Source organism: Solibacillus sp. FSL W7-1324, from assembly GCF_038008025.1.
Classification (GTDB): Bacteria; Bacillota; Bacilli; order Bacillales_A; family Planococcaceae; genus Solibacillus.
The window spans coordinates 2,938,185-2,995,855 of record NZ_JBBOYH010000001.1 but is presented as its reverse complement, the minus strand read 5'-3'; the positions used below and the strand labels follow the sequence as shown (position 1 = coordinate 2,995,855).

The window sequence follows — 57,671 nt, the reverse complement described above, 5'->3', positions numbered from 1 at the left end:
GTAAGATATTTCGAACACTCTTATTGTGGAAACGAACAATAATTTTATACGCATTTTTAAAAAAGAGAGGATGGGGCAAATGTTTAAAAAAAATGAACGAGGCAGTGCTGTATTAGTCGCCCTTATTGCAATTGTTGCATTGATCGTCATTGCGGCGATGCTTGTCGTGCCAAAATACAACAAACTTGTTACAGGCGAAGAGACAGTGGACGCAGCATGGGCACAAGTCGAAAACCAGCTGCAGCGCCGATTTGATTTAGTACCGAACTTAGTAAATACGGTGAAAGGCTATGCCGAACATGAGGAAGAAATTTTCACACAGATCGCAGAAGCCCGTACACAATACGGGAGTGCCAATACAGTAGAAGAAACGGCGGACGCAAATAATGAGCTGTCTTCTGCATTATCCCGTTTACTCGTTGTTATTGAAAACTATCCGAATTTAAAAGCGGATGCACAATTTACACGGTTAATGGATGAACTGGCAGGGACGGAAAATCGCTTGACGGTAGCGCGTAAAGATTACAATGACACGGTTCAGCAGTTTAATAATGATGTTCGCCGCTTCCCGGGAAACTTAATCGCCGGTATGTTCAGCTTTGATCAAAAAGACTACTTCGAAATTAAGGAAGGTGTGGAAGAAGCACCGGCAGTCGATTTTGGCGATTAATGATGGGAATAATGAAGCTTGTCGGCAATGACCGAAGCTTCTGAAAAGGGGGACTGTATGTGAGATTAATGGTATCGCTTCTTCTATGGTTAATGCTCGTACCGCTCCAAGCGATGGCAGCTATACCGGAAAAACCGGCCTATAATTCTTACGTGTATGATTATGCGAACGTCCTGTCCGATGATGTGGAACAGAACCTGATCCAGTCGGCAAAAGCGCTCGAAGGTTCAACGGGAAATGTCATTGTCATGATGACGATAGATACGATCGATGGAATGGATGCATTTGAATTCGGTACGGAAACGATTCGCAGTTGGGGAATCGGTGATGAAGCGCTCGATAACGGTATGCTTATTTTTGCGACAACCGAGCAAGGGCCAGGCCAGAATGATGTGTGGATTACGGTCGGCGGCGGTCTGGAAGGCGATTATCCGGATGGGAAGCTCGGCGGCATGATCGATACGTATATGATGCCTTATTTAGCAAATGGTGACTATACAAATGCGTTTGCCAGCATCTTCTCCGTTTTTTATGAAGAAATGGGTGGTGAAGCAGGCGGTGCGGATTTAGTACAGCCTGTTGCGTCAAATGAAGAGGATGGGATTTCAATCGGCTTCATTATATTCATCATTATTATTTACTTTATCATATCGAAGTTTGGCGGTGGCGGTGGCCCAGGCGGACGCCGACGCACAGCACGCCGAGTATACCGCAGTGGCGGTTTCGGTGGATTCGGAGGCGGCTTCGGCGGTGGTGGCGGTTCATCGGGCGGCTTTGGCGGCTTCGGTGGCGGCGGCTCATTCGGCGGAGGCGCGGGCAGGAAGTTTTAAGTATAGTTCTAGGGAAAGGCATCTCACTCGTTGCGGGTGGGGTGCTTTTTTACTGTAGTGCGGGCGGGCGGCGGTGTGCGGCGGTTTTCAAGTAAGTTGGTGCGATGTTCTAATGAAAGCGGCCGATGAAAATGAAGGGCGCATTTTCTAATAAATAAGCTCGTTGTTCTAATAAACCCGGAAAAGTTCTAATAAAACGCGGATCTTCTAATATAAGTCGCCGATGTTCAAATAAGTGGCCCGGATCTTCTAATAAGCAATCGAGAACTTCTAATAAATAATTCGGATGTTCTAATATATCGTGAAAAGTTCTAATATAAGCAGCTGACCGCATTTTCTGATATGCGGTCGTGAAGTTTTATTGAGGTGCTGCACCGGTTTACTAATAAGTTCGTGCAAAGTTCTAATATACGGTTGGGAACTGCTAATAAGTCTGCCAGATGTTCTAATATAGCCGGAATAATTTCTAATAAAAGCGGCCGATGAATAGAGGGGACGCATTCTAATAAGTATGCGCGATGTTCTAATAAACCCGGGAAAGTTCTAATAAAACGCGGATCTTCTAATATAAGTCGCCGATGTTCAAATAAGTGGTCCACATCTTCTAATAAACAACCGCGAACTTCTAATATCCCACCCGCACCTTCTAATAAAACCAAAAAATCTTCTAATAAAATCCCGACGCGCACATCCCATCCCCACCCAAACTCCGCTATAATAATAAAAAAAGGAGGAACTGCCAATGATCATCAAATTTTATTCGAAACCGGACTGCGGACTTTGCATTGAAGGACTCCATACGTTAAAAACCGTGCAGGAAGACATCGACTTTACGATTGAGCACTGCAATATAGAAGAAGACGATGAAGCGCATGAAAAATATATGCTGATGATTCCGGTTGTTGAGTATAACGGGGACGTTGTACAGTACGGGCAGCTTGATTATGCGACATTGTACGAGGCGCTGGCGGACTAGCCACTGGTGCCCTTTCGCTATTTTTTGCGAATAATTCCGTCATATAAGTTGCAAATCAGTCCGGGTCGATCTATAATGAAGACAGAAATTCTTTTTTTTACCCCATGTGGGACATAAAATATTTATGTGGGACATATATTGTCCAACAGGATAAATCGAGTAGGTGGTTTTTTGACGGATATTTCATTTTTTGCAGCTGAGCGTAAACTAATGCCTGAAATTGATGCTCTTTTTCAAAAGAGATTTCGAGTTTTACAAGCAATTGCGACATTTAGCCCAATTGGTAGACGTGCTTTAGGAGAACAGCTACAGATGACAGAGCGTGATATCCGGAATGAAACAACGGTCCTGAGCGAACAGCAATTGATCTTGATTCAAAAAAAAGGCATGATTTGCTCGCCGAAAGGGTATGAAGTAATAGAGCAGCTTTACGAACTGTATCGTGAGCTTTCCGGTATTGTGGCGATGGAACAGCAGCTTACAAACATCTTTGGCATCGCACGTGTCATCATTGTGCCTGGTGATGCCGAACAGGATGAAACGGTAAAGCAGCAGCTCGGTAAAGTGGCGGCACAAGTATTACAGCAAATCGCACCTGCGAAAGCCAACATTGCGGTAACAGGCGGCAGCAGCGTTGCATCGATGAAGGAATATTTGTCGGATGTCCCGGTGTTGAGCGACGCCACATTTATTGCGGCACGCGGTGGTATGGGTGATGAGATGACATTCCAGGCGAATACAATTGTTTCGAAGTTTTCAAAAAGATGCGGGGCAACATACCGCACATTGTTTTTGCCGGAGCATTTAAGTGAGCAGGCGTATGAAGCGATGAAGGATGAACCGATCATTCGGGAGATGATAACACTTTATGAACAGGTGGACATCGTTATTCACGGAATCGGGGCAGCACAGGAAATGGCGCTTCGACGTAAAAGTTCACAGCATGAGCAGCAGTTACTTGAGGAAAAAGGCGCGGTTGCCGAAGCATTCGGCTACTATTTCAATGCAAATGGAGACACGGTTCATCATCTGAGGACAATTGGAATCCAGCGTGATCAAGTCAACAAAGCGAAGCATGTTCTTGCCATTGCGGCAGGCAGAAATAAAGCGGCTGCGATTCAGGCGTATTTTAAAAATGCCGCATCGCAAACGATTTTGATTACAGATGAGCAAACCGCAAGTACAATTCTTGAAAATTAAACATGTTTTTAAAAGTATGATTTTACACATACTATTTTAATAATAAAGTTATTGGAGGAATTACACATGGCATTACAATTAGCAATCAATGGATTTGGACGAATCGGACGTTTAGTATTCCGTGAAGCAATGAAGCACGAGGAATTTGAAGTAGTTGCAGTAAATGATTTAACTGACGCGAAACAGCTTGCACATTTATTAAAATACGACTCAGTACATGGAGTGTATGATGCAGACGTTCAAGCGGAAGATGATGCATTTATCGTAAACGGCAAACGCATTCAAGTGCTTTCAGAAAAAGATCCTGCAAATTTACCATGGGGTGAACTTGGTGTAGATGTAGTTCTTGAATGTACTGGCAGATGGCGTTCAATGGAAGAAGTATCAAAACATATCGAAGCCGGCGCAAAAAAAGCGATCCTTTCTGCACCAGCAAAAGGCGATATGCCAACATATGTAATGGGCGTTAACCACGAAGATTACGACCCGGCACAAGATGTTATTTCAAATGCTTCTTGTACGACAAACTGTTTAGCACCACTTGCAAAAGTATTGGATGAAAAGTTCGGCATCAAACGCGGTATGATGACAACAATTCACTCTTATACGAATGACCAACGTATCCTTGACTTCCCGCACTCTGACCCACGTCGTGCACGTGCAGGCGCGGTATCAATGATTCCGACAACTACTGGTGCAGCGATCGCCGTATCAAAAGTATTGCCACAATTAAAAGGCAAATTGGACGGTTTCTCAATGCGTGTTCCAACACCAAATGTTTCATGTGTTGACTTAGTAGTTGAGTTAGATAAAGACGTAACAGCAGATTCAATCAACGCAGCATTAAAAGAAGCATCTGAAGGCGACTTAAAAGGCATTCTTGCTTACAATGAATTACCGTTAGTATCAATCGACTACAATGGTAACCCGGCTTCATCTACAATTGACGGTTTATCAACAATGGTAATGGAAGGTCGTATGGCGAAAGTCGTTTCTTGGTATGATAACGAAATCGGCTACTCAACTCGTTTAATGGATTTAGCTTTATATATCGCAAAACAAGGGATTAAAGAGTAATCATCCGATAAAATGTGACATACTTTTTCGGAATTAAAGAAAAAGTGTGACATATTAAAAGGAAACAGGCATAAAAAGTATAGCCTTTAATACAGGTAAACCTTATAATAAATAAGGGTAAAAGAGCGGCAGGGACTCACCCGGACCGCTCTTTTTTCGGATATAAGGATAAATATACAAAACAGAGGCGATATCAAGACAGTCTTATCGAATTTTGTTACTATTTTAACTAGCGAGTATACGATCCACAATAATTGACGAACGAGTATGAAGGAGGATTTTCAGTATGTTTTTAAAGAAATCAATGAACGATGTAGATGTAAAAGGAAAACGCGTATTTGTGCGTGTCGATTTTAATGTGCCGATGGATGAGGGCCGCATTACCGACGAAACGCGTATTCGTGCAGCTATTCCAACAATTGAACAACTAGTAAACGCTGGAGCAAAAGTAATTTTAGCATCACATCTTGGCCGTCCAAAAGGTGAAGTAAACGAGGACATGCGCTTAACAGCAGTCGGCGAACGTCTTTCAGAATTAATGGACAAGCCAGTCAAAAAATTGGATGAATCAATTGGTTCAGATGTAGAAGCAGCGGTTAACAATATGCAAGACGGCGAAATAATCCTGCTTGAAAATGTTCGTTTCCATAAAGGCGAAGAGAAAAACGACGAAGCACTGGCAAAAGAGTTTGCGAAATTGGCGGACCTTTATGTAAATGATGCGTTCGGCGCAGCTCACCGTGCACATGCTTCAACAGAAGGTATTGCAAAACATGTACCGGCTGTATCGGGCTTATTAATGGAGAAAGAGCTGGACGTACTAGGTAAAGCATTATCAAATCCAGAGCGCCCGTTCACAGCAATTATTGGTGGAGCGAAAGTTAAAGATAAAATCGGTGTTATTGAAAACCTATTGGATAAAGTGGATCACCTGATTATCGGCGGCGGTTTAGTATTTACATTCGTCAAAGCGATGGGTCACGATATCGGGAAGTCCTTGCTGGAAGAAGATAAAATCGAGCTGGCAAAGGGCTTTATCGAACAAGCGAAAGAAAAAGGTGTACAACTGCATATGCCGGTTGATGCTGTCGTAGCAAACGAGTTTTCGAAAGACGCGGAAACTAAAGTTGTGGCAATCGATGCCATTCCATCTGACTGGATGGGACTGGATATCGGACCGAAAACTGCTGAAAACTATGCAGAAGTCATTAAGCAATCAAAACTAATCATTTGGAACGGACCAATGGGTGTATTCGAAATGGAAAAATTCGCAAACGGTACGAAAACAGTTGCGGATGCAATGGCAACAACAGACGGCTACACAATTATCGGTGGCGGCGACTCAGCTGCAGCGGTAGAAAAATTCGAAGTCGCTTCGAAAATGGACCATATCTCAACAGGCGGCGGTGCTTCATTAGAGTTAATGGAGGGTAAAGAATTACCGGGAATTGTTGCGTTAAACGATAAATAAATCGTTTATAGGCTAAAATATCTGTTGAAACAGTTGGTTGATGCGAAGGCAGGAGCGCCCGACGAAAGTATCTGCCTAAGCGGAAATCAACGAACAGAATCTTTTAAAAATGGAGGGTTTTGAATGAGAAAACCGATCATAGCAGGAAACTGGAAAATGTATAAGTCCTTTGATGAGGCAGTTGATTTTATCGAAGAAATCCAACAAGAGATTCCTTCTCCAGATAAAGTTGATGCGGTCATCTGTTCGCCTGCATTATATTTACCGACACTTGTCGTAGCGGCAGAAGATTCAAGCCTGGCAATTGGCGCACAAAACATGCACTTTGAAGACGAAGGCGCATTTACAGGGGAAATCAGCCCGAAAATGCTGTCCCATGTCAATGTCGATTATGTTATTTTAGGGCATTCGGAGCGTCGTGAGCTATTCAATGAAACAGACGAAGCGATCAACAAAAAAATCCGTGCTGCCATCAATTACGGCATTGTACCGATTATTTGCTGCGGAGAAACGTTGGAAGAGCGCGAAGCAGATCAAACCGAAGCAAAAGTAGCACGCCAAATTACAAAAGCGTTAAAAGACTTTGCTCCAATTGAAGTAGAGCATATGGTCATTGCATATGAGCCAATCTGGGCAATCGGAACAGGGAAAACAGCTACTGCGGAAGATGCGAATACAGTATGCTGCGCGATCCGTCTGGCGGTTGAAACATTATACGGAAAAGATACAGCTGAAAAAGTGCGCATTCAATACGGCGGCAGTGTAAAGCCTGAAAACATTGAAGAGCTTTTATCAAAAGAGCATATCGATGGCGCATTGGTAGGAGGAGCAAGCCTACAACCAGCATCATTCATGAAATTATTGGAGGCGGCAGCAAATGCCTAAACAACCCGTTGCATTAATTATTCTAGATGGCTTTGCCTTTCGCGATGAAGTGAAGGGTAATGCCGTAGCACAAGCAAATAAACCGAATTTTGACCGTTACTGGCATGCGTACCCACATGCGACATTAACAGCAAGTGGTGAAGCAGTAGGTCTGCCGGAAGGTCAAATGGGGAACTCTGAAGTTGGACACTTGAATATCGGGGCTGGCCGCATTGTATACCAGTCCCTGACACGTATTCATAAATCGATTCGTGACGGCGACTTCTTCCGCAATGAATCGTTTCTTGCGGCTGTTGAACATGCGAAAGCACATGGGTCAAAGCTTCATTTGATGGGGCTGCTTTCAGATGGCGGTGTTCATAGCCATTATGAGCATTTATTTGCCTTATTGAAACTGGCGAAAGCAAATGGACTTGAACAAGTATATGTTCACGGTTTCCTTGACGGCCGCGATGTCGGTCCAACGACAGCACTTGGATATATTCTTGAAACAGAAAAACAAATGAAAGAAATCGGGATCGGGAAGTTCGCTTCGATTCATGGTCGCTATTATGCAATGGACCGTGACCGCCGCTGGGAACGTGTCGGCTTAACGTACAATGCATTAGTTGACGGAATCGGCCAGACAGCTTCCACTGCAACAGCAGGTGTCCAGTCTTCGTATGAACGTGAACTGCATGATGAATTCGTTGTGCCGTTTGTCGTGACAGAAGAAGGCAGACCTGCCGCAACGATCAGCACGAACGATGCGGTCATTTTCTTCAACTTCCGTCCGGACCGTGCGATTCAATTGTCGTCTTTATTTACAAATGAAAAATTTGACGCAATGCCACGCTCAGAAAATCATCCGACGAATCTGAAGTTCGTTACGTTTACACATTACAGCGATGATGTTGTAGCGGATGTGGCATACGAAAATGACAACTTAGTCAATACGGTCGGTGAAGTGATTTCAAAAGCAGGTAAAACACAGCTGCGTATTGCGGAAACGGAAAAGTATCCGCATGTGACGTTCTTTATGAGTGGTGGTCGTGAAGATACGTTTGCCGGCGAGGAACGTATTTTAATCGCGTCTCCAAAAGTGGCAACATACGACTTGAAGCCGGAGATGAGTGCGTATGAAGTGACGGATTCTTTACTGGAAGCTATTGCAGGAGAGAAGTTCGATGCGATCATTTTAAACTTTGCGAACCCGGATATGGTCGGACATTCAGGAATGCTTGCACCGACAATCAAAGCAATCGAAACGGTGGACGAGTGTCTAGGGAAAGTCGTTGATGCAATTACTGCTAAAGGCGGCTATGCGATCATTACTGCTGACCACGGGAACTCGGATGAAGTCGTGACACTCGATGACAAGCCAATGACGGCACATACGACAAACCCGGTGCCGGTTATTGTGACGAAGCCTGGTGCCATGCTGTATGAAGACGGCATTTTAGCCGATTTGGCACCGACAATGCTGGAATTACTTAATATTGCCCAACCTGAAGAGATGACAGGAAAATCGTTAGTTATGCCAAGCGAACAGTAATTGATCGCGCGGTTAATTATATAGCTTGTCCTTGTGCAAGCACCTACTAAATTTATCAATAGAGGAGTTTTTTATTATGCCATTCATTACTCAAGTATATGCTCGTGAAGTATTAGATTCTCGCGGTAACCCAACAGTAGAAGTAGAAGTATTCACAGAATCAGGCGCATTCGGCCGTGCAATCGTGCCATCTGGTGCTTCAACGGGTGAATATGAAGCAGTGGAATTACGCGATGGGGACGTAAACCGTTACTTAGGTAAAGGTGTTGAAAAAGCGGTAGAAAACGTGAACACAATTATCGCAGAAGAACTTGAAGGTCAATATTCTGTATTGGACCAAGTTGTAATCGACCAAGCGTTAATCGAACTTGATGGAACAGAAAACAAAGGTAAATTAGGTGCAAACGCAATTTTAGGTGTGTCAATGGCAGTAGCGCATGCAGCAGCTGACTACCTGGATATTCCTTTATACCAATACTTAGGTGGCTTCAACTCGAAGCAATTACCAGTACCAATGATGAACATCCTAAACGGTGGTGCACACGCTGACAACAACGTGGACATCCAGGAATTCATGGTAATGCCAGTAGGTGCTAAATCATTCAAAGAAGCATTACGTATGGGTACGGAAATCTTCCATAACTTAAAAACTGTATTAAAAGAAAAAGGCCACAACACAGCTGTAGGTGACGAAGGCGGATTCGCTCCAAACTTAGGTTCAAATGAAGAAGCAATCACAGTGATCATCGAAGCAGTTGAAAAAGCAGGCTACAAAATGGGCGAAGAAATCCGTTTAGCTATGGACGTTGCGTCTTCTGAGCTTTACAACAAAGAAACAGGCAAATACGTTTTAGCTGGTGAAGGCGTAGAAAAAACTTCTGAAGAAATGGTTGCTTGGTACGAAGAGCTGACTTCTAAATACCCAATCATCTCAATCGAAGACGGTTTAGACGAAAACGACTGGGCTGGCCACAAGCTATTAACAGAGCGTATCGGCGACCGCGTACAATTAGTTGGTGACGATCTGTTTGTAACAAACACAACAAAATTATCTCGCGGTATCGAAGAAGGTGTTGGCAACTCAATCTTAATCAAAGTAAACCAAATCGGTACATTAACTGAAACATTTGAAGCAATCGAAATGGCGAAACGCGCTGGCTACACAGCTGTAATCTCTCACCGTTCAGGCGAATCAGAAGATAACACAATCGCTGACATCGCGGTTGCAACAAATGCAGGTCAAATCAAAACTGGTGCACCATCTCGTACGGACCGCGTTGCGAAGTACAACCAATTACTACGCATCGAAGACCAACTAGGCGCAACTAGCCGTTTTGAAGGCTTAAAATCATTCTACAATATTAAATAACTGTTTGACGGTTGATCAGGCACTCGCTTTTTGGCGGGTGTCTTTTTTTGTTGGGGAGTGGGGCGGGGTGAATGTTCCGGTGTGAGTCGTTTAATTTTGCGGAAAAAAGCCGTGTTTGCGTCGTTTATTAGAAGAAATGCGAGTGATATTAGAAGAATGTGGGTGGATATTAGAAGTTCCGTGTATTTGAGGTGGAGGAATGCTTTTATTCCGGGTAAAAAGGGCGTGGAGAAAGCGTGTCTGGATTTTATTAGAACAATAGAGACGGATATTAGAAGAAAGCTGGGTGATATTAGAAGAACCAGGATGGATATTAGAAGTATGTTGAATTTGACGCGAAAAACAGCTTTTATTCCTAATGAGTAGGGCCGGGAGAAAGCTTGCTTGGATTTTATTAGAACATTTGCGTCGTTTATTAGAAGAAATGCGAGTGTTATTAGAAGAACGTAGGGGGATATTAGAAGTTCCGTGTATTTGAGGTGGAGGAAAGCTTTTATTCCGAGAGAATAGAGCGTGGAGAATTCGTGTCTGGATTTTATTAGAACAATGGGGCGGTTTATTAGAAAATGGCGGCAGGATATTAGAAGAAGTAGATACTTTATTTGAACATCTTGAACACTTATTAGAACAAAGCGCACTTATATTAGAAAATCGGCAATTTATTAGAACAAATAAATTTATATTAGAACTTTTTCGAATATATTAGAAAAGCCAGAGAGACTCAAATGTGGGACTCTCTATTCTAGTGGGCGGAATGTTGGTTCTGTCTAAGAAAGCTGTAGGAAGGTGTTCACAATTAGCCTTTTTTAAGTACTAAATGCGCGAAAAACTATTGCAAAATAATTCATTTTCCTAGCAATGAGAATGCATCAACTTACTGATGCTGATGTGGCGCGGTTTTTCAGATGTTGTTTAAATTTTGGGGGGTGAGATTGCAATCGGTTTCATAAGAATATGTAAAATAATGTCTACGAAACATAGCTCCATAAAAGGGAAATATTGGAATATATTTGTTCACAATTATAACAACGGATCTAAAAGTTATTACATAAACAATTGAATTTCCAGGAAAAAATTTGATATATTTTAAAGCGTGCTGTGACAAGAGTGACAGCAATAGCATGATATGAAGCAATTATCATCTTTCATAAAAGAGTCTTATCAATAGGAGGAAACAAAAAATGGCAGCACCTTTTTTCAATGTAAAAAGCCCAAAAGGTATGGCGGCTGTTATGATGATCAGTACATTCGTTGGTTTATTTGGTGAAACGGCATTAAACATGGCGTTAACAAATATTATGGATGACTACGGTGTATCAGCAGCATCTGCCGCATGGTTAACAACCGGCTATTTATTAGTATTGGCCGTATTAGTTCCGTTATCATCCTATTTAGTCCGATGGTTTACTACACGTCAATTAGTCGTCTCGGCAATTTTGTTGGCCGTAATCGGTTCATTATTAGCAGCATTGGCACCGAACTTTGCGGTATTACTGATAGGCCGTTTCGTACAGGCATTTGCAACAGGGATTATTTTACCGCTGATGTTCAGTGTTATCATGATGATTTTTCCGGTGCAAAAGCGCGGAGCCGTAATGGGGATTGTAGGGGTAGTTTTAACAGCAGGTCCGGCATTAGGTCCGTCAATCGCAGGCTTAATCGTAACATCTTTAAGCTGGCGCTATATTTTCTGGATCATGGCGGTCGTTTATGTCCTTGTCATCGTTTTAGCGCTATCTAAAGTGGATAACGTGTCAAACGTAACACGTCCGAAAATCGATTTATTATCCTTATTATGTTCTACATTCGGTTTTGGCGGCGTTGTATTCGCATTGGCAACATTGGCGGAGCAATCGATTTCAAAACCGATCGTTTGGGTTCCTCTTGTCGTGGGGTTAGTTTTATTAGTCGTATTCGGCGTTCGTCAAACACAAATGGATGAGCCGATGATCGACTTATCAGTATTCAAATCACCGATGTTCTCTTTAGGTGTCGCGTTAATGGTTGCGACCATGTTCATGATTCTTTCGGTAGCGATCCTAGTGCCGATGTTCCTGAAGACAGTATTAGGATTCGCCGCATTAACTGCCGGTTTATGCATGTTGCCGGCGAACATCCTAAATATCATCATGTCACCAATCGTTGGGTCAAACTTCGATAAAGTCGGAGCGAAAATCTTTACACGTATCGGCTTTACATTGATATTAGTGTCAATGATTGTATTTTTAACAACTATCTCAGCCACAACAGCGACATGGATTATCATTGTAAACTTATGTGTGTTCTTCGTCGGAGTATCGATGTCTATCATGCCGGCACAGACAAATGCGATGAACTCATTGGCGCCGCAGAAATTTGCTGACGGTTCTGCAGCATTAAACACATTAACGCAAATCGCCGGTGCTTCGGGTACAGCCATTGCGATCACAATGTACACAATCGGTCAGCAAAACTATATCGAGAAATTCAGCAACGCCCTCCCGGCAGAGTTTTTAGCACACGGTGTCCACTCAGCGTTCATCGTCGTGACAGTCGTTTCGGTATTAGGCTTGGTTGGCTCGTTCTTCGTGAAGAACAGCAAGCCGGTTGGAAATTAATTTAACAGGTATGTTTTGGGGCAGCATCGGGGGGATTCCGGTGCTGTTTTTTGTTGGCGTGGGGGATTTTATTAGAACAAGGGAGCCGGTTATTAGAAGAAATACGGGGGATATTAGAAGATTCCCCAAAGTTGAGGCGTTGGAGAGCTTTTATTGCCGGTGAAATGGGCGGGGAGAATTTATGCCGTGATTTTATTAGAACAAACTAGTGGGTTATTAGAAGAAATGCGAGTGTTATTAGAAGAACGGTGATGGATATTAGAAGTTCCTTGTATTTGAGGCGTTGGAGAGCTTTTATTATTGATAGAATAGGGCGGGAGAAAGCGTTCCTTGATTTTATTAGAACAATCGAGAGGTTTATTAGAAAATGGCGACAGGATATTAGAAGAAGTAGATACTTTATTTGAACATCCGGAACCCTTATTAGAACAAACCGCATTTATATTAGAAAATCGGCAATTTATTAGAACAAATAAATTTATATTAGAACTTTTTCGGATATATTAGAACATTACAGACAAAGACCCCCGAATACAGAATGTGGGGGTCTGTCTCTTGCCTCTCAAACTACCGTTCAATGTCCGAAAATCCTCGAATCGCTTTTCTCAAAATTTCGTTCTCTTCTTCCAACGCACGGATTTTCTTCTCATACGATACCCTTATTTTTTTCAATTCGCTCTCTGGAACCAAGTCTGTCAATGACGCGCGGTATTCTTTCACCCACCGATGGACCGTCGATGGGCCGACATCATATCGACCGGCAATATCAGCAACTTTTGCGCCGTCTTCCGCAACAGATCTAATAATGAGCTCTTTAGTTGCCGCATCCACATGGTTACGGCGTTGTTTTTCCATCATATGTGTCACGTCCTTTCTTCTAGTGTATATCTACTCAAACTTCTCCGGTATCAAATAATACGTTCCCTTATTCACCCCGTGCTTCTCCAAACCGGCTCTCGCCAACAGTTTCGAAGCAATGTGGATACAGGATATATTAAAAAACTCACGGAATTCTTTATTCGTTATGCGGGGGCCGACTAAAATTCGGTATTGTAGAAAAGTTTCGAACAACGCGTCTTTACTTTTCACACCGCACACCAGGCAAAGAAAATAGCCTTGCCTATAATGCATTTCATTGGCATAATCGCATTCCCTGCAAAGAACGCCATTGCGGAGCCGGTTCCTTTCAATCGTTCGGCGCGGGGGAAGCTGTTCGTAAAGCTGCTCTAATTGGTTTTGCAGAAAAGTAATATTTGCTCGGGGGTTCGGGTGCTGTCTATACAGTTTTTCGATAAATCTCGGGATGCCGCTCATATGCATGATCGGGAAACTGGAAAGGGAATGGTCGAGTGTAGCGCGGTGATTGGCAAGCGCGACGATGTGGTAAACGGGAATGGAGATTTGCCACGCTTTGAATTGATGTTCTAAAAAAAGCTGATGGCGGTATGCCTGGTCAAACGGGTTGGGGAAGTTTTCGCTGATATTTTCATGGACGCGGGAAAATTCATGGAGCGCGGGTTTATAGAAAAGGGTGCCGGACATTTGTTTGACTTCCATGACGACGACAAAATGCGGTGTAATGAGCAAAGCGTCCATTTGATGGGTAAAACCTTTTGAATTGATGCATTCAAAATTATAAAAAATATGGGAAGCGGATTTAAAATGATAGTCCGAGAGCAGCCGTTTTAACTTTTGTTCTCCTGATAAGCCGGCCTCCAATCGGTAAAATTCCTGTTCGATTGCGGGTGCGTCCAAATCATCCATTTTCATGCGATTCAACAATGTTTTGACAAATAAATAATGCCTGGATTGCTGCATGATTTTCACCTCCTCATTTCACTATAGCGAATATAAATCAGGAAGAAAATACAAAGCCTGAAAATAACTTTTTACGGCGGAAAATTAAAAAAAGGTTTTTCTTTCAGAGATCGGGGAAACATAAAGCATACACCAAAGGAGGCTATTACATTATGAAACTCAAAAAAACACCCACGCTAATGATGACGGTATTACTATCATTATCACTTGCAGCATGTAACGATGATGACGATACGAACATCGACAACAACATCGATGACGGTACAGATGATGGCTTAATGGAGGACAACACTGACGATACGAATGTTGAGTTAGATGTTGATGACAACAACGACAATAACGATGACAACGTAGAAGATACTTTAGATGACGATACAGATGTTGATGGCGCTGTTGATGATAATGCAGATGACAACAGCAACGACTAATTAAAACGAATGAAAAGCATGGTGCCCGTATTAAATTGCGGGTATCATGCTTTTTTCAATTCTTTTAAGAAAAATGAAGAAAGCGAATGCCATTTCAACCGTTTGAATAAGAGTGGATATGGTTGGCTAAAATATGTTGTTCATTTCCAAGAAATATTGTAATGGCCCCCTCATTTTGATATACTATTTTGTATTGTGACGTCCATACTTAGGAGGTGGAGCAAATGCATACGTTATTTTCAGTATTACTTATTATCGTAGCTATAGCCTTAATCGTTGTTGTATTATTACAATCAGGTAAAAGCGCTGGTTTATCAGGTGCCATCTCTGGTGGAGCTGAGCAACTGTTCGGTAAACAGAAAGCTCGCGGAATGGATCTAGTCCTGCACCGCACAACAATCGTTCTTTCTGTTGCATTCTTCGTATTAGCACTAGCGATTACGAAATTCTAATCGATTGAAATTAAACGCCTAACCAAGCATTTAATGCTAGGTTGGGCTTTTTCTTTTAGTGTGGCAGGAAACGCAGTATAATAGAAGAAATGGAAAGTTCTTCACATCTTTCAGCGGATGTCATAGATTCGATAAGGAGTTCTTTGTGCAAGCACAAAGACGAATCTAGACGCAATTATGCCGAGGCGTAATTGATTGAAGATTCAATGGTGTGATTGGATCGTATTCTTCATATTATGGAACAAGACGGGAGCCACGTATATGAAATCAGCTTTGTCTTCACCGTTCTTCTTTCAGGCTGGACCGAGAGCGGTTTTATTATTACATGGATTTACAGGTAGTTCGGCAGATGTGCGGATGCTTGGACGCTTTTTGGAAAAGCACGGCTACACATCGCTTGCCCCGCATTATAAAGGACATGGTGTTCCGCCTGAAGAACTGATTGTCTCAAATCCCGAAGAATGGTGGCAAGATGTAAAAAACGGGTATACACAATTAAAAGAGGCAGGCTATGAAGAAATCGCCGTTGCAGGATTATCGCTCGGTGGCGTATTTTCACTCAAGCTTGCGACAAGTCATCCGGTAAAAGGCGTTGTCACGATGTGCTCGCCGATGACGATGCGCACGACAGACATTATGTTTGAAGGCGTACTTGAATATGCAAAACAATATAAAAAACAACAAGGTAAAAGTGAACAGGAAATTGAATTAGAGATTGAAGCGATCAAGCAGCAGGGAATGGCATCACTGCCTGAACTGCAGCAACTGATTTACGATGTACGAGAGACAATCGACTTACTGTATGCGCCGATTTTGGTGATCCAGGCGCGCAACGACAAAGTCATCAACCCCGATTCAGCCAATATTATTTATGACACCGTCGAATCGATCGACAAAAAAATCAGCTGGTATGAGCATTCGGGCCATGTCATCACACTCGACAAAGAAAAAGACCAGCTTCATGAAGAAGTTCTCACGTTTTTAAATTCGTTAGATTGGATAGTCTAATGGTGTGAATAAATTTTTGTTTTTTACGAAACTTTGTAATTTGGAATTTTTACAGTGGATTGGAGTGTAGGCGGCGACTTTCTAATATGCTGCTTCTGCGGTGACCGCAATAAATTGCCGTCATCCTCGGCGCAAAGAATTTAAAACAAATAAATTTGATTTGAATTCTTGTCCGCCGAAACGGAAATCCACGGGTGCTAAACGAAAAGTTCATTCCAAAAGCACAACATCGTAAGAAACTTTATTTTCTGTTCAAAGGAGGGAAATAATACATGACACAAAAAAATGAATTACAACAGCGCGTCCTTGATATGATGAAGGATGAAGGCTATAAACCGATGACTGTATCGGAAATTGAAGATGTACTTGAATTAGAAGAAGCGGATGAGTTCCGTGAGTTAGTGAAAACACTCGTAAAAATGGAAGCGCAAGGACAAATCGTTCGCTCCCGTTCAAATCGCTACGGTTTACCGGAACGCATGAATTTACTGCGCGGCCGCTTTATCGGGAACGCCAAAGGATTCGGTTTCGTCGCACCGGAAGAACAAGGCATGGACGATATTTTCATTCCGGCACATGAAGTGAACGGTGCACTGAATGAAGATACCGTGCTCGTACGTGTATTAAAGGAACAATCAGGTGACCGCCGTGAAGGAACGATCGTGAAAATCGTCGAACGCAGCAAAACATCATTTGTAGGTACATACCAGGCAAATCGCGGTTTTGGGTTTGTTGTTACAGATGATAAAAAATTAAATATGGATATCTTTATCGCAAAAGAGGACGCAATGGGTGCGGTCGACGGACATAAAGTCGTTGTAGAAGTAACGCACTGGCCAGATGCGACGAAATCTGCGACAGGGATGATTACGAAAATTTTAGGTCATAAAAATGATCCGGGTGTGGACATTTTATCGATTCTGTATAAATATGATATTCCGCCAGAATTTCCTGCTGAGGTTGTCCAAGCGGCAGTCGATGTACCGGATGAGATTAGCGAACAGGATTTAGTCGGACGCCGTGACCTTCGCAATGAAGTGATCGTCACAATCGATGGTGCGGACGCGAAAGACTTGGATGATGCCGTAACGGTTGTAAAAAATGACAATGGCACATACAAGCTTGGTGTTCACATTGCGGATGTTAGTTATTACGTGACACAAGGCTCTGTACTCGATCAGGAAGCATATGAACGCGCGACATCTGTTTACTTAACGGACCGTGTAATTCCGATGATTCCACACCGTTTATCGAACGGTATCTGTTCATTGAACCCACAAGTTGACCGCTTAACATTGTCATGCGAAATGACAATCGACCAAGCCGGTCAAGTGGTGAAGCATGAAATTTTCCAAAGTGTCATTAAAACAACGGAGCGTATGACGTATTCGGACGTTTACAACATTTTAGAAAATCCGGACGAAAACCCGGAATTAATGGAGCGCTATGAAAGTTTAGTGCCGATGTTCAGAGATATGGCCGATTTAGCGCAAATTTTACGCAATAAACGTATGTCGCGCGGTGCGATTGACTTTGATTTCAAAGAATCAAAAGTACTTGTAAATGAAGACGGCTGGCCGACTGATATCGTGTTACGCGAACGTACAGTAGCAGAGCGTCTGATCGAGGAGTTCATGCTTGCAGCGAACGAAACGATTGCCGAGCATTTCCACTGGATGGAGCTGCCGTTCTTATACCGTATTCACGAAGATCCGAAGCCGGAAAAACTGCAACGTTTCTTTGAGTTTGTGACAAATTTTGGTATTATGATAAAAGGTACAGGGAACTCGGTGCACCCGAAAGCATTACAGGAAGTCATTCGTTCGATTGAAGGCTTGCCGGAAGAGCCGGTAATTTCAACGATGCTGTTACGTTCGATGCAGCAGGCGAAATATTATGCTGAGTCATTAGGCCACTTCGGTTTATCGACAGAGTTCTATACACACTTCACATCACCAATCCGTCGTTACCCGGATTTAATCGTCCATCGTTTAATCCGTACGTATTTGATTAATGGCGATACATCGAAGGAAACGGTTGTGCAATGGAGCGCGGTAATGGATGAAATTGCGGACCATACTTCTGGTCGTGAGCGTCGTGCCGTTGAAGCAGAGCGTGATACGGATGCACTGAAAAAAGCGCAGTTTATGTCCGATAAAATTGGGGAAGAGTTCGAAGGGATTGTTTCTTCGATTACGAACTTCGGTATTTTCGTAGAGCTTGAAAATACGGTGGAAGGTCTTGTGCATATTTCGAATATGACGGACGATTACTACCGTTTTGAAGATCGTCATATGATGATGATCGGTGAGCGTACTGGCCGCCAGTTCCGTATCGGGGATGAAGTGAAGATCCGTGTGGCGAATGTCGTGATCGAGGAATCTTCTGTCGACTTTGAAATCGTCGATATGGTGAGCAGCCCACGTCCGGCTCGTCGCCAAACATCGAAAGTCATCCATGCAGGTCGCAGAGAAGGCCGCAAAAAAGATGATGAGCGTACAGGCGAAAAACGTGACCGCAAATCGCGCGGTGGCAGTAAGGCACGTCCTGAAAAAGCGAAACGTTCAGGCTCATCTGACCGTGATCCACGCGGGAGACGCAAAGAAGGTAAATCAGGCGATAAGCCGAAGTTTTATGAAGGCATCGCAAAAGGCAAAAAGAAAAAAAGTAAAAAGAAATAGTAAGGTGTGAAGCTATGGTGCAATTTCGGCATCATAGCTCTCTACCTTTAAAATAGAGGTGTAAAACGAATGGCAAAAGGCGCAGGGAAAGTTTTAGCTCAAAACAAAAAAGCGAGCCATGATTACTTCATAGAAGAAACGATTGAAGCAGGGATGGTACTGACAGGAACGGAGATTAAATCCGTACGTGGTGCCCGTGTCCAGCTGAAGGAAGCGTATATTAGTATTATGGGTGGAGAAGCATGGGTAAAAAATATGCATATTTCGCCATTCGACCAAGGGAACCGCTACAACCATGATCCTTTACGCGAACGCAAGCTGCTCTTACATAAAAAGCAAATCAGTGAATTAGTCGGTGCCGTAAAGCGTGACGGCTACACAATCGTTCCGCTGAAAATGTATATTAAAGACGGCTATGCGAAGCTATTGATCGGTCTTGCAAAAGGTAAGAAAGATTACGATAAACGTCATGATATGAAGAAAAAAGAAGCGAAGCGTGATATGGAACGTGCTTTCAAGGATCGCCAGCAGTAAGCGGAAACCTACGTATTTAACAGCATTTATAGATTGACCAAAAAGAGATGTGTGAAGTAAATTTGTTTATTTTTAACACATCTCTTTTTTTCGCCAAAAAAAGTGGTTTTCAATCTAGAAGATGGGGGTACACAGGTAAAGTGAAGTAAAAGCAAGGTTAAAACTATAAAATTTGAGGTGTTTTGGTCAATGGCATTAGCATACGTAGGGGGACTTCCAGAAGTGAATGGATTACGCAACGCAGAATTGGTCGATAAGATTGTCATTTTAGTAGAAAAGTATAGTGTACATGCCGATTGTTTGGCATTAGTTGAGGATATAATTGCCGGTGAGTATCCGGACTATAATAATATTTTCGAACAGCAAGTCGGGATGCCGGTCAATGAATATATTACGAAAGTTCGCTTACACAAAGCAGAAGGATTACTGGAAGATACGCAAATGGACTTCAAGGAAATTTCAAAAATGATCGGGTTGAACGGTTACTTTGAATTTACGCAGATGTTCAAGCGATTCCACGGTGTCACACCGGTAGACTACCGCAATCAATTATATAAACAAGGCTAAGAAAATATTGGCAGGATACGAGAGAAGCACAATTACTTGCAAGCTTAGCCGTTTTGTCATATAATTTACTGTACTAGCCAGTGTGTATCTACTCATACGGTACACGATATCTGCCTTCAGCAGATAAGCCTTTGGCAAATGTCACAGATTTTTAAAGGAAACTTTTTGAGTGAACTCAAAAAAATCTGGACGGCAATTATGCCGAGGCATAATTGATGAGCCAATAAAGCTCATTTCCGAACTTAACTCGGGTTTACTATTACTCGGGGACGTTACGGATTCGACAGGGGTGGTTCAAGCTCTGGTCGCGCGTCGGAGGTCTCGTCTTCGTCAACAACGGAAGTTATATAATAACTGGCAAACAACAAAACTTCGCTTTCGCAGCTTAATAGCGCGTAGCACTCAGCCTGTCTATCGCCCATGTAGACTACGCTGGGTTCAACTTAAGTGGGATACGATCGTTGGCACCACCTGAGTCAACGGTAAGAGATTTCCAGGTTAGCGATTCGGACGCCTGTTTGTCGGCATAAGAATTCGCGAATTGCAAGTAGACAAACTACACGCGTAGAAGCCGGCGTATTGGAGCTTCTGGACGTGGGTTCGACTCCCACCGTCTCCATACATAAAGTGGCTGTAAATGCAGTCATATTGTGACGTAAAGCATAAGTTTTCCATTTGGAAAGCTTATGCTTTATTTTTTTTGCGGAAATCTTATGGTTGATTTTAAGAGAAACTTGCGTTATTTTTTATCCTTAATTTATTTTACTAAATACGGTATTTACCACTTGGATACATACAAAATTGGTCAGATTTGGAAAGTTTGTGTCTTAAATTTATAGAAGTTGCTAAGGCATTGGATACTAGCGCTTTTATATTAAGTCAACCAAATACACAATAGGGAAATCAAACAAAGACGAAAAATAAATGTATTGAAACTGCATTAGTTATTTGAATAATTTATAGCATTTATTTTTTAAAATATTCTATCAGCTATTCTTTAAAAAGAATACTACTTCAAAAGTAAAAAACGTAGCATAAAATGTTTTTAATAATAAATCTGCAAATTCTATTAAATACAAATTAGATGATTTATTATTATCTTTAAAATGAATTAATTGTTGATCTGATTCAACACTATAAGAATAGTGACCTATACTATTTCTAATTTCATTATTTAATACTTTGGTTATATCGTATGAAGAGAATATATTCTCTTCTTCAAAGAATTCAATCTTATAACCTTTTTTTCTAACTTTGTGATTATAATCTTTAATTGAATTAATATTTTTAAATTTTATCCTATTGCTTTCATGAAATGTATCGCGATTTTTTCTCAACTTGATATTTTGAATCCCTAATAAAACTGGTAGGGCCGAAGATAAAACTTCAAATGCTTCAACATAGTAATTCTTTAAAACCTCGAAATCAGTGGTTAGAATACCCTTTTTTACTTTTATTTCATCTAAATCTTCGGTATTAAGAGAAGTAGATAATATAATCGGCCAGATATAACTATAGTACTTCGAAAAGTTATCCAATAAATGAAGAAGTTCGGATTCTGAATAATTGAGTAACTCTTCTAAATCTATTTTTAATTGATGTATTTCTGCACTATGATTTTTCTTTAAATCAGATAATAAATTTCTAAAACTTTGTATTTCTACTAATTTATTACTGTTGATTAGGAAAGGTAAAAATGGCTTATAAAGGACTTCTAACATTTTATCAAAATAATCTATCTTTAAAACTTCACCTAATAATACTGGTTTAACAAATTTATTTGAAAGAAGTTGTCTGTCTAGATATTTATAGTTTTCCATTTTATATAATTGCCATAATCTGTTAGTGACCATATAATCATTTGAAAAATTTTCTGTAACATAATTTAAAAATATCTGTCTTTTCATTTTTAGCTCGAATGAAATATTCTCTATCATGAAAGGAGAGATATATAAAGTCGGATCATCTGGATCAAATTCTTTAATTTTATCGGTATAAAATTCTGTTGCCACTTGAAGAACGTGACTTTCTTTTTCGAATTCCACTGTATCTTTAGCATTAATACAAGAAAACTCTTTAACAAAACCTTTTTCGGGGTTTTCATTCCATATCAAGTGACCAGTAATTCTAATTTTACACTCTGGACAAGAATAGCTAAAACTATTTTGGAGTTCATATCCTGCATATACTTTTAATCGAATTGTGTTACTACAAACTTCACATTTTAAATGTAAATTATAATTCATATAATCTCTTCCCTTGTTAAGTGCTTTACTTCAATCTTTTTGTCATATTATCATAAGACGTTAACTTCTCCCATTTATACAGTACTATAACATTTTTACTTAATATCTATCATCAAGCTTTGGTATATTCACGTTCTTTGTCATGTTCCTAATTTGGCGATTTTTCCTCTCAAACAAAAACCACTCCATCCGTGATATAGGGTGTCATACCTTATATTAAAGTGTTCTTATTCCACGATCGGGCCATATTGTGGAATAACACTGCAACGATAAATGAAGCAATTTGTTTATGCTATCTGTATAAAAGGTTATAAATAAAGTTACTTTAAAAAAAACGAACGCAGTTATATCAACGTTTGTTTCTTTTTTTCTCTCCAAAATTTCAGTATAGAACGTTATTATGTATGCGGTTGTATAGTTATCACATTGATGCAATAAGCACAAACTTGTATAATTTTTCAATCTAAATTCATTATTATGATGGGGAGCATGTAAAACCTTCCACATCATTGTGGAGGGCCTGTCTTTAATTTAAATTCTTAATAGTTACCTATAAAACATACTTACCATAATCCCATTGTCTTACCGTACGATTCGACTTCAGGATTTAATTTTTTGATTTCAGAAGCTTTTAATACAATATTCGACAACGGTGTTTCCAGTTCATCTTTAAAATTTGCAACTGTCGTTTTGAATTGGGCCACTTTTTCTTCCCGGATGCGAACGTAGAAGGAAACTGTATCTGCCCCGTTTATATCATCTTGTTTTAAGAAAAAATACATTTGATTTAGTACGTGCTGAGTCCCAATCCCAGCTTTAGCATCGTCATTTAAATCTATCTGCAAAGTAATATGCTTATTTGTGCTACGTGCATCTGTTACTGTCACTGATTTGGCATATTCAAAAAAAGATGTATCAATTTGAGGTTCATTAGCTGCATCTACAGTCTCATTTGCCTCTTTCTCTATCATTTCTTCCTTCACGTTTTCTTTTGCTTCTTCTTCAACAATCACTTCTTCTGCTTCTATAGGCTCTTTATCAGCTTCATCGCTACACGCTACTAAAAGTAATGCAGATAATGCACCTATCCATAATAATTTCTTCAATGTAAAACCTCCTTGATTAAATTACCAACATTTTACCATAACGAGGACACGTAAAATAAAGATTTACGAGGTAATTTAAAATTTTATTACAAAGCTACAGCAAACACTGATTTTTTATAGAAAGAAACCAACTGTATTGAAATAAAGATTGATCAAACAGTTGGTTCTTTATTTATCCTGTTTGGTTTTTAGTTAAAAGTTTTAATATTTCGGGGGATTTGAATCTGAAGTTGGATAATAAGAGAATATATGTAAGTATTCTAAAAAAAAGGTTTCCAAAATAAAGCTAAAGATGTTAGATTTATAGCCTTATTGAGCTACCTAATTTCATTATTCATGCTGAAAATTTGTGGATTACAAAAAACAAACTTCAACAATGGGGCGCGATTCTTCAATAAGAAGATCGTGTTTTCTATTATAGGGCCATATTGAATAACATCTTTTGGGGGAGTGTTATAAAAGAATGCCCCACCGTTTAAAAAAAGCACTAAGGCCCTCACAATTGGGCGCGATTGTTAAAAGGAAAGTGCGGAAAGCGCTTTTTAAATTGCATAAAAATTCCGGAATGAAGTTTAATTTTATGTTTTTAATTTTTAGTTTTAAAAAAATCGTGACGAAGTTAGTTTAATTTACGTCTAAGTATATAGAAAAGGAGGGAGCAGCTTTGCAACAAGAGGAGTTGACCAAATGGATTGAACAATACGGTGAATCGGTATTAACATACATACTATTAATCGTGAGAGACTACCAACAAGCAGAAGATTTAACACAGGAAACATTTATAAAAGCCTATAAGCACCAACATCAATTTGAACAAAAATCCTCTGTGAAAACATGGCTATTTAGCATCGCACATAATGTCACCAAGGACTATTTCCGAAAAAAACATCCGTTGCAGCACTTTTTCGGTTTAACGATGGAAGAGAAAGATTACAAGCCAATGCCCGAGCAAATCGCAGCAATGAATTTTCAAACAGAACAATTATACAGAACGATTCAACAATTAAAGCCTACATACAGGCATGTCATCATCTTGCGAAAGTTAAAAGAATTTTCAACTGCAGAAACAGCTCTTATTTTAAACTGGTCTGAGAGTAAAGTGAAAATGACATTAACAAGAGCGTTAGTTCAACTGAAAAATGAGTTGATAAAGGGAGGGTTTACCAGTGAAATTTACAGATGAACAATTTAGTGAACTCGAAGAAGAATTAAAGATAACGGAGAAATCCAAAAATCAACTTAAATATAAGATTTTGCAGAATATAAATAAACGTGAAAAGCATAATAGAAAACGGTATTTTGGGATTGTTGTTGCGGTTTGTATGCTATTTATCATTACTTCACCGTTTTATTCACCCACAATGGCGAGGGTAGCGGAGAGAATATTACCAATTTCTATTACTCCAAGTTATTCAAATGGTCAGTATAATCCAGATTTAACATCCCAACTTGCAGAATTAGTCGAAAGGGAAGGATACTCTTTTAATTCAGTAGGAATCAAGCCATCGCCATATACGATAGAAATATCGCTTATATTGAAAGATTCTACATTAAAACAGGCAACAGAAAATCTCGAACCAAAGGTAACAAATTTTCTATATGAAAATGGTTATGACCAGTATGAATTAATAATTTCTGAAGGAACTGAAGAACAAATTCCTCCAAAGACTGAAGAGGATGACACATACGAAAAAGTACGCGAGATAGTGAAAGAAGTATTCTCAGCCTATGGATATGCCAAGGAAGCAGATTATGAATTAGCTGGGTTACAAGAAACATGGTTTTCCAATATTGTTTTAATTGATATGCCTGACCATGTCGATGAGTCCAATGAAATTGTTAAGGATATCGAAAAAGAAATAGAAGCACAGGATATAAATATTAAGGATATTAAAGTAAGTACTTTTAATTTAAAACATCGCCTACAAGATAACCGTTGGGGTTATATTTCATCTGATATATATAATGCAATGGCTGGGAAATCCACTTATCAAGTGACTGGGCTCTCCTATAAGGTAAGGAAAGGACACTCCTATGTTTCAATCAAAACGGATTTTGAACAACCACCTTCGGAAGGAATAATAGAAAAAATTGAATTAGCTGTACAAGATTACTTAGCTTTAACGGATACGAAAGAGGTAATACAAAGTGACAAATATACGATTCAATTCCTATTAAAGAATGGAGAGGAATCGTTTATTAAAATAAAAAACTAAATTAAATAGGAACTCATAGTCTTTAATTATTTTGATAAATGTTTAAATCTCTTTTCAACTTTTCATCTTGAAAAAAGGGCGCGATTCTTCAATAAGAAAATCGCGTTTTCCGTTATAGGGCCATATTGATATTGTTGAATAATCTTCTTTTTGGGATTTGTTGATACTATTAGAACTTTTTTTGTAAACGTATTCGTTATCTATAATACATTTACCGAAAGGAATGTGAACTTGTGAATGAAAAAAGTCAAATCATGAAGAAAATCGATTGGATATTAGTTGTGATTATATTCATCTTTTTCTGTATTAGTTTATTAGCTATTTCTTCTGCACAAACAACCAGTTATACAGGTATCAATTTTATACCCAGGCAAGTAATCTATTATGGAATTTTAGGGTTTATAATACTCTGTGTCATGTATTTCGATATTGAACAATATAAAAAAATTACTTGGTATTTATATGGCATTGGCATTCTATTACTCGTCACTTTAATATTTATGCCAGAAGGAAAAGGACAAATTGGTGAAATCATCAATGGAGCAAAAAGTTGGTATCATACCCCTTTAGGAAATATTCAACCATCTGAATTCATGAAAACTTTTTACATATTGGCTTGTGCCAAAACAATCAGTTTGCATAATGAAAAACATTATTTACGTACATTAAAAACTGATTTTTATTTATTAATTAAAATATTAGGCTTACTGGTTGTGCCATTCTTACTTGTATTTAATCAACCTGATTTAGGTTCAGCACTTGTTTTTATCGCTATTACAATTGCTTTAATACTCGTGTCCGGAATTTCATGGTTGATAATAACACCATTAGTAACCGTAGGAATAGCAGCTGGAAGTTTTGTTATATGGATGGTTTTTAATATGCAAGATTTTTTGAAAGATAATTTTGGCATTGAGCCTTATAAATTGGGACGTATATTTTCATGGTTTGATCCTTATACCTACGCTTCCGATGAAGGTTTTCAATTAATATCTTCACTAAATTCAATTGGTTCAGGTGAAATATTTGGTAAAGGTTATTTAAATCGTGAAGTATATGTAGTTGAAAATCATACAGATTTCATTTTTACAGTTATTGGTGAAGAGTGGGGATTTATTGGAGCAAGTTTTGTCATTTGTATGTACTTTTTGTTAATGTACCATATGATTAAAATTGCGATGAAAATTAAAGATCCATACAGTACATATATTTGCACAGTAAGCCCGTAATCAAACAACGCATATAAAACAGCAGGCACCTCCGGTACGATAAATGTATCAATCAAAGGAGGTGCCATTTATGTCTAAAAACAAATTAACCATTGTTCCCGTCAAACTCGATCCTCTTCCAGTTGAAACTTCTTCGAATCATTCTCTTCAATACACTGCTGAGCCAAGTTGTGTAATTAAAACCGCTGTGGCTGAAATTTCCTTCTTCAATGGCGTAGATGAGCGCATTATTCAAACCATTATGAAGGAGCTGAAGGGATGAAACAGGATTTTACGAGCGTGCAAAACATCTACATCATCTGCGGCAAGACAGACATGCGTAAAGGAATTGATGGTCTCGCAACGCTCATTCAAGATTCTTTCGAATTGGATCCGTATAGTGATTCTATCTTTCTGTTTTCTGGATGGAGCAAGGATCGTTATAAATGTTTGTATTTCGATGGAGATGGCTTCGCCATGCTTTATAAACGATTAGATAATGGGAAATTACAATGGCCAAAAGATGAAAATGAGGTACGCAAACTTTCGCAACAAGAGCTTCGTTGGTTATTAGAAGGATTATCTCTGCAACAGCCAAAGGCGATTGCAAAATCTACAAAAGGTATCTTTTAATAGCCCTATTTTAAGTGGTATAATCATTCATAACTTAAATTGAACGAAATGTGGTGAATGATTTGGGAAACGCTTCAAATGAAAAAGTGATTCAATTATTGGAAGAACAATTAGCCTACACAAAAGAACAAAATAAAAATTTAACCAAACAAATTGAAGCATTGACTGAACAAATTCGCCAATTAACAAAAGCTTTATACGGTTCTAAATCAGAAAAATCAAAGTATCAAGCACCAGATGGACAAGGCTCATTATTTGAAGACGATCCGTCTTTTAACGAACCTGAGCAAACAGAAGAACAAAGCACCGAAACGGTTAGTTATACGGTTACTCGTAAAAAGACAAATAAAAAACGAAATGACTCGTTTCATGAGGATATAGAAATTGAAGAAATTCATCATCACCCAGCCAACTTAGCTTGTGACTGCTGTCTTGGGGAGATGGTAGAGTTCAGTTCAACGTTGATACGTGAAGAGGCAAAATTTATTCCAGCCTCCCTGAAGCGTGTGCAACATTTTGAACATGTGTATGAGTGCAAAACGTGTAAAAACGATGCCCTACTAAAAGCTCAAATTAAACGAGGTAAAGCACCGCAAGGTCCAATCCAAAGAAGCATTGCCGGTCCTACTGTTTTGGCAAAGCTTATCTACGATAAGTTTATCCAGTACTTACCTCTTTACCGTCAGGTAAATGAATGGGAGCGCCATGGACTACATACAAATGATAAAAATCTATCCAATTGGGTAATACGTGTGGCAGAGGATTGGCTTCAACCGCTTTATAATTTGATGAACCAATTATTAACGGCAAAATCTGTGTTGCATATAGATGAAACCTATGCACAAATAATTAAGCGTTCAGATGGAAAGCCAGCTCAATCAAACGCTTATAACTGGGTATGTCGCAGTGTACAAAGTGAAGGTCCCATTATCGTTCTATTTAAGAGCGCTCTTTCTCGAGGGCGCGCTGTATTAGAAGATTTAATTAAGGGATTCAAAGGCACTGTGATCTGTGATGGGTATTCAGCTTACGGTCAATTACCTCATGTTCAATTCGCCAACTGTTGGGCTCACGTACGCCGTTATTGGCTAAAAGCCGATAGTAAAAATGGACGAATAGGCGTGCAGTATTGCGATCGGCTGTTTCATATCGAACGAAAAATCAAACATCTTTCACCGGAAGAGCGCGTGCAAGTTCGCCAACAGGAAGCAAAACCGATCGTCGATGAATTTATGGATTGGATTGATCGTTCGCCTTTCTTCGGTAAAAATGCCATTGCGAAAGCAGCTGAATATACATTAAGCCGTTCATCGGAGTTAAAGGTTTTCCTTGAAAATGGGTATGTCGCCATTGATAACAATCCCGCTGAAAATGCCATTCGTCCAAATGTCATTGGTCGCAAAAACTGGCTCTTCTCCGTGAGTGAAGCAGGTGCTAATGCGAATGCCATTTGTTTGAGTTTGGCTGAAACGGCCAAAGCAAACGGAATTGATTTTTATCAGTACTTGGTAAAGCTGATGACGGAATTACCTAATATATCGTTTCATCAACAACCTGAGATTTTACATAATTACATGCCATGGTCAGAAAATATTCAAGCCACATGTGCAAAATAGCCAGCTAACTGAAAAAAATTTCAGTTAGCTGGCCGTTCGTCGTGCGTACCGTGAAGGTGCGCTATTTTTTATATTTCGGGCTTACTTTGCACAGGGATTATCGCAATGATTACATTCCATGTCTTTGAAAACATCGGTATGACAATTCAATTACTACCGATTACAGGTATCCCATTGCCGTTAATTAGTTATGGAGGTAGTTCATTAATGGGTAACGCACTTGCGCTCGGCTTTATTTTTAGCATGCATTATCATCATCGTTCCTATTTGTTTGATGTTAATGAGGATGATTAATTTTAATTTGAAGTAACTAAAATTAATTTGTTAAAAAATCAGGCGTTTTCCTTGAATAAGGAAGGGCCCTGTTCCGTTAAATGGCCCTATAATTGAACACAACCTAGTTATCTAGTTTACAATTTAGGAGATATTGTTAAAAAGTATTCTTACATTGAATTTAAATATTGGGGGTGTAAAATGAAAAAAGCTTCAATTTTAATGATAACAGTCGTTTTATTAGTTCTCGCATGAAAAGGGGTTGTTTATTAATTGGCTTTGTTAAAGCTTATTGTTGTTTAAGATTTAAAAAAACAGAACCTCCAGAGATTGGAAGTTCTGTTTTTTTATAATGTCTTGTTTAACTAAAGCCCCCGTTACTTTAAGTATGAACTTCCACATTCTTTGATATGTAAAAAAAGTGTAGATAGAAAACTACAACATTCCCCAGAACAAATTTATTTCAGCAGTAAGAAAGCGAAGAATCAATCCAATAGCAACCACCTTTATTATTTGTTTTGGAGACTGATACAAAACAAATATGATCGCTATCCAGAGTAACAATTCTAGATTATATTTAATGTAAAAATACCAAACTCCAAACCCGAAAGTCTGTCTTGAAATAAACATAAATATAATTGATGAAATAGACATAGCAAATATACCTTTCCCTTTTGCATACCAACATACAAAAGCAAAAAGTGGCGAAATACAAGTCATTATAATCCAAATCATCATATAAGATTTAGGGAAAAAACCAGCTACCAGAACTGTGTATAGATAATAGCTACTAACCATGCCTACAAAAAACAAAAATACATTTATAGCAGACCAAATAGGTGATTTACTATACACAGATATAACTACCGCAAGGAAAATCCAAACTCCCATGCGAGAAAAAAAGTTTCCTATATCTAATATTTCAAGAAAATAGGGTAAATAATTACTTGGAGTTGTATCAAGCACCTTGGAAATTACGCCTAAAATAACCCCTATGATAAATATTGAAGCAGAATATAATAATTTTCTTGATAGCAATATTTTTATTGGTCTACGAATCTCATTAAAAAAATTTATCATTTATTCCCCCAAAATATAAACAATCTTTATTTTATTTTACAGTGAATGAATATCTATTAACTTCTTTTTGATCAATCCTGCCCCTTTAGTTGAAGAAGCATCAGTGTTTATACAGCGAATTTAGTTAACCTAAGTGTATCATACGTTTCCATATTTTGTATTTGATCTCGGCTGGAACTCACTTATTTCTATACTCATCCGTAACAATAGAAACGAAGTGGTAACAACTTTTGAAATAAAAGAAAGTGAAAATATCAAACCGATTTATCCGCTTGTCAGCACATACCATCAAGATACAGAAGTACTCGGAGAGAAAATTACGCATTTTACATTGCCCATCGAAACTGACCCAACGTTTTTTGAAATTGAAAGCTACTTTGTTCAACTACTCACTTACACCGAGCCATTTACTTTTAAAAGAAACGAAAAAACTAGCTTCAACTATTTAGGCCATTTGTACACCATTTATGATACACAATTAAAAGATGGCGACCTACAACTCCATATCAAAGTAGATGGACAGCCTAAAATCATCCCTTATGGATGGCAGATCAATGTTGATGGAAAAAGTCATCATAACGTTACTTTCGATAAAGTAGAAAATAATAAAACGTTCCTTACTGTTATTATTCGGGAAATGGAGACCATTCCAGAGGAAATGACGTTACTCCCTTATCGTGGTCTCTTACAAGAAAAGTTTAAATCACCAATTAGGGAACTCGAGTATTCAGCAGCTTGCTCTTTATCAAAAATGCGGCTTTCGATTAAAAGAAATCATTCATGACTATTTTGTCGACAATTATGATGAACCGATTTTTGAAAATGGCATACAGTGTCGGGATATGGTGCGGTTAGAGTTTAATTATCAGTAATTATAAACAGGGATTATAAATTGAAAAGTTTTTTATTCTATTAAACTTATAAATCATAAGAAAGTTTTATAAAATAGTGTAAAAATATGAATTTTACAGGATAATTAAGTAAATTCTATTAAATTAATTATCGGAGGCGTTAATGTGCACCAAATTCGAATTCAAAGTATAAAAAATCCTACTATTTATCGTATTGTTCAAGTATCTGAAAGTATGAGCCTTTTTGATTTGGATACAGTTATATCAACGGCATTCTCGATAGAAGATGAAAGCGATGTGTTTTTTGAATTTTTTCAAGTAAAGGGAAAAAAATCGCATCAAGTGATTCCACTCTATAGTGAGAGTTATGATGAATTTGAAAGCTTGGAAGAAACGGTTGGAGAATGGTTTGTAAAGATTGATGATGGAATGGATTATATGACTGAAGCCGGAATAAAACTAAAGCTTACATTAGAAAAAGTAATTGAAATTGAAGATGTAGAAGCTTGTATCATAGATGGACAAGGGGATTTATTTTCAAAACGAAAAAATATTGATATTGATGCGTTAAATAAAGTACTGCAACTGGAAATGGAGTTAGATAGAAGTTTATTTTCTGAAATTGAGAAAGGTTTAATGGACAATTTATTTCCGGATTACTTAACATTATTCGAGGTAGCAGACGAGTTTAAAAAACTGAAGCCTTGGCAGTATTTTAATAATGAAGATATTATTGCGGTTCAGTTAAATGATATGAAGTACTTTATTTCTGTTATGGGAGCTGGTGGCCAGGAATATGGATTAATGATGTATGATGAAGCCTTTGGTTATCAATCATTAGAGAAAATTATTAACGGTGAAGCTTTATCGGATGATTTTTCAATTGATATGAGTGCATTAACGGTGAATTATGTTGACCGAGATGAACTTGATAAAGAAGATTATGAACTAATTAAAGAACATGGCTTATCGTTCCGCGGGAAGAAAAACTGGATTGCTTTCAAAACATTTGAACCTGGATTTGTTCCGATGCAGCCGGATTATGATGAAGTAGAAACGATGATTGAGTTAATAGAACTGATGATTCAAGTAACCAAAATGCGGATGAGTGGCTGGGAATATCCGATGGTGCCAATGTATGGCTATCCTCTATTTGAAGTGCAAAATGATGGCGAAGTGGATTTGTTAGGCATTATTGAAATGGAACGAATTGAAGATTGGGTGCTCGAGATTGATGTAAATGATTTAGAAGTTGCAAAAATAAAAAAGAAGCAAAAGAGTCCACTAGAAATAGAATTTGATTATTTTTATATGCCTTATGCAGTAGACGGGGAGGAGGAACGTCCACTGTATCCTCTTATAAATATAATAGTTAATCATACTACTGGAGAAGTTATTCACCATGAAATTGTTCCATTTCGGAAACATTCGTTTGTTCAGCAATTGTTGTTTTGGAATATGTTAAAGGATTTAGCGGTTCTTCCTAGTAAAATATTCGTATCAGCAGAAGTATGTCGTATTTTAATGCCGGTTGCAAAGCTTGTTGGAATCGAATTGGTAGTAAGTGAGCTACCAAACGTTGATGAGTTTAGAGAAATGTTGAAGTTTAATCCACCTTTTTAATTTAAAAAGTGCTAGGTACTCAGATAATTATTTTTAATTAAACTATGCTAACAAGAAATGAAGGTAGAGAAGCCATACAGACTTCACTACCTTCATTTTATTTTCGATGTTTTTCTTTGTAGCAATGTGCACAGCCATCATATTCTTGTGGATAAATTACAGTGTAGTCGACAGCCGTATCAAGTCTATTTTTACTACTGATTTCAGAAATTCTACACGCTGAAACTGTATAGGCAGTGCGATGAACTTCTTTATCTTGACTATTATAACTAGTGTGAGTGCCTGATACTTATGTTATATATAGTATAATTGATATTAATAAATTCCTTTAAATTTATAATCTTGAACTAAGAAGAGTGGTGCATGCATGGTGGAAAAAGAAAAAGTTTTGCACGAAACAGCGCTTAAAATTATGCGTAGTTTTCATAAGCTTGTCATGGATAAGGATTTTACGAAGCTTACGGTTGCTGAAATTTGCGAGGCCGCACAAGTTTCACGAAAGACGTTTTATAAATACTTTAAAGATAAAAACGATATCGTTGAGCAAATATTAATTAAAGACATTATTGCACCGATGGAGAAGTTGCGAGAGCTATATATAAATATGGACTTACCATCAGGAATGATTCTGGAGTGGCAATATCAGCAATTTTACAAGGAACGCAAATTTTATGAACGCATTAGTGCATTTACAGGGCAAAATTCTTTTTATGAATTTGTATTAAAGCATTCGGGTGAAATCATATCGAATAAATTAAAACCGTTAAAGCTATCTGACTTAGAGCATGAATATATGACTTACTTCTATGCGTCATCACATACAATGCTACTCGTGAAATGGATGAAAGATGGTATGCTGATTCCACCAAAGCTGATGGCATCCTACTATGAGCGATGGACACTTCCTATTTTTCAAAATTATGATGAGCAAGGTAGGTAACAAATGGTTTAAATTGTTTCCTTTAGCGTAACACTTAGCGTAAAGTCGGAATCGTTTATCATATGTAGCACATCTTATACTATAGTTAATGACAAATTGAAGGAGTGTTTGATATGCAATTAAAAGATAAACGCATTATCGTGACTGGTGGCGCAAGTGGTATCGCTGCAGGTACTGTTCGTGCTTATGTACGTGAAGGTGCAACAGTAGCAGTTCTAGATATTAATGAAGAAATGGGTCAACAAACAGTAAATGATGTAAATGCAGAAGCTGGTGTAGCGGGGAAAGCAACATTTTATCGTTGTAATATCGCGAATCAAGAAGAAGTATTCTCTGTATTTGAACAAGCCGCAAAAGATATGGGCGGTTTAGACGTTTTAGCACATATTGCAGGTGTTGAAAAATTAAAACCTGCTGAAGAATATACGCCAGAGGATTTAGCGTTCCAATTAGGCGTAAACATTAACGGTACAATTTATACAAACCAAGCAGCGTGCAATATTTTCAAGGAGCAAGAGGGAGAAGGGAATATCATCAACTTCTCTTCTGATACAGCTTCAACAGGTATGCCAGGTGGTGCATTATATTCTGCTTCAAAAGGTGCTGTATATTCTTGGACACGCACAATTGCATACGAATGGGCATTGAAATACGATATCCGTGCAAACTGTGTGAACCCAACGATGAAAACACCAATGTACGAGCACTATTTAAACAACTTAACTGATGAAGCCCGTGCAAAGTTTTTAGAAGCTGAACGTCTGAAAGTACCTTTCCGTGGTGAAATGGGCGATGTAGATCGTGACATGGCACCAGTAATGGTATTTTTAGCATCAGATGCATCAGGCTTCATTAATGGTCAAATTATTCCGGTAAACGGTGGCCGTAATATGTTACGTGGATAATTTCCCACAAGTTATAACAGTTCTGCTTAATAAAATATTATACTCACAGTTCGATATAGCCCTCTAAAATATAATTGAGCGGAATGAAAAGGATCACTTTTATGAGTGGTCTTTTTTGGCATTATAGGACTTGATCGTTATGAAAGAAGCGCAATTCATTGGTACGTTAGGTATGCCAATCAGTGGTTTTCCTCGCCTCCTAAGCTTAGTGGAGCAAGGGCACTTACAACCTGGCAAAATGGTCACAGCCGAAATCTCACTATCAGAAGTACCAACGATCTTCGATAAAATGTCCCGCTTCGAAACAAAAGGTACTTATGTCGTAACAGATTTCACGAAGTAACAAAAAGCAAAAGTACGAGGCTAAAAACCTGTAACTATGAGCTACAAATAACATACAACACTAAAAACGGTGGCGGCTGAAGGGGAATCCTTTAGCTACCACCGTTTTTATAATTGTAATAAATAATTTCGCTTCCTTACTCCTTCACCTGCACAAAAACATATAGCTCCGCATTGCGTTGATTGCGATGGGATTGAGCATGTTGTACGATGATTTGCAGCTTCGCGCGGTCGTTTTCTGCGATTAGAGTAGCTTCTTCTACAGATAACCTTCTGTAATCACTTGTTAAGAGGGTGTCTAGCTCCTCCAACGGCCATACTAATAGCTCTTGCTCGTCTTTCATTATCACGAGCTGATCCTTCTGTATACGGAGCTCCGTATCGTTTGTTAATTCAAAGCGTCTATGCAGTGAATTTTGTGAAATGGATACTTGAACAAAATAGTCGTAACCATCGATCGCAGTAATAATCCGTTCGTCTCCATTTAAGTTAGCTGTATAATAGACTTCATTCGTGTAATCTTTATATTGTGGGGAGAAACCAAAAATTTTCTCGAAAGGTTGATCTGGCAGCCACGCCACACGATATTCCATTCGCTGTAAATAATCAAATTTCTCCGTAATGAATTGCTTATCCTCCATAGAAATATCCGGATTCGGTTGAACTTCTCCATCGTACATACCGAGCGATTGTAACCGCTCCTGCAGCAGATTTTCCTGATTGTGTTTACTAATCGTAAAGGCATCAACAGGCGGGATGACAGAAAGTAAACTAAACAAGATAAAAATCGGTGCAACAAGCCATTGCTTTTTTGGCATGAATGTAAGGATCACTGCGATGATGATGGCAAATAAACCGAACAAAATAACAAAATATCGGCCATGCGTAATTCCGGCCTCACCAATTTTCATGATGGAGACAACGAGTTGATAAAGCACAATGACAAGTAATATTTTCGGGAAAATGAGACGGAACCATTTCGTTAATGCATTAGTAATTACATTGCTTAAAAAGTACACGACGAGTACAGTTGTCACGAAAGACACTAATAATGGCTCGAGTAAATTTTCCGACCAGTCGGTGAAATGCAGTGCAATATAAATCACTAAAATCACCGCATACACCATTGTCAGCGGTACAATGACGTACGAAATTAACACCTCAAGAATATGGGCTGACTCTGCTTTCTTCATCGTCAGGGACAGGAAGAATAATGGAGTAAACAATCCAAATACAGTAGCTGCGATATACCCGATGATAGTTGAATTAACTGGAAACAGTAAATAATTGATCGCTGCATAAACAAGCATTAATCCAACAAAGATGACGATGGAGAAGAAGGCTGTGATGAGTATGCTTTTGAAAATATGGAAAAAACGTGCACTGAAATTTTCCTCTCCGCGCCAAATAAAGCCCATCATGAGCGCACTTACAACAATGCCTGTTTGGATCGCTAATATGAGATCATTTGAGCTGCTAATCAAGAAGAAAAGACCTGTAAAAATGATTGCGATGCTATACGTTATGACCCGTTTGGCAAATAAGTCTGCTACAGATGCAGCGAATACAGCAACTACAAGCGCTGCCAACCATTTTTCATAGTTTGTCACAGTACCGCTAATTTCTGCTACATTCAAGATGAATAAAACAAGTAAGAGTCCAGTAACGAGTGGAAATGCTTTGATTGCATCGGTTATTCCTGCAAACTGTTGAAAAATTCGATTAAACCTCATCAAAGATACCCCCTTTATGTCTTCATTATATGCTTTTAATTTATATGCTCAAGTTAATCATTTTCATTGAATTGACAAATTAATAGATTTATTAGTATGAACTTTCAGAAAACTTATTGCCTTTTACCGATGAGTATGTTAAATTACTATTCAACGTTTGAAGTTTAAACTTCAAAAAACAAATCGTGAAGGAGTGGCTTCTTTTTGGGAATTATAGCAAGCACGATTACCGAACGGATTGAGGCGCATTTTGATCAGCTTTCAAAAGCGCAGAAAAAGGTTGCTCAATTTGTCCTGAAAAATCCAACTTATATTGGTGTACATTCGGCTAGTGAAGTAGGTGTTAGTGCAGGCACAAGTGAAACAACGGTGATCCGATTCTGTTATGCGATTGGCTTGACGGGCTATGCACAGCTCCAAAAGGAAGTCACGATGTTCGTTTTTGGAAACAATACGAATAGTACGTTAGGCAATTATGTGGCATCAAAGGAAGCATTATTTCATGAACCGCAGCTTGCAGAAAAGGTCATGGGACAGGTAAGCAATCAAATCATCAATATTGCCCAGCAAATCGACCCGGACCAATTCCAAGATGTCACAAGACGCATGCATCAAGCATCGACGATTTATTTAATCGGTGCGGGTGCTTCACAATTTGCAGGACATTGGCTGACATTCACATTAAATATTTTACGACCAAATGTACAAGTCGTTGAGCCACACACAGGTGCGCTGATCCGTACATTACAGGATATGGATGAGGATGCATTAGTCATCGTCATATCATTGCACCGTTATTATAAGGAATCCATTGCATTAGCGAAAATGTTTCATGAGCAGGGGGCCTACACGGTGGCAATGACGGATTCAAATGTGGCACCGATTATCGCTCATGCAGATACTGCATTTGTATTGCAGCAAACGGAGCTTTCGACGATAGATATCATGCCGGCACTGATTGCTTTTATGAATACACTCGTTGTGGGCATGGTGTCGCATGATCCGGCGTTTTATGAGCAACAACGCAAAAAATTTGATGATTTTCAAAATAGTTTTTTAGCAGATCGATGGAGTTGAGTCATATGGAGAAAAGTTTAAACCAAATATTTGAGCATTTACATCATCATCCTGAAGTGAGTTGGCAGGAGGTAGAAACGACACAATTTATTGCAGAACAGCTCACACAAGCAGGGCTTACCCCCATATTGTTTGAGGGGATGACGGGTTTGTATGTGGATATTGGTCCTGGTATCCCGAAAGTTGGCTTCCGCACAGATATCGACGCCCTATGGCAGGAAGTAGATGGGATCTTCAAGGCCAATCACTCCTGTGGGCATGATGGACATATGACGATGGCACTCGGTGTAGCATTTGCCTTGCAAAAAATGCATCTACCCGGTGCAGTACGGATTATATTCCAACCGGCAGAAGAAAAGGCAGGCGGTGCGAAGGCGATTGTGGAACGCGGTGTAGTCGATCCGTTGCAGTTTTTGTTTGGTACACATGTACGCCCGCTTGTGGAACTGGCAGAAGGGTATCATGCACCAGCGATCTATCACGGGGCAGCAAAACTTATTAACGGCACCATTACTGGAATCGAAGCACACGGCGCAAGACCAGAGCAGGGGATAAACGCAATTGAAGTTGCCGCTGCACTTGTAGATGCGCTAAAACGTATATGGATCAAACCTGAGGAAAGCGCCTCGATTAAAATGACCCAGATTCAGGCAGGAGGAGCATCGACAAATATCATTCCAGGTACCGCGACATTTAGTTTAGATGTGCGCGCACAGACGAATGACACGATGGATGCACTCACAGCGGGTTTACAAAAGGCCATTGATGCTGTCAGTACATTATACGGAGCAGCCATTACGACAACAATTGGCGCTCATATTGCGGCAGCACAGGTCGATGAAGAAGCAAAAGCGATTATGCGACAGGCGATTATTGAAACGGTTGGAACCGAGTATTGTGCACCGGCTATCGTGACACCGGGAGGCGAGGATTTTCATTTTTATGCATATACAAAACCGCATTTAAAAACGACGATGCTCGGCTTAGGCTGTGGTGTCACACCGGGGCTGCATCATCCGCAAATGACCTTTAACCAAGATCAGCTTGGGACAGGCGTAGAAATAATCAAGCGGGCACTACTTGGCGCGTTACAGCATTTAGAAAGAAGCGATCAACTATGATTTTAATAAAAGAACTAACGACAATGGAAGAAATGCAGCAAGTGCAAGTGCTTGAGCAGCAAATTTGGCAAATATCCCCCCTGCCGACACATCAAACATTAACGGCGGTCAAGCATGGCGGCATTATGGTAGGAGCCTATGAAGGCGAAACACTGGTCGGCTTCAGTTACGGCTTTGCGGCACTCAATAATGGCAAAACTTATTTATGTTCACATATGCTTGGCATTGATGAGGCCTATCGTTCTCGAAAAATCGGTGAAAAGCTGAAATATAAGCAGCGTGAAATCGCCATTCAAAAAGGTTATGACCTGATGGTATGGACATTTGATCCACTTGAAACACGCAATGGTTACTTGAATTTAACAAAGCTTAACGGCATTTGTGATACGTACATGGAAAACTGCTACGGCGAAATGCAGGACGGCTTTAATAAAGGCTTGCCATCGGATCGTTTTGAGGTGCATTGGCATTTAACGTCTGATTATGTAGCGCAGTCCATCCAGCCTGATTTCGAAAATCCGGCACCGCTTGGCGAGATGGTTTGGGAGCAGGAAAGTTTATGCAAGAACAAGTTACATAACGTAGATTTCACGAAGCCTGCTTATGCTTTACCTGTTCCAAAGGATTTCCAACTATTAAAGGCAACGAGTCAGGAGCATGCGATGCACTGGCGATTAGCTGTGCGAGAAACTTGCCAGGCATTATTTGCAGCAGGCTACGCAGCAGTTCGCCTGCAGCAGCAGGAAGCGTGGAATGAATATATTTTTGTACGAAAAGACACATTGGCACTTGGAGGAACGCAATCATGAAAATTACCGAAATTACAATTAGACATTTACAAATGAAGCTAAAGGCACCTTTCACAACAAGCTTTGGTACGTTTACAAATAGAGATTTTTTATTACTGGAAGCAAAAGATGAACAAGGGACAATCGGCTGGGGGGAATCGGTAGCATTCCACTCACCATGGTATAACGAAGAAACGTTGAAAACGAACTGGCACATGCTGGAGGATTATTTGATACCGTTAATCTTAAATAAAGAGATTAACCATCCAGATGAAGTAAGTGCGATTTTCGAGCCAATCCGTAAAAATAATATGGCGAAATCAACAATTGAAGGTGCGATTTGGGATATTTATGCCCAGCAAACTAATCAAACACTTGCCGCTGCACTTGGCGGGACAAAGGATCAAATCGAGGTAGGCATCAGTATCGGAATCCAAAAATCGATCGATGATTTAGTTGCTGTAGTAGATGAATATGTGCGTGAAGGCTACAAGCGGATCAAAGTGAAAATTAAGCCCGGCTGGGATGTAGAAGTGATGCGTACACTCCGTGAAAAATTCCCGGATGTGGCGATTATGGCAGATGCCAACTCTGCTTACCGTCTGGAAGATGCGGCACTTTTAAAGCAGCTCGATGAGTTTAACTTAACAATGGTGGAACAGCCGTTAGCTTCGGATGATATTATCGATCACGCAACACTGCAAAAGCAAATGACAACACCGATTTGCTTGGATGAGAGCATTCACTCATTGGAGGATGCACGTAAAGCAATCGAAATCGGTGCGACAAAAATTATTAATATTAAAATCGGTCGTGTCGGCGGCTTAACAGAAGCGAAAAAAATCCATGACTATTGCGACTCAAAGGGCATCCCGGTATGGTGTGGCGGCATGCTGGAGTCGGGTGTGGGACGTGCACACAATGTAGCACTGACAACTTTATCGAACTTTATTCTGCCAGGGGATACGGCAAGCTCGAATCGCTACTGGGAAAAGGATATTATCGAGCCTGAGGTAGTGGCGGAAAACGGTTATATCCAGGTACCGCAAACAGCCGGCATCGGTTATGCGATCAATCGTGAAACAGTGGAATCTTATACAGTCGATAAGAAAACATATAGCTAATACAAAACAACTCCTTAAGCATGAATGTTTGTGCTTAAGGAAATTTACGGACTATTTTATCAGAAAATTCAATCAATAAGAAGGTGCACTATGAAAAGAAGTTTACAAATAGGAGGTGCTTTCGTCGGTTTAATAATCGGCGCGGGCTTTGCCTCTGGTCAGGAAATCATGCAGTACTTTACAAGTTTCGGTACCCTAGGGCTGATCGGGGGAATTCTCGCTTCATTAGCCTTTGCCTTTTTAGGTATGACATTAGCACAGCTAGGCTCGGAAATGCAGGTCTCTTCACATAAAGGGGTTATTTATCAAATTAGTGGTCGTTATTTAGGCTTCATTTTAGACTTCCTGATCACGTTCTTCTTATTTGGGGTTGCGGTGGTGATGTTTGCAGGTTCAGGCTCTACATTCAATCAAATGTTTGGCATTGATCCTATGGTGGGCAGCATTATCATGGTTGGTTTAACGATTGCGACATTATTATTGAATGTGAAAAATATCATCAATATTATTGCGAGTGTAACACCTTATTTAATGGGGGTTATCTTTGTGATATTAATCTACTCGATTTTTACGATGGATCTTTCGTGGTCACAAGCAGATAGCTTGGCGAAGGAGCAGCCGGCAGCGGCAGGCAATTGGTTTATGGGCGCATTATTATATGTTTCATATAATATCGCTGCGGGTGCTGCGCTGTTGATCGTGATGGGTGGTACGGAGAAAGATAGTAAAGTAGCAGGGCGCGGCGGTATTTTTGGCGGAATTATGCTGGGGTTATTAATTATTTTAATCAATGTCGCGATGTTCGTGAAAATTGACGTGGTGGCAGGGGTGGATATGCCAACATTAGAACTAGCAAATCAAATTCATCCGGCAGTAGGTATTCTTATGTCAATCGCACTCTTGGGGATGATGTACAATACGGCAGTCGGTATGTTCTATGCCTTTACCGTACGCTTCTTTGCACCAGAATCCAAGTCATTCAAGCCAGCTGTCATCGTCGTTGGTTTGGCAGGATTTGCTGCAAGTCTAGTTGGCTTCACAAATTTAGTAGGGAAAGTTTACTCAACGATGGGCTATTTAGGGTTTGCTTTAATTCTTGTCGTAATTGTTGCATGGATTCGACGAAAAAAGTTGAAACAAACGGAATCTGTGCCTTTTAAACAACTTTCAAATAGGGAAGTGTCCTAGAAATACTTTTTCCCGGAAAGAGATGTGCCGTATCTGGTGCGTCTCTTTTTTATTACTGACTAATTTTGTGAATTACTTTTTATTAAGCTTTTAGAAAGATTTTGTGATATAGCATCTTCTAGGTTCAATGATTTATTCTTCTCAGGATTAGCACGATAATGTTTAATTCTTCATCGTATATCAAACTTCTACTTCACACTTCATTCCCATTCTTTGAAGTAAAAATTTCTTATTGAATAAATAACATCGCAGAGTAATGAAATGAAGTTAAATAATACAAAAAACCACCTACTCAGCTGACTTATAATCAGAGTAGGTGGCCTAGTAATTTATAAATTTAACGCTCTGTGTAGGAATGCGACAAATTGCGCACGTGTAACGGGCTCATTAGGCTGGAAATTGCCATTATCACCAAACGCAATCCCATTGTTTGCGAGTGTTGAAATATAACCTTGTGCCCAATGGTTTATAGGTACATCATTGAAGATAGTTCTATTTGTTGTACTTTCCTGTAAACCGAAAGCTAAAACAAGAACCTTTGCCATTTGTGCTCGAGTCATATATGCATTTGGGTTAAAATATTCGCTAGACACTCCGTCAAAAATTCCTGCCTCATAGACGCTCATAATTGAATCATAGTAAATGTGACTTGGTGATACATCGTTAAATACCATTGCTTTGCGAATAGCTGTTAACTCGAATGTACGCGAAAAGATGACTGCAACATGCTCACGTGTAATAGGGGCATTCGGTTTAAATGTCCCATCTAGGTAGCCGTTAACAATTTCACGACAAGCAATGTCAATAATCGCATCCTTTGCCCAATGCGTTGAAATATCTGAGAATTCAGCTGAGCATGCAGGGGGATTCGCAACCGCTATCCATTTCGCATACAGCGTCGTATTTTCTTTTATTGTATCTTCCGCAAAAAACCATTCATTCTTGAAAGCCGCTTCTTTATACCAGCCGGCAAATGTATACCCCACTTTGGTTGGTGGTACTGGCTGTGTTGCTTTTTTGCCATGTGCGATAGACTGCGCAGCTACAGCAGTGCCTTCATTTGTCATAAAGCTTAGTGTGTAAGTGTAGTTAGAACTACCTTCACCACCGCCCCCTATATTGCTCCACTTCGCATAAAGCGTCGTGTTGCCAGTTACGACATCTGCATCAAAATTCCAAGCAGTAGAGAATGCTGCATCTTTGTACCAGCCGGCAAAGGCATAGCCGGGTTGAGTCGGTGTGGTAGGAGAAGCAACTTTTTTATTGTATAAAATGCGTTGGTCAGCAATAGCCGAGCCGCCGTTCGCATTAAACTTGACTGTGTAAGCGTTAGCTGTCCACTTCGCATAAAGTGTCGTATTGCCAGTCACGACATCTGCATCAAAATCCCAAGCAGTCGAAAACGCCGCATCTTTGTACCAGCCGGCAAAGGCATAGCCGGGTTGAGTCGGTGTGGCAGGGGAAGCAATTTTTCCATTGTATCCAATGCGTTGGTCAGCAACAGCCGAGCCGCCGTTCGCATTAAACTTGACTGTGTAAGCGTTAGCTGTCCACTTCGCATAAAGTGTCGTATTGCCAGTCACGACATCTGCATCAAAATCCCAAGCAGTCGAAAACGCTGCATCTTTGTACCAGCCGGCAAAGGCATAGCCGGGTTGAGTCGGTGTGGCAGGGGAAGCAACTTTTCCATTGTATACAATGCTTTGGTCAGCAACAGCCGATCCGCCGTTCGCATTAAACTTGACTGTGTAAGTGTTAGCTGTCCACTTCGCATATAGCGTCGTATTGCCAGTCACGACATCTGCATCAAAATCCCAAGCAGTCGAAAACGCTGCATCTTTGTACCAGCCGGCAAAGGTATAGCCGGGTTGAGCCGGTGTGGCAGGAGAAGCAATTTTTCCATTGTATACAATGCTTTGATCAGCAACAGCCGATCCACCGTTAGCATTAAACTTAACTGTGTAAGGGTTTGCTGTCCGCTTTGCATAAAGTGTCATGCCACTCGTCACTACCCCCGTACTATCATCCCAAACAGTGGAGAAGGTCGCATCGCTGTACCAACCATCAAAAGAATAGTGCTCTTTGTTTGGTTTCCAGAAGGCATCCGCTTTTATTGTCGGCACTCCTTCAAACGTGATGGTGTTGAGGGGGTTATATTCAAAGGCGTAATGGTTAATCGACGTGACACTAGCTGGAATTTTTAGATCGGTTAGATTATTGTTACCAAAAGCAGTTTGTCCAATAATTTCTAAAGTATCAGGAAAAGTTATAAGCGTTAACTTGTTTCCCTGAAAGGCAGCGATTCCAATATGCTTTATACCCGTTGGAATAGTTAAATCTACTAGTTGATTTTGGGCAAAAGCCCTAGTGCCAATTTCCGTTATACTAATTGGAATGTCCAAATCTATAATGCCTTTATTTAGAAATGCCTCTTCTTTAATGACGGTTACAGGCATCCCATTGATTGTGTCCGGAATGCTTACAGCGCCTCCTGGTCCATTATATTTTTCTATGGATACGTTACTACCGTTTACTTCGTATTCATAATCACCTTCAATAGCGGCTTTAACGGATACAGAGCTAAATGTAGAGAGCAGTAAAACAAAAATTACTAGTATAATATTAATTTTTTTCAAGAACATTCCTACCTTTCATTTTTGTTATAGATGGCTAGCAACTATAGGGGATTTATTTCAAAATGGCGGTGCAAATAGAATGTTTTATTCAAAATAACGATAGGTGCTTTAAAAACGTTACCATAGTCAAATGTAAAATAATAGTACTATTTAAGTTCGAGTCCAATACTTAACCACCTTATATAAACAAGTTCTTACAACGCATATTTTAATTAGTCATAGGTAAATCCATAGAGCATTTATTAATAAGGCTCGAATAGTGCTTATAAGCCTTGCAGTCGAACTCCTGATTTTGTGCTAATCAATCTATTATTGCTTCACCGCTTGAATTAGAATGTCGATGATTTTCTAAAACTTTATTTCGCCCCCCTCTATCGATAATTTATTTAGATGATTAGTAATCAATCAATTAAAATAGTACGCAATGTATAAATATATGATTTATGTGGTCATTAAATACGTAATGATTATTTTTTCAGGATGTATTTTTTTGTGTGATCAGGCATTAAATTAAAGCAATGAGCATTTGGAAGTTAGGAATGGGGTATAGAGAGTAGATACAGCAACTTAAATGGTTTTGAGAATTTATTAGATAAGAATTTTTAACCCGACGATTGCCTGCTTGAGCCGCTAATGATTACAGAGAGGAGCTGGTAGCATGTTCTCCATAACATTGGAAAGTTTTATTCGAATTATCACTGTTGGCATTCTTGCTTATGTCGGTCTCGTCTTCTTTCTGCTGACTTCCGGGAAACGGTCGTTAACCCAATTAAATGCTTTCGATTTAGTCGTAACAGTAGCAATTGGTTCTGTCCTCTCTACAATTTTATTGGATAAAAATGTGAGCTTGCTGGAGGGACTGTTAGCATTTGTCCTGTTGATCCTCTTGCAATTCCTATTGACATTCACATCTGTACGTTGGGAAAAATTCAATAAAATTATTAAATCCGAGCCGAGCCTGCTCTATTTGAACGGTTCATTTCTTAGAGAAACTATGAAAAAAGAAAGAATTAGCGAGGGCGATATACTGCAGTCTGTACGGAATGATGGAATCGGCGACTTAAAGGAAGTGAAAGCCATCGTTCTCGAAAACGATGGCAGCTTATCAGTTATTAACGGAGAACTGGGAAATTCCTTGGCTAATGTAAGGTTAACTAGAGAAAGCTAACAAAAGAAGCATGTCCCATGTGTTTAAAACTATCAATAAGTAAATGAAATAGCGCCCCCCTGATCATCCGGTGGGCGCTTCATTGCACTATTAGCTGCTATTTTAGCCCCCCGTTCTACAATTGTATTATACTCAGAAATAGTCTCCACAAGATCATCTATCCATACAATATATGTAAATTATAATATATCGATGTCTTCATTTATACAACAATCGGGTCATGGCGCGAACCTTCAATAAGAAGATCGCGTTTTTCCGTTTTAGGACTATTTAATAATATGAGCAACTGGTGATATATGGTAGGGTGGATTAAGAGGTAAATAAGACCAGATAACGAGGGGAGAAGAGTGATTATATGAGAAAAAATCAATTATATTATTTTAGCTATCCCATTATTTATTTTATTCTTGCCACAGTTGGTCAATATGTTTTGAATGCTGATATTAAATGGAAGGAGAATTTATCCTTTACCGTAATTGCGATTGTAATTCTCTACTTATCCTTAGTAATTACAAATTGGGCGAATACACCCCCAAAAAAACGCGGGGAGAAAAAGTAAGCCCTGTTTTAGGTAGGTTAAAACAGAGCTTTCTAAAGGTTGAGGACAATTTTGATTCTTACTTTTTAATGGCTTTCTGGGGTTTTAAACTGCTCGTAAAAATAGTTAAGCTGATCAGTAAAATTACACCGATACCAATAATACTTACAGTTTGGTTATTACCGGATAATATAGAGTAATACATGAGTCCGAAAATAAGTAAGACGAGCAGAAATAGAATAAGGAAATATAATTTATATAACGATTTTAACAATACATATTTTTGTCCGTCATCGTACATGTTTAAGGTATCTAAAACAGGCTCCTTTGTATTTGGTACAGGAGGGGAATAATTCGGGAAAATGATCGATGTCATTTTTGAATCTGACATGGATAACAATAATGAAACAACTCCAAGAATAAATGATGTTAATACAATTTGCGGATGGTCTTCTCGTAAGAATATAAAGCCGATGACAGTTGCTATAAAAGCAATGACCAGTGCAGTTATGATTGAATTTGGGATTCGATAATATTTTCGTTCAAGGGAGTCGAAAAAAGTGTCTTCATTATCGGTTGGCGAAAAGTTCATAGCACGTGATATTTTAATATTGTAGGCAGCTGCAAAAACTAATAAAAGGCCGCTACTAATATTGCAAAGAAATAAAAGCGTTTCCGTTGTAGAAATAACAGAATGGGATACCCATAATTGTTGCAGGCTGTAAATTGTAATAATTAATGCAGTTGTTAACATAATCATTCTAGTTCCTCCTTCTCAAAAATAAAAATTTGTTCAATGGGTTCATTAAATACATTCGCGATTTTTGTGGCGATTAATAATGATGGCATATATTCATTTCTTTCAATCAGACTAATTGTTTGGCGAGAGATCTTTGCCTTTTTGGCTAAATCCGTTTGGTTCATACCTTCTCTAGCACGCAACTCCTTTAATCTGTTTTTCATTTCATCACCTCAAAGCAATTGTAAACGATATAAGTCATAATGACAATGATAATAGTCAAAAAGAAACTGATTGTTGTCATGTATGTAGTTAAAAAAATATTTCCTGTGTCGTTTTGTAACATCTATTTTGCTTTTTATCTAACAATCGGAAGCTTACCTTGAAAAAGTTCAACCCTAAAAGTAAACAGTGTTTACTTTTGGGGTTATTTTGTGTAAAATTCAGGAAAAAGGAGATGAATTGATGATTAAAGTACAGAAAAATGAACAATACACTTTTGATGAGTTTTTGGAGAGTCGAGCCGCACTCAATGATTTAGACAATCCGTTTCTCCAACAAGTATTAAAAGAGTTTACGGGTAATGGCTATGACGAATTAATAATGTCACTGAAACCATTTAGTGAAAAGCTTTCTTATGACTGGCGTCGTGCAACAGCAGAATACGCACGTCCCGAAAACCATCCGAAAATCCGACATTTTGATGCTTATAATCATCGCATTGACCGCATTATCCGACCACAAGAGGCGGTGCAAATAACACAAGAAGTTTTTCGTGAAGCTGTTTTTTCAGAAAACAACTTACCGTATGAGGGGATTATTAAACGCTATCTTTTACAAGGCAATGGCGAAGCCGGTATCTCTTGTCCGCTTGTTTGTACGGATGGTCTGATTGCACTCATCGAGGCTTATTATGATGAAGTACCTGAAGCAGTGCGCGAAATTCATCGACATGTAAAAGAAGGAATCAACGGTGACTTTGGAATAGGTGCACAGTATATGACTGAAATGCAGGGCGGCTCAAATATTCCAGCGAATGTTTTGAAGGCTGTACCGGATGGTGAGGTCTATCGTTTATATGGACATAAATTTTTCTGCTCAGCTGTTCACTCAGATTATGCAGTGGTGACAGCACGTATTGAAGGGACTGATGATGTTGCGACATTTATCGTGCCTTCATGGTTACCAGGGAATAAAGAAAAAGAAATTCGTAATCATTATGAAATTAACCGTTTAAAGTGGAAACTTGGCACAAGTGAGCTTCCTTCAGGCGAGATTGAATATAAAGGTGCACTCGCGTATCAAATCGGGCAACAAAATAAAGGTGTAGCAATTGCTGTTAGTATCGTACTTACAAGATCCCGTTTAGATATTGGATTTGGTAGTGGGGCATTTATGATGCTTGCTGCTCGGGAAGCGAAGCTATACGCGGGTTTCCGGGATGTGTTTGGTCGTAAAATTGAGCAGTTTCCAATGGCGGCTGCGCAAATAGCAGATTTGGAATATGCAGCGAAAAGAACGGTAGCGACAGCATTTAATATTTATAAAAGATTTGATTCAATGGATGGTTCCCCATTAAAGGCCTTTGCGAACCGTGAAATGATTTTACTTCAAAAAATATATGCTTCGAAAGAGACTGTTGAAAAATTACGTTTAGCCATTTCCTTATTCGGGGGGAACGGAGCGATTGAAGATTTTAGTGATATTCCGAGATTGTTTAGGGACAGTATGGTCAATGAACTGTGGGAAGGTCCAAGGAATGTACTGTTAGCGCAAGTTTATCGTGATTTATTGAAGTCAAAATGGCCATTGCCAGATGTGCTTCGTGAAATGTTCCCGCAGTTATCGGAGCAAGAACTAAATAATTATGCAAAGGAAATTGAATCGATTGCTTCAATTAATTTAGTCGATTTCCCAAATCAAGAAAATATGCGTGCAGCTCGTCGATGGGAAGCTTTATGGGAGGAGCTTTTTGTCTCGTATCAGGAATATGTAACAAAGCCGTTTGAAGATTTACCAATTTTATAAACAAAGGGGATAGGGTTATGAACATTGGTCAAGTATTAGCGAGTCGTGCAACATTACAAGGAGAGAAAGTTGGTTTTATTCACAATGAGGTGCAGCTAACATTTGCTGAAATGAATGCTCGTGCAAACAGTTTTGCACAGTATTTGCTGGAGAATGGGCTTCAGGCAGGAGATAAAATTGCATTACTTTGTAAAAATAACGAGCATGTTGTAGCAGCATTTTTCGGTGCAGCCAAGTTAGGCATTATCACAGTTGTGCTAAATTATCGTTTACAAGGGGCAGAGTTACAATACATTGTGGAGCATAGTGACGCTAAATTACTAGTGCATGATGAAGTGTTTCAAGAAGTGGTAAGGCAGTTGCCGATCACAGGGATTAGCACATCAGAACTTCAAGGTATTTATTCTGAGACGGCATCCGAGCCAATTCATGTAACACATTACCATGAGCCAATTTTGATGATGTATACATCTGGAACAACAGGTAAACCAAAAGGTGCGATGCTCTCGCATTACAATTTGCAAGCAGCTTCCATTGGTTTAAGCCATACAATCGATTGGTGGGAGCAGGATCGTTTCTTAATGGTTGCGCCGTTTTTCCATATCGGCGGATTTGCTCCACTTATTACGAATGTACACGTTGGGGCAACAATGATTTTAATGGAGGACTTTCATCCAGTAGAAGCATGGAAAGCGATTCAGGAACATCAAATTACAACGATGATGACAGTTCCAGCTATGCTTGCATTTATGTTGAAGACTTATCCAATGGTAAAATCCGATATTTCAAGTATTCGTAATATTTCATGTGGTGCTTCAGTAGTACCAACCCCACTTATTTTAGGTTTTAGACAGCTTGGTATTCCAATTCAGCAAGTGTACGGCATTACCGAGTTTACAGGTGCGGTTTCATTTTGGAAGGAGTCACAAAACAAAGAGAAATTCACATCGATGGGGAAACCGGTTATGCAAGCGAGTGTTCATATTGTTGATGTCGAAACGAAGGAACCGGTCGCACAAGGAACTGTCGGTGAAATTGTTTTAAGCGGTCCGCAAGTATTTGTGGGGTATTACAAAAATGAAGAAAGTTATCAGCAAACAGTACGCAATGGGGAAATGTACACAGGAGATGCTGGATATATTGACGAAGATGGCTTTTTATATGTAGTGGATCGTTTGAAAGACATGATTATTAGTGGTGGAGAAAATATATATTCAGCAGAGTTAGAAGCTGTTCTAGCTGAGCATCCGGCAGTAGCAGAAGTAGCTGTTGTCGGTGTACCAAATGAACAATGGGGTGAGGTACCGCGTGCTTACATTGTCGTAAAAGAAGGAGAGCACGTAACGGAGGCAGAGATAATTGCTTTTAATAAAGAACGATTAGCATCCTATAAGTCTATTAAAGAAGTAGTATTTTTAGAGCAATTACCTCGCAATGCAGTTGGCAAAATTTTAAAAACACATTTAACTGTTGCAAACCCGGTATAACGATGAAAGGTGATAGAAGAAGCTTTCTATCACCTTTTATAAACGTTTTTTTAATTGCGACACATAGTAATCAGCTAGCTTTTGAATTGCGGCGATTTTGGCTTCTGTATCGCGATTGGGAATTTTTTTATAGGAAATGATTAGTCCGTTTAATGTCGAGAATAAAAGTTGAGCTTCCACTTTAGCATTTGGTCCTGAAATTTTTTGTTCAAATAAATCGAGAAGCTGATTGATTTCATTTAATATCGGGAGAAAGTTTTTGGAATGATCTTGATCAAGTGAAAAATATGTCATGATTTCAAACAGTACTTCAGAAGTAAACATATGATGTAAATATTCTTGGACAAACTGTTCCAATTCCTCAATTGTTTGCAAGCGCTCCAGCAGCTCATGGCTCGCATATTGCATGGCCGCATAGTAAATAGCTTCTTGTGTATCAAAATATTTATAAATAAGTCCAGGTGAAATACCCGCTTCTTTAGCAATTTGTCTGATTGTTACATTTTTAAATGAGTTTTTACTAAATAATTTAATGGCTACCTGTAAAATATGCTGTTTAGTACGTTCACCTTTTGTTATCATAGAGCCTCCTAAAAGCGTTGTCATAAAAAAGTATAACGTTATTTAGTTTATTAAAAAAGGCGTTATAAAAGAGTTTCAAATCTTTTGTATCCAACAATCGTGCGCTTTTCTGAAATAGGAGAGCGCTTTTTTTCATGAAAAGTGTCTTTATAAGTAAAGTATAAGTTTTCCAAATGGAAGCTTATGCTTTATTTTTTTGTGATAAGCTTTAAAAATATTTCACAAAATGAAACCTTTACCGTAAAACCGTACTCTAAGTTAGTAGGAGGGAAGGCAATGGATCAGTACATACAACAAGCACTTGCTGGTGATGAAATGGCGATCTGGCACATAACGACGATGTATAAGCCTCGATTACTCGCTAAAGCAAATTCCTATATGAAAAATAAGCAGGATGCGGAAGATATTGTGCAGGAAACGTTTATAAAAGCATTCGGTGCACTGGCTCAGCTGAAAGAACCGAAATATTTTGCGACATGGCTATACAAAATATTGATTCGTGAAAGCTTTTCTGCAATGAAAAAGAAGAAGCGCACGGAGCTGTTAGAGGTAGAAATCATGGAACAGCTTCTGTTACTGGATCAGGAAAACAGCGAGGATTACAGCGAGTTGCATAACGCAATAGAAAGCCTTAAAAAAGACTATCAAATGGCCATAATATTACATTATTTTTATGATTTTAAAGTGTTTGAAATCGCGGAAATACTAGGGAAGCCGAACAACACAATTAAAATGCATCTGCACCGCGGCAGAAAAGCGATACGCCTGAAGCTGGAGGAAACGATGCAAAAGTCATTACAACAAAAGGATGTAAAACGCATGTTAAAAGAACAGTTATTGAACTTAGCAAAGCAATATGGAAATATACCTGCACACTATGAGCTGGAACTTGAAAATTATCTGGAGGATGGAATTTCTTCATACATGTGGAAAGGGCAAAGCAAGGATGAAATGGTTTTTATGCGTTTAGATGAAAAAGGCCGGCTGGATGATTTTGCAAAAAGCGCAACAAAAGAAGGTCCGCCGATGACGGAAGAGATGAAGCTTGAAATCGCTCAGCGACAGCTACGGGAGCAATACCCGGAAGCACCTTCGTATTATACATTAATAGAACAAAATAAAAAGGAAGCAAGTACAAGCTTTAAATTTGGGCAAGTTGTTGGCGGTTTTCCGTTAGACGGTTTTTATTGTCGTATAGAAGTGACCGATCCAGGTGAGGTCATTCAGTTCACTTATACAGGCTATATGGAAAATCCTCCAGAAATGCCAAAGAAGCTTTATCCAACGGAGCGTATTTTAACTACATTATACGGAGGTGATTGGTTACTCGGTGCTGTATGTTTTGATGAAAAATACGATTCCGTTCAAGAGTCGGGTATATATGCAATCTATGAGTCTAAGCGATTAACGCGTGCCTATGATGCGGTGACAGGCAAACCGCTACATGATGACGATGATGAGTCAACGCAAATCTATGTGCCGTTTCCGAAGGTTGAAGCACTGCCGAAAAAGGTCAAGATGGAAGAAATCATTGGCATCAATGAGGAATGGGAACAATATGAAGAAGAAAGCATGGATGAGGCGTATGAAGAGCTGAATTGGCGTCCTAAAGGCTGGGAAGATTCTGGGGGGAAAACATACGATCAATATATGAAAAATAAGTTTGAAAATCGGATAAAAGTAAAAGTGGATAAACGAACGAAGCGCTTAATTAGTTTCATGTGGTTAACTGAAAATGAAGGTGTGGCGAAGCTTTCTGAAGAAGAATGCTTACAAATTGCCGCCCAGTTTATCCAAACATATTATCCGGAGTACACACCATATTTATATGTAGAGGTGAAAGAGGAAGATGACCTGGAGAAAAACCGCGCCTTTTTCCGATTTGTAGTGCACAAGGATGGATTATTTGTTGAAAATGAATTTTTCCATATGAATATTTGTAAAAAAACAGGCGCTATTCTGATGTTTACAGCAGCGAATATAGCGGTTGAATCTATCGAAAAGTTTGAGCCGAAAGCGATTAAGCCTATTGAAGAATTGCTGCCGCTAACAGGCATAAAAGTTCAACCGGAGTGGAAGAGGGTATACGGAAAAACAGAGCAGGATAAGGATGAAATGCGCCTTATTTACCGTATTCAAATGACGGACGGTGCTTTTATAAAAGGGATTAATGCGGAAAGTGGAGAGATTATTTATAGCTTGATCTAACTTAGATATAAAATATTGCGCGGCAACCATGGGAAAACACAGGGATGTAAAGGAAAACAATGAAAGAGAGGGCTTTATCCATGATTTTGAAAAGAGGCGTAACAGGCTTTACTTCAGAGGATTTATCACTTGAGCGTGATTGGTCTGCCCATACTGCTGAATTTAAAAAATATTGCTACGCGTATGTTCAGCAATTAAATGGGCGCATGATGGCCTTTTATGAGCCGGATCATGATATTGGGTATGCCCATGCTCATGTGAAAATCGGTGAGAAAGAGTTCTATATTTTTCATAATAATATGTATGATTATATAGCCTTTACCAGCAATCGTGATATTGTGGACTTAAAATTTCTTGATCCTCAAATAGTGGGCGCACTGTTTGAAAATCACTATACAGTATTAACTGCATCACAATTAGCAGAGCCCTTAGTATATCAAACGAATGGCAAAGGGATTATTCTGATGAATGCTAATGAACTTAATGATGTGGAACTGCGTTTTATGAAGCATTTCCGGTCACAGACAGTAGGAGATTTAGTATTTAATTATTGGGATTAGTAAGTATCATCGCGGGCCTAGCACCGTTACATAAGAAGTTGAGGATTTCGGTACCGAACCGGATTCCTCTTATTTTTGTTGTTCATGGGATTTTTACTCTGACACTAACAGGAATCACAAAATATATCTACACCTGGATAAAGAAATCTAAGGGAAACTGGTTACAAAATATTTTAGAAGAATTTGTAACGAAATAGAGGGTCGTGGTATTAATACTACGAACAACAAGAAAGTGAGGGCAGTTATGAACAAGCTAGAGGAACAATATGAGCAAATTCATCCAAAACTCTATGCGTTTTTTCTATCCAAGACAGGAAATCGGATGACTGCTCAAGATCTTTGCCACGATACATTTTATGAGGCCTGTAAAAGCATTGGCTCCTTTAATGGACATTCCACTTTGTCGACATGGATATTCTCGATTGCGGGGAATTTACTGAAAAAATATTACCGGAAAAACAAGTATCAGCAAAGCTTAATGCAAAAACTCGCAACTCTTCCAGAGACTGACATGCTATCACTGGAAGAGTTAGCAGAAGTTAATGAAGATACAAGAATACTTTTACATCATATTTCAAAACTGGATGATGCCTCAAGGGAAATTGTATTGCTGCGCATATATGGAGAACTGAGCTTTGCAGAAATTGGTGATTTAATTGGTAAATCAGAGAACTATGCGCGGGTGACGTTTCACCGGCTGAAATTAAAGATTCAAAAATTAATGGAGGTGACTTTATGACCAAGGAATGTCCGATTATCCAAGATCTTTTACCTTTATATGAGGAAGATTTGCTTCAGCTGGAGACAAAACAATTTGTCGAGGAACACTTGAAAAGTTGCCAAGAGTGCCGCCAGATGGCAGAACAATCTCAAATTCCGCTGCCTGTTGAGGTAGAACATGGCGGTGGCTCTAAAAAAATGATTCGGAAAATTACACTGAAGCTGACAACGATACAGATTTTCTTTGTTGCGGTTGCCTTTATCTTGGCGATGGGGACGACCGTGATGAATAACAAGAGTGGATTTATTCTGACCTATGCCTTACTGGGCGCGGTTACCTATTTATTTTACCGTTCAATTCTTATAGCCGTTCTGCTTGCAGGGATACCGAATTTTATATGGAACTGCCTGTTGTATATGACGGATTGGTTCGGTGAATTTTATGGGGGAAACTTTTTGGAGGCTTTTTCGATCGCACTCACAGCCGTGATTGTTCATTTAATCATAACGTTTATCGGAATTGTTATCGGCTTTTGCATTCTTAAAGTAAGAGAGGAAAATTAATATGAAAAAGAAAATACTATATAGTGTAATTGCTGTTTTGTTAATTGGTGTGCTAGTGTACGCTTACATGCAAATGAGCGGAAATACAGTGCATAAACAAAGAGCAAAAGAGAGCCTGGAAACATTTTTGCAAGAAACTTATCCAGAGATGGACTATGAGATTAAACAGGTAGGATACGGTTGGACGGATGTCACGTATGAGTTTGAAGTGGTGAGAAAGGATTCCCTGGCAGTAGAAACTACCTATACGTTTTATGTTTCCGGTTTCGAGCCTTATGAGGTGTTCAGTGATACAATTCGTGAAACGAGCATCAACGACTGATGCAGGGGTAGTATCCATTTCACCGCTGGTATTGAAACGAGTAGGATGCTGAAAAATAAAGGCTGATTGAAAATTTTGATCTGCACCCCCTTTACCAAGGAGGTGCAGTTTTTCTGTGGCTAGATTTTGCTAAAATAATGATTTAATCTTTCCTTTTATCCTGTTAATCACCTTCTGCCCCGCATTTTCCTCTGTAAGTGTGACATCCCATATCAAGGCATATGTAATTGGATTCGCATCTTCACTGTTTACCTTTATTGTTAAAGCATTCACTTCATTAAGAGGAACTTCAAAAGACTCTACGCCGTTTTCGCCACTTGTAGCGGATAACCCGACCGAGTAAATTAAATCTCCACCGCTGATGAACTCCATTTCAATATTCTCTGTACTTGAAGCGTTCAATACATCGTCAGGTATTGCCACATACCCAGTCATATATTTATATTGGCCATTTAAAAGGTACACGAATTCATTGGCTTTCGTATTCTCTCGATCAATTAAATTAATGTGTGGGGTTACTTCATTTTGGCCAACTGTAAAAGTGGACAAGTTTTCATCCCACTGGATCGACCCATCTTCTTGAATCAGATCATTCAGGGCAACGGTTTCACCTTGGCCTTTTTCTAAATATTGATTCATCCCGCCGACAATAATTATTGTTCCAAGTGCAAGCACAATGGAAACCAGTACGATTTTAAAAATTCCTTTAAGGCTATCCCGGTTATCCTTGACGATTCGCTGTGCGGCGAAACCTACAGCAGCAGCGAGTGTATTGATCATAATGTCATTGATATCAAAAGCGCCTAAATGTGTCAGCATTTGAATCGTTTCAAGCAATGTGATCGACACAACAAAACCGATGATAAAGCGTTTAAAACTACAACGAAACAGAAGGGGAATAACTACGCCAAAAGGGATGAATGCCAAAAAATTTCCGTACTCGAAAAACCAGATTGAAAAGGCTTTTCCCATTGGATAGTGTAACGCAATGCCTCCAGGGATTAGGTTGTATCGTAAACTGGAGTCTGTCCCGAGGACCCCTCTATTAAAACCAACATATAGGAAATAGAGGATCAGTGCTGTATAGATAGTTAACAGCACAATTGTGGTTTTACGTAAATTTACTTGTTTCATAAAATGTCCTTTCTTTTCGCTCATCTACAATTTCAACAGCAAATAAAAGAACGAATTTCATTACTAGAAATTCGTTCTGTCCTTTAAAAACTATAGTATGAAACGCATAAAAATTCTAACTATTTTTTTGATTTTTCAATCCCCAATCACATAACTGTTCCAAAGCCGGTAAAAGGGTTTGTGCTTTAGGTGTAAGGCTGTACTCTACTTTTGGCGGGATTTGCGGATATTCTTTTCGTACAATCATCCCGTCTGCTTCCAATTCTTTAAGCTGTGAACTTAATATTTTGAAGGTAATCGTCCCCAATTTTCTTTGCAATTCATTAAAACGTACGGTTTCGTGTTCTGCCAATATATAAATAATGAGCATTTTCCACTTGCCGCCAATAATTGATAATGTATAGCCAAAAGGTGTCTCCCGAACGTTGCCTTTCTCTACATAGTCAGACATCCCCATATTTACACTATCCTTTCTGATAGTACCTTTCAAAAAAGTGCGTACTATTTTTTTATTTAGGACTATTTTATATTTAACCTAATCTCAAGTAAAGGAATGGTAAAAATGAAAAAAATTAAAACAGTCAACCACGATCTTTGGGATCATGGCATTTCCCAGGGGTTCAGTGTTGATGGAACCGTCTATATTTCCGGGCAGTTTTCGCATGATTCGGAAGGGGTTTTTATCGGGGAAGGAGATATTGAAGCGCAAACTCGACAAACGCTGGCAAATCTAGACCAAGTATTAGAAGGGTTTAATATTTCAAGATCGAACCTTGCTTATTTGGAAATTTATTTAACGAATGCACAAGAGGATACAG

General features: G+C 39.2%; 56 protein-coding genes, 1 other RNA gene and 2 pseudogenes (1 of these 59 only partly in view). 46 read left to right on the top strand and 13 right to left on the bottom strand.

Annotated elements, in window-relative coordinates; translation table 11 throughout:
* Positions 1-79 precede the first annotated feature (79 nt).
* On the top strand, positions 80-670 hold the full coding sequence (locus MKY71_RS14960; RefSeq protein ID WP_340733167.1) for a LemA family protein: 591 nt from the start codon (positions 80-82) through the stop codon (positions 668-670).
* Positions 671-738: 68 nt separating this feature from the next.
* Positions 739-1,500, top strand: a complete 762-nt coding sequence (locus MKY71_RS14955; protein WP_340733649.1) for a TPM domain-containing protein — start codon at positions 739-741, stop codon at positions 1,498-1,500.
* Positions 1,501-1,811: 311 nt separating this feature from the next.
* On the opposite strand, the gene MKY71_RS14950 is transcribed toward MKY71_RS14955, so the two are convergent.
* Complete coding sequence (locus MKY71_RS14950; protein WP_340733166.1) at positions 1,812-2,189, bottom strand: hypothetical protein; 378 nt, start codon at positions 2,187-2,189, stop codon at positions 1,812-1,814.
* A gap of 53 nt (positions 2,190-2,242) precedes the next feature.
* On the opposite strand from MKY71_RS14950, the gene MKY71_RS14945 reads away from it, so the two are divergent.
* The 9 genes from MKY71_RS14945 (at position 2,243) to MKY71_RS14905 (ending at position 13,116) form a co-directional block, all read left to right on the top strand.
* Positions 2,243-2,476 (top strand): glutaredoxin family protein, encoded by a 234-nt coding sequence (locus MKY71_RS14945; protein WP_340733165.1) that lies wholly within the window; start codon positions 2,243-2,245, stop codon positions 2,474-2,476.
* A gap of 171 nt (positions 2,477-2,647) precedes the next feature.
* Positions 2,648-3,676 (top strand): sugar-binding transcriptional regulator, encoded by a 1,029-nt coding sequence (locus tag MKY71_RS14940; protein ID WP_340733164.1) that lies wholly within the window; start codon positions 2,648-2,650, stop codon positions 3,674-3,676.
* Positions 3,677-3,742: 66 nt separating this feature from the next.
* Positions 3,743-4,753 carry a type I glyceraldehyde-3-phosphate dehydrogenase gene (gene gap, locus MKY71_RS14935; RefSeq protein WP_340733163.1) on the top strand — a complete coding sequence of 337 codons (1,011 nt, stop codon included), beginning with the start codon at positions 3,743-3,745 and terminating at the stop codon, positions 4,751-4,753.
* Between the two features lie 286 nt (positions 4,754-5,039).
* Positions 5,040-6,224: a phosphoglycerate kinase gene (locus tag MKY71_RS14930; protein WP_340733162.1), complete on the top strand. Its 1,185-nt coding sequence runs from the start codon at positions 5,040-5,042 to the stop codon at positions 6,222-6,224.
* A 123-nt stretch (positions 6,225-6,347) separates the two neighbouring features.
* On the top strand, positions 6,348-7,109 hold the full coding sequence (tpiA, locus tag MKY71_RS14925) for a triose-phosphate isomerase (RefSeq protein WP_340733161.1): 762 nt from the start codon (positions 6,348-6,350) through the stop codon (positions 7,107-7,109).
* Entirely contained in the window at positions 7,102-8,643 is a 1,542-nt protein-coding gene (gene gpmI / locus MKY71_RS14920; protein ID WP_340733160.1) for a 2,3-bisphosphoglycerate-independent phosphoglycerate mutase, read from the top strand. Before tpiA ends, gpmI begins: the two co-directional genes overlap by 8 nt.
* A 76-nt stretch (positions 8,644-8,719) precedes the next feature.
* Entirely contained in the window at positions 8,720-10,012 is a 1,293-nt protein-coding gene (gene eno / locus MKY71_RS14915; protein ID WP_079524408.1) for a phosphopyruvate hydratase, read from the top strand.
* A gap of 1,181 nt (positions 10,013-11,193) precedes the next feature.
* Positions 11,194-12,609: a DHA2 family efflux MFS transporter permease subunit gene (locus MKY71_RS14910; RefSeq protein ID WP_340733159.1), complete on the top strand. Its 1,416-nt coding sequence runs from the start codon at positions 11,194-11,196 to the stop codon at positions 12,607-12,609.
* A 330-nt stretch (positions 12,610-12,939) separates the two neighbouring features.
* Complete coding sequence (locus MKY71_RS14905; RefSeq protein ID WP_340733158.1) at positions 12,940-13,116, top strand: phosphomannomutase; 177 nt, start codon at positions 12,940-12,942, stop codon at positions 13,114-13,116.
* Positions 13,117-13,176: 60 nt separating this feature from the next.
* Here MKY71_RS14905 and MKY71_RS14900 read toward each other — a convergent pair whose 3' ends face one another.
* Both MKY71_RS14900 and MKY71_RS14895 read right to left on the bottom strand, forming a co-directional pair.
* Positions 13,177-13,467 (bottom strand): transposase, encoded by a 291-nt coding sequence (locus MKY71_RS14900; protein ID WP_340733157.1) that lies wholly within the window; start codon positions 13,465-13,467, stop codon positions 13,177-13,179.
* 30 nt (positions 13,468-13,497) lie between these two features.
* On the bottom strand, positions 13,498-14,427 hold the full coding sequence (locus MKY71_RS14895; RefSeq protein ID WP_340733156.1) for a nuclease-related domain-containing protein: 930 nt from the start codon (positions 14,425-14,427) through the stop codon (positions 13,498-13,500).
* A 179-nt stretch (positions 14,428-14,606) separates the two neighbouring features.
* On the opposite strand from MKY71_RS14895, the gene MKY71_RS14890 reads away from it, so the two are divergent.
* The 7 genes from MKY71_RS14890 to ssrA all read left to right on the top strand — a co-directional run bounded on the left by MKY71_RS14890 (position 14,607) and on the right by ssrA (position 20,719).
* The gene (locus MKY71_RS14890) at positions 14,607-14,855 is read left to right on the top strand and encodes a hypothetical protein (RefSeq protein ID WP_340733155.1); all 249 of its coding nucleotides are present in this window, start codon (positions 14,607-14,609) and stop codon (positions 14,853-14,855) included.
* A 224-nt stretch (positions 14,856-15,079) separates the two neighbouring features.
* Positions 15,080-15,307 (top strand): preprotein translocase subunit SecG, encoded by a 228-nt coding sequence (gene secG / locus MKY71_RS14885; RefSeq protein WP_251690282.1) that lies wholly within the window; start codon positions 15,080-15,082, stop codon positions 15,305-15,307.
* Positions 15,308-15,568: 261 nt separating this feature from the next.
* On the top strand, positions 15,569-16,315 hold the full coding sequence (locus MKY71_RS14880) for an alpha/beta hydrolase (RefSeq protein WP_340733154.1): 747 nt from the start codon (positions 15,569-15,571) through the stop codon (positions 16,313-16,315).
* A 272-nt stretch (positions 16,316-16,587) separates the two neighbouring features.
* On the top strand, positions 16,588-18,996 hold the full coding sequence (rnr, locus tag MKY71_RS14875; protein WP_340733153.1) for a ribonuclease R: 2,409 nt from the start codon (positions 16,588-16,590) through the stop codon (positions 18,994-18,996).
* Positions 18,997-19,065: 69 nt separating this feature from the next.
* The gene (smpB, locus tag MKY71_RS14870) at positions 19,066-19,530 is read left to right on the top strand and encodes an SsrA-binding protein SmpB (protein ID WP_340733152.1); all 465 of its coding nucleotides are present in this window, start codon (positions 19,066-19,068) and stop codon (positions 19,528-19,530) included.
* 189 nt (positions 19,531-19,719) lie between these two features.
* Positions 19,720-20,097, top strand: coding sequence for a helix-turn-helix domain-containing protein (locus tag MKY71_RS14865; RefSeq protein ID WP_340733151.1), 378 nt, complete (start codon positions 19,720-19,722; stop codon positions 20,095-20,097).
* 265 nt (positions 20,098-20,362) lie between these two features.
* Positions 20,363-20,719: a transfer-messenger RNA gene (ssrA, locus tag MKY71_RS14860) on the top strand.
* A gap of 364 nt (positions 20,720-21,083) precedes the next feature.
* On the opposite strand, the gene MKY71_RS14855 is transcribed toward ssrA, so the two are convergent.
* Together MKY71_RS14855 and MKY71_RS14850 are read right to left on the bottom strand one after the other, a co-directional pair.
* Positions 21,084-22,343 (bottom strand): hypothetical protein, encoded by a 1,260-nt coding sequence (locus MKY71_RS14855; RefSeq protein ID WP_340733150.1) that lies wholly within the window; start codon positions 22,341-22,343, stop codon positions 21,084-21,086.
* 563 nt (positions 22,344-22,906) lie between these two features.
* Complete coding sequence (locus MKY71_RS14850) at positions 22,907-23,449, bottom strand: hypothetical protein (RefSeq protein WP_340733149.1); 543 nt, start codon at positions 23,447-23,449, stop codon at positions 22,907-22,909.
* A 664-nt stretch (positions 23,450-24,113) separates the two neighbouring features.
* Between MKY71_RS14850 and MKY71_RS14845 the strand changes: the two genes are divergently transcribed.
* The 7 genes and pseudogenes from MKY71_RS14845 to MKY71_RS14815 form a co-directional block, all read left to right on the top strand.
* On the top strand, positions 24,114-24,632 hold the full coding sequence (locus MKY71_RS14845; protein ID WP_340717194.1) for an RNA polymerase sigma factor: 519 nt from the start codon (positions 24,114-24,116) through the stop codon (positions 24,630-24,632).
* Positions 24,616-25,665, top strand: a complete 1,050-nt coding sequence (locus MKY71_RS14840) for a DUF4030 domain-containing protein (RefSeq protein ID WP_340733148.1) — start codon at positions 24,616-24,618, stop codon at positions 25,663-25,665. Before MKY71_RS14845 ends, MKY71_RS14840 begins: the two co-directional genes overlap by 17 nt.
* 233 nt (positions 25,666-25,898) lie before the next feature.
* Positions 25,899-26,894: an FtsW/RodA/SpoVE family cell cycle protein gene (locus MKY71_RS14835; protein WP_340733147.1), complete on the top strand. Its 996-nt coding sequence runs from the start codon at positions 25,899-25,901 to the stop codon at positions 26,892-26,894.
* A 70-nt stretch (positions 26,895-26,964) separates the two neighbouring features.
* The gene (locus MKY71_RS14830; protein ID WP_340718477.1) at positions 26,965-27,156 is read left to right on the top strand and encodes a hypothetical protein; all 192 of its coding nucleotides are present in this window, start codon (positions 26,965-26,967) and stop codon (positions 27,154-27,156) included.
* The gene (tnpB, locus tag MKY71_RS14825) at positions 27,153-27,506 is read left to right on the top strand and encodes an IS66 family insertion sequence element accessory protein TnpB (RefSeq protein WP_340732394.1); all 354 of its coding nucleotides are present in this window, start codon (positions 27,153-27,155) and stop codon (positions 27,504-27,506) included. The genes MKY71_RS14830 and tnpB overlap by 4 nt, the downstream gene beginning before the upstream one ends.
* Before the next feature lie 53 nt (positions 27,507-27,559).
* Entirely contained in the window at positions 27,560-29,122 is a 1,563-nt protein-coding gene (gene tnpC / locus MKY71_RS14820) for an IS66 family transposase (protein ID WP_340732393.1), read from the top strand.
* 75 nt (positions 29,123-29,197) lie between these two features.
* Positions 29,198-29,416 (top strand): annotated as a pseudogene (locus MKY71_RS14815) (FtsW/RodA/SpoVE family cell cycle protein); the annotation flags it as partial.
* 414 nt (positions 29,417-29,830) lie between these two features.
* Here MKY71_RS14815 and MKY71_RS14810 read toward each other — a convergent pair.
* Positions 29,831-30,475 carry a hypothetical protein gene (locus tag MKY71_RS14810; RefSeq protein ID WP_340733146.1) on the bottom strand — a complete coding sequence of 215 codons (645 nt, stop codon included), beginning with the start codon at positions 30,473-30,475 and terminating at the stop codon, positions 29,831-29,833.
* 217 nt (positions 30,476-30,692) lie between these two features.
* Between MKY71_RS14810 and MKY71_RS14805 the strand changes: the two genes are divergently transcribed.
* The 6 genes and pseudogenes from MKY71_RS14805 to MKY71_RS14780 all read left to right on the top strand — a co-directional run bounded on the left by MKY71_RS14805 (position 30,693) and on the right by MKY71_RS14780 (position 35,137).
* Positions 30,693-31,259: a hypothetical protein gene (locus tag MKY71_RS14805; RefSeq protein ID WP_340733658.1), complete on the top strand. Its 567-nt coding sequence runs from the start codon at positions 30,693-30,695 to the stop codon at positions 31,257-31,259.
* A pseudogene (locus tag MKY71_RS14800) lies at positions 31,189-31,347 on the top strand (GNAT family N-acetyltransferase); the annotation flags it as partial. The gene MKY71_RS14805 and the pseudogene MKY71_RS14800, both read left to right, overlap by 71 nt.
* A gap of 144 nt (positions 31,348-31,491) precedes the next feature.
* Entirely contained in the window at positions 31,492-32,949 is a 1,458-nt protein-coding gene (locus MKY71_RS14795; protein ID WP_340733144.1) for a DUF7309 domain-containing protein, read from the top strand.
* A gap of 367 nt (positions 32,950-33,316) precedes the next feature.
* Positions 33,317-33,889 carry a TetR/AcrR family transcriptional regulator gene (locus MKY71_RS14790; protein ID WP_340733142.1) on the top strand — a complete coding sequence of 191 codons (573 nt, stop codon included), beginning with the start codon at positions 33,317-33,319 and terminating at the stop codon, positions 33,887-33,889.
* A 113-nt stretch (positions 33,890-34,002) separates the two neighbouring features.
* On the top strand, positions 34,003-34,794 hold the full coding sequence (locus MKY71_RS14785; protein WP_339173291.1) for an SDR family NAD(P)-dependent oxidoreductase: 792 nt from the start codon (positions 34,003-34,005) through the stop codon (positions 34,792-34,794).
* Between the two features lie 139 nt (positions 34,795-34,933).
* On the top strand, positions 34,934-35,137 hold the full coding sequence (locus tag MKY71_RS14780; RefSeq protein WP_340733141.1) for a hypothetical protein: 204 nt from the start codon (positions 34,934-34,936) through the stop codon (positions 35,135-35,137).
* 136 nt (positions 35,138-35,273) lie between these two features.
* Here the strand turns inward: MKY71_RS14780 and MKY71_RS14775 are convergent, their stop codons facing one another.
* Complete coding sequence (locus MKY71_RS14775; protein ID WP_340733140.1) at positions 35,274-36,869, bottom strand: DUF4153 domain-containing protein; 1,596 nt, start codon at positions 36,867-36,869, stop codon at positions 35,274-35,276.
* A 204-nt stretch (positions 36,870-37,073) separates the two neighbouring features.
* Between MKY71_RS14775 and MKY71_RS14770 the strand changes: the two genes are divergently transcribed.
* From MKY71_RS14770 to MKY71_RS14750, 5 genes are all read left to right on the top strand, one after another.
* Positions 37,074-37,946 (top strand): MurR/RpiR family transcriptional regulator, encoded by an 873-nt coding sequence (locus MKY71_RS14770; protein ID WP_340733139.1) that lies wholly within the window; start codon positions 37,074-37,076, stop codon positions 37,944-37,946.
* A 5-nt stretch (positions 37,947-37,951) separates the two neighbouring features.
* A complete protein-coding gene (locus MKY71_RS14765; protein ID WP_340733138.1) occupies positions 37,952-39,067 on the top strand; it encodes an amidohydrolase in 1,116 nt (371 codons plus the stop codon).
* Complete coding sequence (locus tag MKY71_RS14760; protein ID WP_340733136.1) at positions 39,064-39,876, top strand: GNAT family N-acetyltransferase; 813 nt, start codon at positions 39,064-39,066, stop codon at positions 39,874-39,876. Before MKY71_RS14765 ends, MKY71_RS14760 begins: the two co-directional genes overlap by 4 nt.
* Positions 39,873-40,979 carry an o-succinylbenzoate synthase gene (gene menC / locus MKY71_RS14755; RefSeq protein ID WP_340733135.1) on the top strand — a complete coding sequence of 369 codons (1,107 nt, stop codon included), beginning with the start codon at positions 39,873-39,875 and terminating at the stop codon, positions 40,977-40,979. Before MKY71_RS14760 ends, menC begins: the two co-directional genes overlap by 4 nt.
* A gap of 90 nt (positions 40,980-41,069) precedes the next feature.
* Entirely contained in the window at positions 41,070-42,167 is a 1,098-nt protein-coding gene (locus MKY71_RS14750; protein WP_340733134.1) for a YkvI family membrane protein, read from the top strand.
* 329 nt (positions 42,168-42,496) lie between these two features.
* Here the strand turns inward: MKY71_RS14750 and MKY71_RS14745 are convergent, their stop codons facing one another.
* Positions 42,497-44,803, bottom strand: coding sequence for an InlB B-repeat-containing protein (locus tag MKY71_RS14745; protein WP_340733133.1), 2,307 nt, complete (start codon positions 44,801-44,803; stop codon positions 42,497-42,499).
* Between the two features lie 658 nt (positions 44,804-45,461).
* Here MKY71_RS14745 and MKY71_RS14740 point away from each other — a divergent pair.
* Both MKY71_RS14740 and MKY71_RS14735 read left to right on the top strand, forming a co-directional pair.
* On the top strand, positions 45,462-45,971 hold the full coding sequence (locus MKY71_RS14740) for a DUF421 domain-containing protein (protein ID WP_340733132.1): 510 nt from the start codon (positions 45,462-45,464) through the stop codon (positions 45,969-45,971).
* Positions 45,972-46,326: 355 nt separating this feature from the next.
* Complete coding sequence (locus tag MKY71_RS14735) at positions 46,327-46,530, top strand: hypothetical protein (RefSeq protein WP_340733131.1); 204 nt, start codon at positions 46,327-46,329, stop codon at positions 46,528-46,530.
* 58 nt (positions 46,531-46,588) lie between these two features.
* Here the strand turns inward: MKY71_RS14735 and MKY71_RS14730 are convergent, their stop codons facing one another.
* Together MKY71_RS14730 and MKY71_RS14725 are read right to left on the bottom strand one after the other, a co-directional pair.
* On the bottom strand, positions 46,589-47,269 hold the full coding sequence (locus MKY71_RS14730; RefSeq protein ID WP_340733130.1) for a hypothetical protein: 681 nt from the start codon (positions 47,267-47,269) through the stop codon (positions 46,589-46,591).
* On the bottom strand, positions 47,266-47,472 hold the full coding sequence (locus MKY71_RS14725) for a helix-turn-helix transcriptional regulator (protein WP_339173265.1): 207 nt from the start codon (positions 47,470-47,472) through the stop codon (positions 47,266-47,268). The genes MKY71_RS14730 and MKY71_RS14725 overlap by 4 nt, the downstream gene beginning before the upstream one ends.
* Before the next feature lie 241 nt (positions 47,473-47,713).
* Between MKY71_RS14725 and MKY71_RS14720 the strand changes: the two genes are divergently transcribed.
* Positions 47,714-49,276, top strand: coding sequence for an acyl-CoA dehydrogenase family protein (locus MKY71_RS14720; RefSeq protein WP_340733129.1), 1,563 nt, complete (start codon positions 47,714-47,716; stop codon positions 49,274-49,276).
* A 17-nt stretch (positions 49,277-49,293) separates the two neighbouring features.
* Positions 49,294-50,763 carry a class I adenylate-forming enzyme family protein gene (locus tag MKY71_RS14715; RefSeq protein ID WP_340733128.1) on the top strand — a complete coding sequence of 490 codons (1,470 nt, stop codon included), beginning with the start codon at positions 49,294-49,296 and terminating at the stop codon, positions 50,761-50,763.
* A 36-nt stretch (positions 50,764-50,799) separates the two neighbouring features.
* Here MKY71_RS14715 and MKY71_RS14710 read toward each other — a convergent pair whose 3' ends face one another.
* Positions 50,800-51,345 (bottom strand): TetR/AcrR family transcriptional regulator, encoded by a 546-nt coding sequence (locus MKY71_RS14710; protein WP_340733126.1) that lies wholly within the window; start codon positions 51,343-51,345, stop codon positions 50,800-50,802.
* A 276-nt stretch (positions 51,346-51,621) separates the two neighbouring features.
* Here MKY71_RS14710 and MKY71_RS14705 point away from each other — a divergent pair, with 276 nt between their 5' ends.
* The 5 genes from MKY71_RS14705 (at position 51,622) to MKY71_RS14685 (ending at position 55,719) form a co-directional block, all read left to right on the top strand.
* Positions 51,622-53,553 (top strand): sigma-70 family RNA polymerase sigma factor, encoded by a 1,932-nt coding sequence (locus MKY71_RS14705; protein ID WP_340733125.1) that lies wholly within the window; start codon positions 51,622-51,624, stop codon positions 53,551-53,553.
* Positions 53,554-53,633: 80 nt separating this feature from the next.
* Entirely contained in the window at positions 53,634-54,113 is a 480-nt protein-coding gene (locus MKY71_RS14700) for a hypothetical protein (protein ID WP_340733124.1), read from the top strand.
* A 244-nt stretch (positions 54,114-54,357) separates the two neighbouring features.
* Positions 54,358-54,852: an RNA polymerase sigma factor gene (locus MKY71_RS14695; RefSeq protein WP_340733123.1), complete on the top strand. Its 495-nt coding sequence runs from the start codon at positions 54,358-54,360 to the stop codon at positions 54,850-54,852.
* Positions 54,849-55,397 (top strand): zf-HC2 domain-containing protein, encoded by a 549-nt coding sequence (locus MKY71_RS14690; RefSeq protein ID WP_340733122.1) that lies wholly within the window; start codon positions 54,849-54,851, stop codon positions 55,395-55,397. The genes MKY71_RS14695 and MKY71_RS14690 overlap by 4 nt, the downstream gene beginning before the upstream one ends.
* Before the next feature lies 1 nt (position 55,398).
* Positions 55,399-55,719, top strand: coding sequence for a YfjL-like protein (locus MKY71_RS14685; protein ID WP_340733119.1), 321 nt, complete (start codon positions 55,399-55,401; stop codon positions 55,717-55,719).
* Between the two features lie 129 nt (positions 55,720-55,848).
* On the opposite strand, the gene MKY71_RS14680 is transcribed toward MKY71_RS14685, so the two are convergent.
* Together MKY71_RS14680 and MKY71_RS14675 are read right to left on the bottom strand one after the other, a co-directional pair.
* Positions 55,849-56,853: a VanZ family protein gene (locus MKY71_RS14680; RefSeq protein ID WP_340733118.1), complete on the bottom strand. Its 1,005-nt coding sequence runs from the start codon at positions 56,851-56,853 to the stop codon at positions 55,849-55,851.
* A gap of 115 nt (positions 56,854-56,968) precedes the next feature.
* Positions 56,969-57,310 (bottom strand): winged helix-turn-helix transcriptional regulator, encoded by a 342-nt coding sequence (locus MKY71_RS14675; RefSeq protein ID WP_079524372.1) that lies wholly within the window; start codon positions 57,308-57,310, stop codon positions 56,969-56,971.
* Positions 57,311-57,415: 105 nt separating this feature from the next.
* Here MKY71_RS14675 and MKY71_RS14670 point away from each other — a divergent pair, with 105 nt between their 5' ends.
* Positions 57,416-57,671, top strand: the 5' portion of a protein-coding gene (locus MKY71_RS14670; protein WP_340733116.1) for a RidA family protein. It continues 128 nt past the right edge of the window; the window shows 256 of its 384 coding nt (coding positions 1-256); the start codon lies at positions 57,416-57,418; its stop codon lies beyond the right edge, outside the window.

Coding starts and splice junctions, on each gene's coding strand:
- MKY71_RS14910 (WP_340733159.1), top strand. CDS start 11,194: ATGGCAGCACCTTTTTTCAATGTAAAAAGCCCAAAAGGTATGGCGGCT.
- MKY71_RS14780 (WP_340733141.1), top strand. CDS start 34,934: ATGAAAGAAGCGCAATTCATTGGTACGTTAGGTATGCCAATCAGTGGT.
- MKY71_RS14785 (WP_339173291.1), top strand. CDS start 34,003: ATGCAATTAAAAGATAAACGCATTATCGTGACTGGTGGCGCAAGTGGT.
- MKY71_RS14750 (WP_340733134.1), top strand. CDS start 41,070: ATGAAAAGAAGTTTACAAATAGGAGGTGCTTTCGTCGGTTTAATAATC.
- MKY71_RS14790 (WP_340733142.1), top strand. CDS start 33,317: ATGGTGGAAAAAGAAAAAGTTTTGCACGAAACAGCGCTTAAAATTATG.
- MKY71_RS14890 (WP_340733155.1), top strand. CDS start 14,607: ATGATGACGGTATTACTATCATTATCACTTGCAGCATGTAACGATGAT.
- MKY71_RS14725 (WP_339173265.1), bottom strand. CDS start 47,472: ATGAAAAACAGATTAAAGGAGTTGCGTGCTAGAGAAGGTATGAACCAA.
- MKY71_RS14675 (WP_079524372.1), bottom strand. CDS start 57,310: ATGGGGATGTCTGACTATGTAGAGAAAGGCAACGTTCGGGAGACACCT.
- MKY71_RS14830 (WP_340718477.1), top strand. CDS start 26,965: ATGTCTAAAAACAAATTAACCATTGTTCCCGTCAAACTCGATCCTCTT.
- MKY71_RS14865 (WP_340733151.1), top strand. CDS start 19,720: ATGGCATTAGCATACGTAGGGGGACTTCCAGAAGTGAATGGATTACGC.
- MKY71_RS14730 (WP_340733130.1), bottom strand. CDS start 47,269: ATGATTATGTTAACAACTGCATTAATTATTACAATTTACAGCCTGCAA.
- MKY71_RS14715 (WP_340733128.1), top strand. CDS start 49,294: ATGAACATTGGTCAAGTATTAGCGAGTCGTGCAACATTACAAGGAGAG.
- MKY71_RS14880 (WP_340733154.1), top strand. CDS start 15,569: ATGAAATCAGCTTTGTCTTCACCGTTCTTCTTTCAGGCTGGACCGAGA.
- MKY71_RS14680 (WP_340733118.1), bottom strand. CDS start 56,853: ATGAAACAAGTAAATTTACGTAAAACCACAATTGTGCTGTTAACTATC.
- rnr (WP_340733153.1), top strand. CDS start 16,588: ATGACACAAAAAAATGAATTACAACAGCGCGTCCTTGATATGATGAAG.
- MKY71_RS14765 (WP_340733138.1), top strand. CDS start 37,952: ATGGAGAAAAGTTTAAACCAAATATTTGAGCATTTACATCATCATCCT.
- eno (WP_079524408.1), top strand. CDS start 8,720: ATGCCATTCATTACTCAAGTATATGCTCGTGAAGTATTAGATTCTCGC.
- MKY71_RS14685 (WP_340733119.1), top strand. CDS start 55,399: ATGAAAAAGAAAATACTATATAGTGTAATTGCTGTTTTGTTAATTGGT.
- MKY71_RS14700 (WP_340733124.1), top strand. CDS start 53,634: ATGATTTTGAAAAGAGGCGTAACAGGCTTTACTTCAGAGGATTTATCA.
- MKY71_RS14760 (WP_340733136.1), top strand. CDS start 39,064: ATGATTTTAATAAAAGAACTAACGACAATGGAAGAAATGCAGCAAGTG.
- smpB (WP_340733152.1), top strand. CDS start 19,066: ATGGCAAAAGGCGCAGGGAAAGTTTTAGCTCAAAACAAAAAAGCGAGC.
- MKY71_RS14775 (WP_340733140.1), bottom strand. CDS start 36,869: ATGAGGTTTAATCGAATTTTTCAACAGTTTGCAGGAATAACCGATGCA.
- MKY71_RS14945 (WP_340733165.1), top strand. CDS start 2,243: ATGATCATCAAATTTTATTCGAAACCGGACTGCGGACTTTGCATTGAA.
- tpiA (WP_340733161.1), top strand. CDS start 6,348: ATGAGAAAACCGATCATAGCAGGAAACTGGAAAATGTATAAGTCCTTT.
- MKY71_RS14690 (WP_340733122.1), top strand. CDS start 54,849: ATGACCAAGGAATGTCCGATTATCCAAGATCTTTTACCTTTATATGAG.
- MKY71_RS14895 (WP_340733156.1), bottom strand. CDS start 14,427: ATGCAGCAATCCAGGCATTATTTATTTGTCAAAACATTGTTGAATCGC.
- gpmI (WP_340733160.1), top strand. CDS start 7,102: ATGCCTAAACAACCCGTTGCATTAATTATTCTAGATGGCTTTGCCTTT.
- MKY71_RS14720 (WP_340733129.1), top strand. CDS start 47,714: ATGATTAAAGTACAGAAAAATGAACAATACACTTTTGATGAGTTTTTG.
- MKY71_RS14855 (WP_340733150.1), bottom strand. CDS start 22,343: ATGAATTATAATTTACATTTAAAATGTGAAGTTTGTAGTAACACAATT.
- menC (WP_340733135.1), top strand. CDS start 39,873: ATGAAAATTACCGAAATTACAATTAGACATTTACAAATGAAGCTAAAG.
- MKY71_RS14740 (WP_340733132.1), top strand. CDS start 45,462: ATGTTCTCCATAACATTGGAAAGTTTTATTCGAATTATCACTGTTGGC.
- MKY71_RS14930 (WP_340733162.1), top strand. CDS start 5,040: ATGTTTTTAAAGAAATCAATGAACGATGTAGATGTAAAAGGAAAACGC.
- secG (WP_251690282.1), top strand. CDS start 15,080: ATGCATACGTTATTTTCAGTATTACTTATTATCGTAGCTATAGCCTTA.
- MKY71_RS14955 (WP_340733649.1), top strand. CDS start 739: ATGGTATCGCTTCTTCTATGGTTAATGCTCGTACCGCTCCAAGCGATG.
- MKY71_RS14735 (WP_340733131.1), top strand. CDS start 46,327: ATGAGAAAAAATCAATTATATTATTTTAGCTATCCCATTATTTATTTT.
- MKY71_RS14960 (WP_340733167.1), top strand. CDS start 80: ATGTTTAAAAAAAATGAACGAGGCAGTGCTGTATTAGTCGCCCTTATT.
- tnpB (WP_340732394.1), top strand. CDS start 27,153: ATGAAACAGGATTTTACGAGCGTGCAAAACATCTACATCATCTGCGGC.
- gap (WP_340733163.1), top strand. CDS start 3,743: ATGGCATTACAATTAGCAATCAATGGATTTGGACGAATCGGACGTTTA.
- MKY71_RS14705 (WP_340733125.1), top strand. CDS start 51,622: ATGGATCAGTACATACAACAAGCACTTGCTGGTGATGAAATGGCGATC.
- MKY71_RS14695 (WP_340733123.1), top strand. CDS start 54,358: ATGAACAAGCTAGAGGAACAATATGAGCAAATTCATCCAAAACTCTAT.
- MKY71_RS14900 (WP_340733157.1), bottom strand. CDS start 13,467: ATGATGGAAAAACAACGCCGTAACCATGTGGATGCGGCAACTAAAGAG.
- MKY71_RS14810 (WP_340733146.1), bottom strand. CDS start 30,475: ATGATAAATTTTTTTAATGAGATTCGTAGACCAATAAAAATATTGCTA.
- MKY71_RS14710 (WP_340733126.1), bottom strand. CDS start 51,345: ATGATAACAAAAGGTGAACGTACTAAACAGCATATTTTACAGGTAGCC.